This is a genomic window from Bizionia myxarmorum, from assembly GCF_008086205.1.
Taxonomy (GTDB): domain Bacteria; phylum Bacteroidota; class Bacteroidia; order Flavobacteriales; family Flavobacteriaceae; genus Algorimicrobium; species Algorimicrobium myxarmorum.
In genome coordinates this window covers 922,742-980,412 of the sequence record NZ_VSKK01000001.1, presented here as the reverse complement: position 1 = coordinate 980,412, position 57,671 = coordinate 922,742, and the positions used below count along the sequence as shown (strand labels likewise).

General features: G+C 34.2%; 58 protein-coding genes and 1 pseudogene (2 of these 59 running past the window's edge). 25 read left to right on the top strand and 34 right to left on the bottom strand.

The window, feature by feature from the left end; genetic code table 11:
• From ES674_RS04390 to ES674_RS04375, 4 genes are all read left to right on the top strand, one after another.
• Nucleotides 1–192 carry the 3' portion of a T9SS type A sorting domain-containing protein gene (locus ES674_RS04390; protein ID WP_246125971.1) on the top strand. Its footprint begins 144 nt before the window's first position, so the window shows 192 of its 336 coding nt (coding positions 145–336); its start codon lies off the left edge, out of view; its stop codon occupies nucleotides 190–192.
• Nucleotides 193–300: 108 nt separating this feature from the next.
• The gene (locus ES674_RS04385; RefSeq protein ID WP_148402758.1) at nucleotides 301–1,956 is read left to right on the top strand and encodes a T9SS type A sorting domain-containing protein; all 1,656 of its coding nucleotides are present in this window, start codon (nucleotides 301–303) and stop codon (nucleotides 1,954–1,956) included.
• 94 nt (nucleotides 1,957–2,050) lie between these two features.
• Entirely contained in the window at nucleotides 2,051–2,806 is a 756-nt protein-coding gene (locus tag ES674_RS04380; RefSeq protein ID WP_148402757.1) for a T9SS type A sorting domain-containing protein, read from the top strand.
• Nucleotides 2,807–2,877: 71 nt separating this feature from the next.
• Entirely contained in the window at nucleotides 2,878–3,858 is a 981-nt protein-coding gene (locus ES674_RS04375; RefSeq protein WP_148402756.1) for a LuxE/PaaK family acyltransferase, read from the top strand.
• A gap of 109 nt (nucleotides 3,859–3,967) precedes the next feature.
• Here the strand turns inward: ES674_RS04375 and tyrS are convergent, their stop codons facing one another.
• Complete coding sequence (tyrS, locus tag ES674_RS04370) at nucleotides 3,968–5,275, bottom strand: tyrosine--tRNA ligase (protein ID WP_148402755.1); 1,308 nt, start codon at nucleotides 5,273–5,275, stop codon at nucleotides 3,968–3,970.
• Nucleotides 5,276–5,364: 89 nt separating this feature from the next.
• Between tyrS and ES674_RS04365 the strand changes: the two genes are divergently transcribed.
• A complete protein-coding gene (locus tag ES674_RS04365) occupies nucleotides 5,365–6,393 on the top strand; it encodes an SDR family oxidoreductase (RefSeq protein WP_148402754.1) in 1,029 nt (342 codons plus the stop codon).
• On the opposite strand, the gene ES674_RS04360 is transcribed toward ES674_RS04365, so the two are convergent.
• The 3 genes from ES674_RS04360 to ES674_RS04350 are packed head-to-tail and all read right to left on the bottom strand — an operon-like array spanning nucleotide 6,376 to nucleotide 8,892.
• Complete coding sequence (locus ES674_RS04360) at nucleotides 6,376–6,813, bottom strand: DUF4296 domain-containing protein (protein WP_148402753.1); 438 nt, start codon at nucleotides 6,811–6,813, stop codon at nucleotides 6,376–6,378. The two genes, ES674_RS04365 and ES674_RS04360, sit on opposite strands and share 18 nt — an antisense overlap.
• Nucleotides 6,810–8,159 (bottom strand): dihydroorotase, encoded by a 1,350-nt coding sequence (locus ES674_RS04355; RefSeq protein ID WP_148402752.1) that lies wholly within the window; start codon nucleotides 8,157–8,159, stop codon nucleotides 6,810–6,812. Before ES674_RS04355 ends, ES674_RS04360 begins: the two co-directional genes overlap by 4 nt.
• 7 nt (nucleotides 8,160–8,166) lie before the next feature.
• Nucleotides 8,167–8,892 carry a polyprenol monophosphomannose synthase gene (locus tag ES674_RS04350; RefSeq protein WP_148402751.1) on the bottom strand — a complete coding sequence of 242 codons (726 nt, stop codon included), beginning with the start codon at nucleotides 8,890–8,892 and terminating at the stop codon, nucleotides 8,167–8,169.
• Nucleotides 8,893–8,999: 107 nt separating this feature from the next.
• Between ES674_RS04350 and ES674_RS04345 the strand changes: the two genes are divergently transcribed.
• Together ES674_RS04345 and ES674_RS04340 are read left to right on the top strand one after the other, a co-directional pair.
• A complete protein-coding gene (locus ES674_RS04345; protein WP_148402750.1) occupies nucleotides 9,000–9,647 on the top strand; it encodes a DUF4271 domain-containing protein in 648 nt (215 codons plus the stop codon).
• A gap of 24 nt (nucleotides 9,648–9,671) precedes the next feature.
• Entirely contained in the window at nucleotides 9,672–10,421 is a 750-nt protein-coding gene (locus ES674_RS04340) for a uroporphyrinogen-III synthase (protein WP_148402749.1), read from the top strand.
• 80 nt (nucleotides 10,422–10,501) lie between these two features.
• Here ES674_RS04340 and ES674_RS04335 read toward each other — a convergent pair whose 3' ends face one another.
• From ES674_RS04335 to ES674_RS04325, 3 genes are all read right to left on the bottom strand, one after another.
• Nucleotides 10,502–11,473 (bottom strand): T9SS type A sorting domain-containing protein, encoded by a 972-nt coding sequence (locus tag ES674_RS04335; RefSeq protein WP_170233959.1) that lies wholly within the window; start codon nucleotides 11,471–11,473, stop codon nucleotides 10,502–10,504.
• Between the two features lie 102 nt (nucleotides 11,474–11,575).
• The gene (gene pckA, locus ES674_RS04330) at nucleotides 11,576–13,189 is read right to left on the bottom strand and encodes a phosphoenolpyruvate carboxykinase (ATP) (protein ID WP_148402747.1); all 1,614 of its coding nucleotides are present in this window, start codon (nucleotides 13,187–13,189) and stop codon (nucleotides 11,576–11,578) included.
• A gap of 53 nt (nucleotides 13,190–13,242) precedes the next feature.
• Complete coding sequence (locus ES674_RS04325; RefSeq protein ID WP_148402746.1) at nucleotides 13,243–13,644, bottom strand: DUF423 domain-containing protein; 402 nt, start codon at nucleotides 13,642–13,644, stop codon at nucleotides 13,243–13,245.
• 78 nt (nucleotides 13,645–13,722) lie between these two features.
• Here ES674_RS04325 and ES674_RS04320 point away from each other — a divergent pair, with 78 nt between their 5' ends.
• Both ES674_RS04320 and ES674_RS04315 read left to right on the top strand, forming a co-directional pair.
• Nucleotides 13,723–15,087 carry a saccharopine dehydrogenase family protein gene (locus ES674_RS04320; RefSeq protein WP_148402745.1) on the top strand — a complete coding sequence of 455 codons (1,365 nt, stop codon included), beginning with the start codon at nucleotides 13,723–13,725 and terminating at the stop codon, nucleotides 15,085–15,087.
• A 32-nt stretch (nucleotides 15,088–15,119) separates the two neighbouring features.
• On the top strand, nucleotides 15,120–15,590 hold the full coding sequence (locus ES674_RS04315) for an Lrp/AsnC ligand binding domain-containing protein (RefSeq protein WP_148402744.1): 471 nt from the start codon (nucleotides 15,120–15,122) through the stop codon (nucleotides 15,588–15,590).
• A gap of 178 nt (nucleotides 15,591–15,768) precedes the next feature.
• On the opposite strand, the gene ES674_RS04310 is transcribed toward ES674_RS04315, so the two are convergent.
• Nucleotides 15,769–16,464, bottom strand: coding sequence for a zinc metallopeptidase (locus ES674_RS04310; RefSeq protein WP_148402743.1), 696 nt, complete (start codon nucleotides 16,462–16,464; stop codon nucleotides 15,769–15,771).
• 231 nt (nucleotides 16,465–16,695) lie between these two features.
• Nucleotides 16,696–19,725 (bottom strand): class I tRNA ligase family protein, encoded by a 3,030-nt coding sequence (locus tag ES674_RS04305; protein ID WP_148402742.1) that lies wholly within the window; start codon nucleotides 19,723–19,725, stop codon nucleotides 16,696–16,698.
• 221 nt (nucleotides 19,726–19,946) lie between these two features.
• Here ES674_RS04305 and ES674_RS04300 point away from each other — a divergent pair, with 221 nt between their 5' ends.
• From ES674_RS04300 to ES674_RS04280, 5 genes are all read left to right on the top strand, one after another.
• Nucleotides 19,947–20,825, top strand: coding sequence for a cell division protein FtsX (locus ES674_RS04300; RefSeq protein WP_148402741.1), 879 nt, complete (start codon nucleotides 19,947–19,949; stop codon nucleotides 20,823–20,825).
• Nucleotides 20,826–21,216: 391 nt separating this feature from the next.
• On the top strand, nucleotides 21,217–21,471 hold the full coding sequence (locus tag ES674_RS04295) for a DUF3098 domain-containing protein (protein WP_148402740.1): 255 nt from the start codon (nucleotides 21,217–21,219) through the stop codon (nucleotides 21,469–21,471).
• Nucleotides 21,472–21,525: 54 nt separating this feature from the next.
• Nucleotides 21,526–22,320 (top strand): undecaprenyl-diphosphate phosphatase, encoded by a 795-nt coding sequence (locus ES674_RS04290; protein WP_148402739.1) that lies wholly within the window; start codon nucleotides 21,526–21,528, stop codon nucleotides 22,318–22,320.
• Nucleotide 22,321: 1 nt separating this feature from the next.
• Complete coding sequence (truB, locus tag ES674_RS04285; protein WP_148402738.1) at nucleotides 22,322–23,017, top strand: tRNA pseudouridine(55) synthase TruB; 696 nt, start codon at nucleotides 22,322–22,324, stop codon at nucleotides 23,015–23,017.
• 58 nt (nucleotides 23,018–23,075) lie between these two features.
• The gene (locus ES674_RS04280; protein WP_148402737.1) at nucleotides 23,076–23,798 is read left to right on the top strand and encodes a hypothetical protein; all 723 of its coding nucleotides are present in this window, start codon (nucleotides 23,076–23,078) and stop codon (nucleotides 23,796–23,798) included.
• On the opposite strand, the gene ES674_RS04275 is transcribed toward ES674_RS04280, so the two are convergent.
• Entirely contained in the window at nucleotides 23,795–24,415 is a 621-nt protein-coding gene (locus ES674_RS04275) for a thioredoxin family protein (protein ID WP_148402736.1), read from the bottom strand. The genes ES674_RS04280 and ES674_RS04275 overlap by 4 nt on opposite strands.
• A gap of 156 nt (nucleotides 24,416–24,571) precedes the next feature.
• Between ES674_RS04275 and ES674_RS04270 the strand changes: the two genes are divergently transcribed.
• A complete protein-coding gene (locus ES674_RS04270) occupies nucleotides 24,572–25,135 on the top strand; it encodes a DNA-3-methyladenine glycosylase I (RefSeq protein ID WP_148402735.1) in 564 nt (187 codons plus the stop codon).
• A 3-nt stretch (nucleotides 25,136–25,138) separates the two neighbouring features.
• Here the strand turns inward: ES674_RS04270 and aat are convergent, their stop codons facing one another.
• The 3 genes from aat to ES674_RS04255 all read right to left on the bottom strand — a co-directional run bounded on the left by aat (nucleotide 25,139) and on the right by ES674_RS04255 (nucleotide 27,241).
• Nucleotides 25,139–25,765, bottom strand: coding sequence for a leucyl/phenylalanyl-tRNA--protein transferase (aat, locus tag ES674_RS04265; RefSeq protein WP_148402734.1), 627 nt, complete (start codon nucleotides 25,763–25,765; stop codon nucleotides 25,139–25,141).
• Between the two features lie 207 nt (nucleotides 25,766–25,972).
• Entirely contained in the window at nucleotides 25,973–26,350 is a 378-nt protein-coding gene (locus ES674_RS04260) for a DUF3127 domain-containing protein (RefSeq protein WP_148402733.1), read from the bottom strand.
• A 21-nt stretch (nucleotides 26,351–26,371) separates the two neighbouring features.
• Nucleotides 26,372–27,241, bottom strand: coding sequence for a flavin reductase family protein (locus tag ES674_RS04255; protein WP_148402732.1), 870 nt, complete (start codon nucleotides 27,239–27,241; stop codon nucleotides 26,372–26,374).
• A gap of 121 nt (nucleotides 27,242–27,362) precedes the next feature.
• On the opposite strand from ES674_RS04255, the gene ES674_RS04250 reads away from it, so the two are divergent.
• A complete protein-coding gene (locus tag ES674_RS04250; protein WP_148402731.1) occupies nucleotides 27,363–28,535 on the top strand; it encodes a sensor histidine kinase in 1,173 nt (390 codons plus the stop codon).
• A gap of 2 nt (nucleotides 28,536–28,537) precedes the next feature.
• Entirely contained in the window at nucleotides 28,538–28,891 is a 354-nt protein-coding gene (locus tag ES674_RS04245; RefSeq protein WP_148402730.1) for a hypothetical protein, read from the top strand.
• Here the strand turns inward: ES674_RS04245 and ES674_RS04240 are convergent.
• Nucleotides 28,886–29,275 (bottom strand): HIT family protein, encoded by a 390-nt coding sequence (locus tag ES674_RS04240; protein ID WP_148402729.1) that lies wholly within the window; start codon nucleotides 29,273–29,275, stop codon nucleotides 28,886–28,888. The two genes, ES674_RS04245 and ES674_RS04240, sit on opposite strands and share 6 nt — an antisense overlap.
• Before the next feature lie 112 nt (nucleotides 29,276–29,387).
• Nucleotides 29,388–29,861, bottom strand: coding sequence for a transcription elongation factor GreA (gene greA, locus ES674_RS04235; RefSeq protein WP_148402728.1), 474 nt, complete (start codon nucleotides 29,859–29,861; stop codon nucleotides 29,388–29,390).
• Between the two features lie 272 nt (nucleotides 29,862–30,133).
• On the opposite strand from greA, the gene ES674_RS04230 reads away from it, so the two are divergent.
• Nucleotides 30,134–30,580: a hypothetical protein gene (locus tag ES674_RS04230; RefSeq protein ID WP_148402727.1), complete on the top strand. Its 447-nt coding sequence runs from the start codon at nucleotides 30,134–30,136 to the stop codon at nucleotides 30,578–30,580.
• A 487-nt stretch (nucleotides 30,581–31,067) separates the two neighbouring features.
• Here ES674_RS04230 and ES674_RS15765 read toward each other — a convergent pair.
• The 9 genes and pseudogenes from ES674_RS15765 to ES674_RS04180 form a co-directional block, all read right to left on the bottom strand.
• Nucleotides 31,068–31,934 (bottom strand): annotated as a pseudogene (locus ES674_RS15765) (CPBP family glutamic-type intramembrane protease).
• A 372-nt stretch (nucleotides 31,935–32,306) separates the two neighbouring features.
• A complete protein-coding gene (locus tag ES674_RS04215) occupies nucleotides 32,307–34,535 on the bottom strand; it encodes a TonB-dependent receptor (protein ID WP_148402724.1) in 2,229 nt (742 codons plus the stop codon).
• A gap of 396 nt (nucleotides 34,536–34,931) precedes the next feature.
• Entirely contained in the window at nucleotides 34,932–35,336 is a 405-nt protein-coding gene (gene arfB, locus ES674_RS04210) for an alternative ribosome rescue aminoacyl-tRNA hydrolase ArfB (RefSeq protein WP_148402723.1), read from the bottom strand.
• A gap of 1 nt (nucleotide 35,337) precedes the next feature.
• Nucleotides 35,338–36,894 (bottom strand): DUF4301 family protein, encoded by a 1,557-nt coding sequence (locus ES674_RS04205; protein ID WP_148402722.1) that lies wholly within the window; start codon nucleotides 36,892–36,894, stop codon nucleotides 35,338–35,340.
• Nucleotides 36,891–37,457, bottom strand: coding sequence for an AAA family ATPase (locus ES674_RS04200; RefSeq protein WP_148402721.1), 567 nt, complete (start codon nucleotides 37,455–37,457; stop codon nucleotides 36,891–36,893). The genes ES674_RS04205 and ES674_RS04200 overlap by 4 nt, the downstream gene beginning before the upstream one ends.
• Entirely contained in the window at nucleotides 37,418–38,050 is a 633-nt protein-coding gene (pnuC, locus tag ES674_RS04195) for a nicotinamide riboside transporter PnuC (protein WP_148402720.1), read from the bottom strand. The genes ES674_RS04200 and pnuC overlap by 40 nt, the downstream gene beginning before the upstream one ends.
• Entirely contained in the window at nucleotides 38,034–38,294 is a 261-nt protein-coding gene (locus tag ES674_RS04190; protein WP_148402719.1) for a hypothetical protein, read from the bottom strand. The genes pnuC and ES674_RS04190 overlap by 17 nt, the downstream gene beginning before the upstream one ends.
• A gap of 86 nt (nucleotides 38,295–38,380) precedes the next feature.
• On the bottom strand, nucleotides 38,381–39,106 hold the full coding sequence (locus tag ES674_RS04185; RefSeq protein ID WP_148402718.1) for a phosphoglycerol geranylgeranyltransferase: 726 nt from the start codon (nucleotides 39,104–39,106) through the stop codon (nucleotides 38,381–38,383).
• Nucleotides 39,106–39,738 (bottom strand): 4'-phosphopantetheinyl transferase family protein, encoded by a 633-nt coding sequence (locus ES674_RS04180; protein WP_148402717.1) that lies wholly within the window; start codon nucleotides 39,736–39,738, stop codon nucleotides 39,106–39,108. Before ES674_RS04180 ends, ES674_RS04185 begins: the two co-directional genes overlap by 1 nt.
• Nucleotides 39,739–39,873: 135 nt before the next feature.
• On the opposite strand from ES674_RS04180, the gene ahcY reads away from it, so the two are divergent.
• Both ahcY and ES674_RS04170 read left to right on the top strand, forming a co-directional pair.
• Nucleotides 39,874–41,190 (top strand): adenosylhomocysteinase, encoded by a 1,317-nt coding sequence (gene ahcY / locus ES674_RS04175; RefSeq protein ID WP_148402716.1) that lies wholly within the window; start codon nucleotides 39,874–39,876, stop codon nucleotides 41,188–41,190.
• A 339-nt stretch (nucleotides 41,191–41,529) separates the two neighbouring features.
• Nucleotides 41,530–41,994, top strand: coding sequence for a DUF1569 domain-containing protein (locus ES674_RS04170; protein ID WP_148402715.1), 465 nt, complete (start codon nucleotides 41,530–41,532; stop codon nucleotides 41,992–41,994).
• Between the two features lie 52 nt (nucleotides 41,995–42,046).
• On the opposite strand, the gene rpmA is transcribed toward ES674_RS04170, so the two are convergent.
• The 3 genes from rpmA to ES674_RS04155 form a co-directional block, all read right to left on the bottom strand.
• Nucleotides 42,047–42,307 carry a 50S ribosomal protein L27 gene (gene rpmA, locus ES674_RS04165; protein ID WP_008639552.1) on the bottom strand — a complete coding sequence of 87 codons (261 nt, stop codon included), beginning with the start codon at nucleotides 42,305–42,307 and terminating at the stop codon, nucleotides 42,047–42,049.
• Nucleotides 42,308–42,341: 34 nt separating this feature from the next.
• Nucleotides 42,342–43,010, bottom strand: coding sequence for a 50S ribosomal protein L21 (gene rplU / locus ES674_RS04160; RefSeq protein ID WP_148402714.1), 669 nt, complete (start codon nucleotides 43,008–43,010; stop codon nucleotides 42,342–42,344).
• Between the two features lie 103 nt (nucleotides 43,011–43,113).
• Complete coding sequence (locus ES674_RS04155; RefSeq protein WP_148402713.1) at nucleotides 43,114–43,557, bottom strand: DUF4199 domain-containing protein; 444 nt, start codon at nucleotides 43,555–43,557, stop codon at nucleotides 43,114–43,116.
• A 175-nt stretch (nucleotides 43,558–43,732) separates the two neighbouring features.
• On the opposite strand from ES674_RS04155, the gene ES674_RS04150 reads away from it, so the two are divergent.
• On the top strand, nucleotides 43,733–45,055 hold the full coding sequence (locus ES674_RS04150) for a M16 family metallopeptidase (RefSeq protein ID WP_148402712.1): 1,323 nt from the start codon (nucleotides 43,733–43,735) through the stop codon (nucleotides 45,053–45,055).
• A gap of 1 nt (nucleotide 45,056) precedes the next feature.
• Nucleotides 45,057–47,120 (top strand): M16 family metallopeptidase, encoded by a 2,064-nt coding sequence (locus tag ES674_RS04145; protein ID WP_148402711.1) that lies wholly within the window; start codon nucleotides 45,057–45,059, stop codon nucleotides 47,118–47,120.
• A gap of 47 nt (nucleotides 47,121–47,167) precedes the next feature.
• Here the strand turns inward: ES674_RS04145 and ES674_RS04140 are convergent, their stop codons facing one another.
• The gene (locus tag ES674_RS04140) at nucleotides 47,168–48,046 is read right to left on the bottom strand and encodes a DMT family transporter (RefSeq protein ID WP_148402710.1); all 879 of its coding nucleotides are present in this window, start codon (nucleotides 48,044–48,046) and stop codon (nucleotides 47,168–47,170) included.
• A gap of 91 nt (nucleotides 48,047–48,137) precedes the next feature.
• Between ES674_RS04140 and ES674_RS04135 the strand changes: the two genes are divergently transcribed.
• Nucleotides 48,138–48,674, top strand: coding sequence for a heavy-metal-associated domain-containing protein (locus tag ES674_RS04135; protein WP_148402709.1), 537 nt, complete (start codon nucleotides 48,138–48,140; stop codon nucleotides 48,672–48,674).
• Between the two features lie 48 nt (nucleotides 48,675–48,722).
• Here ES674_RS04135 and gldD read toward each other — a convergent pair whose 3' ends face one another.
• From gldD to mutY, 4 genes are all read right to left on the bottom strand, one after another.
• Nucleotides 48,723–49,307 carry a gliding motility lipoprotein GldD gene (gene gldD / locus ES674_RS04130; protein WP_148402708.1) on the bottom strand — a complete coding sequence of 195 codons (585 nt, stop codon included), beginning with the start codon at nucleotides 49,305–49,307 and terminating at the stop codon, nucleotides 48,723–48,725.
• Nucleotides 49,308–49,332: 25 nt separating this feature from the next.
• Nucleotides 49,333–50,637 (bottom strand): gliding motility-associated protein GldE, encoded by a 1,305-nt coding sequence (locus ES674_RS04125; protein WP_148402707.1) that lies wholly within the window; start codon nucleotides 50,635–50,637, stop codon nucleotides 49,333–49,335.
• A 21-nt stretch (nucleotides 50,638–50,658) separates the two neighbouring features.
• Nucleotides 50,659–51,132, bottom strand: coding sequence for a single-stranded DNA-binding protein (locus ES674_RS04120; protein WP_148402706.1), 474 nt, complete (start codon nucleotides 51,130–51,132; stop codon nucleotides 50,659–50,661).
• Between the two features lie 74 nt (nucleotides 51,133–51,206).
• The gene (mutY, locus tag ES674_RS04115; RefSeq protein WP_148402705.1) at nucleotides 51,207–52,247 is read right to left on the bottom strand and encodes an A/G-specific adenine glycosylase; all 1,041 of its coding nucleotides are present in this window, start codon (nucleotides 52,245–52,247) and stop codon (nucleotides 51,207–51,209) included.
• A gap of 135 nt (nucleotides 52,248–52,382) precedes the next feature.
• On the opposite strand from mutY, the gene ES674_RS04110 reads away from it, so the two are divergent.
• Entirely contained in the window at nucleotides 52,383–52,673 is a 291-nt protein-coding gene (locus ES674_RS04110) for an HU family DNA-binding protein (RefSeq protein WP_148402704.1), read from the top strand.
• Between the two features lie 385 nt (nucleotides 52,674–53,058).
• Nucleotides 53,059–54,603, top strand: coding sequence for an Rne/Rng family ribonuclease (locus ES674_RS04105; RefSeq protein WP_148402703.1), 1,545 nt, complete (start codon nucleotides 53,059–53,061; stop codon nucleotides 54,601–54,603).
• A 323-nt stretch (nucleotides 54,604–54,926) separates the two neighbouring features.
• Here ES674_RS04105 and ES674_RS04100 read toward each other — a convergent pair whose 3' ends face one another.
• Nucleotides 54,927–56,828 carry an OmpA family protein gene (locus ES674_RS04100; RefSeq protein WP_148402702.1) on the bottom strand — a complete coding sequence of 634 codons (1,902 nt, stop codon included), beginning with the start codon at nucleotides 56,826–56,828 and terminating at the stop codon, nucleotides 54,927–54,929.
• Between the two features lie 18 nt (nucleotides 56,829–56,846).
• Nucleotides 56,847–57,671, bottom strand: the 3' portion of a protein-coding gene (locus tag ES674_RS04095) for a PorP/SprF family type IX secretion system membrane protein (RefSeq protein ID WP_317132032.1). It continues 93 nt past the right edge of the window; the window shows 825 of its 918 coding nt (coding positions 94–918); its start codon lies beyond the right edge, outside the window; its stop codon occupies nucleotides 56,847–56,849.

Sequence of the window (57,671 nt, the reverse complement as noted above, 5' to 3'; positions counted from 1 at the left end):
GGTAAGCTTTATATTGCAACAAAATTTAACCTTTCTAAACAAATTATTATTTATAATGTATTAGGCAATACCATCATGTCTGAAACACTTTCTGGCAAAGAATTAAACATCTCCAAAATTAAGCCAGGCATTTACATTATTAAGATTACTGAAAACAATGTGACTGCTACTAGGAAGCTGATTGTTAAATAAATGTATCCCACATTATCTTATTGTAAAAAAGCAACTTAAACCTTAAATTTTTTAGATAAAAGGCGAATTCTATGTATCTTTGATTATTAACTATTTAAACAAGCAATTATGAAAAAAATTTACTTTTTATTTACTTTATTATTAACTGTTGGGTTCAGTTTTGGACAGGAACAATTAATGAATCAATCTTTTGAAACTTGGACTAGTCCAACTTCTCCAGATTCTTGGACTGTAGCAGCTGGGATAACTCAAGAATCTACACAAACACACAGTGGCGCATTTTCTGCAAAACATACAGGTGGCGCTTCTGGAAGTGTAAAATTAAGTCAAAGGGTTACAGGAATAATCCCTGGAACGTCTTATACTGTTTCCGTATGGTATAAGGTTGAATCTGGTGATGATACCGATGCTAGAATTTGGTCCAAATGGGCATTGGATGGTGCTAACGATAACGCTACAGATGCCGATGTTTTACAAGGTGTTGGTGGAAACGGTTATTTTGACACAAATGGTAATGCATGGACCCAGTACACAACAACGGTAACAGCTCCAGCAACGGCTAATGAATTTCTTTTTGAAGTTAGAACTTACGCGGGTGCTGTCGTTTATTGGGATGATTTTTCTTTAATGAAAGAATCTGGTGCTATACCAACTTTAGCTATCACGTCTCCTGCGAATGGTGCCAGCGTTCCAAGTGTGAACGTAGATGTTGAATTTGTTGTGCAGAACTTTGATGTAGCTGCTGGTGGAACTGGTGATGGTTATATTACATATGAAATTGACAACGGTACAACAATAGATAAGTTTGATACATCTGCAATTAGCTTAACAGGATTAGCGGCAGGATCTCATACGGTTGATATGAGATTGGTTGATAACGCTGGAAACATATTAGCGAGCCCTGTTTCTGCTTCATCTACTTTTACAGTATTACTTCCAACACAAGTAGCAGATTTAACAGCATTAAGAGCGGGAACTATTGGACAATTCTATGAGTTAATGAATGCACCAACAGTAACTTATACACGTGCAAACAGAAATCAAAAATATATTCAAGATAGCAGTAACTCCGCTATTCTTATTGATGATTCAGCAGGCGCTATTTCTACAGTTTTCGCAATTGGCGATGGTATGAGTGGTTTAGTTGGAGAGTTAGGCGAATTTGGTGGTGTTTTACAATTCATCCCTTCTGCTGATGCTTCAGTGGTTGCCGGTGCAACTATTACACCGCAATTGGTTACTATTACAGCTTTACTTGCTGATTGGGAACCTTATGAGTCTGAATTAGTTCAAATTAACAATACTATTTTTGCAGATGGCGGTGGTACTTTTACTGCTAGTACTAATTATGATATTTCTGATGCTTCAGGTGGTCCAATGACATTTAGACCGTATAATGAAGCTGATTATGTTGGAGAAACTATTCCTTCTGGCCCTTATGCTTTAGTAGGTATCATTGCTGAATTTGGTGGTGCTCCACAAATTAGTGCACGTTCTTTATCAGATGTTACATTATCTACAGACGCTTTTAAAGCGACTAATTTTAATGTATATCCAAATCCATCAACCAATGGTTTTGTAACTATTACAAGCCCAACTTCTGAAGCTATTTCAGTAAGTGTTTATGATGTTTTAGGAAAACAAGTTTTAAACAACACTATTACAAATAATACGCTTAATGTGTCTTCTTTAAATTCAGGATTATACATTTTGAAAATATCTCAAAACGGAAATTCAATTACTAAAAAGTTAGTAATTAAGTAAGAATTTCTTTTTATAATTTTAAAAGCGCTGCCACTTTGGTAGCGCTTTTTTTTATAATATATTTGCCGCTTAATTATAACCAAATTTATTTTTCATGAAACAATTTTACTTTTTATTATTTACTTTAATCATTTTTACAGTTTCGGCTCAAAATGAACTTAGCAATGGAAGTTTTGAAACTTGGACAGGAACTGCTTCTTTAGATACACCTGTGAACTGGTATGGTTCTAAATCTAGCATTGCTAAATCTGCCGTATTACAATCTACAGATGCTTATGAAGGAGCTTCATCAGTTGTATTAACTGCGTCAGGTACTGGTCACAAACGATTTACAAATGAAGCTATAACAGCAACTTCTGAGTCTTATACTTTAACTTATTTCGCTAAAGGTGATGGCGATATTAGAAATGCTTTTCATGACGGAGGATACTCTGCTTACGCGGATTACACAACTTTATCTTCCACTGAAGGATGGGTTAAAATAACTTATGAATTTACTCCTACCGCTGGAGATTTAGAAGTTGTATTCTCTGTTAGAAATACAAGTGGAGTTGGAATCTTTATCGACAACGTTGTTTTAGTTAAAACAGCAACACTTTCTTTAGAGTCTTTTAAAGATGAATTAAAATTAAGCCTTTATCCAAACCCAGCAACTAACGGTTTTGTAAACATAACGAGCGCAACTTCTGAAGCTATTTCAGTACGTGTTTTTGATGTATTAGGAAAACAAGTATTAAACAACACCATTGCAAACAACAGACTTAATGTATCTTCATTAAATGCTGGAATGTATATTTTACACATCACTCAAAATGGAAACTCCGTTACTAAAAAGTTAGTAATTAAATAAGACTCCATTTTAACACTTTTAAAAGCGCTGCCCATTGGTAGCGCTTTTTTATTTTGCATACTTTTGTAGTCATGATAAATCCATCAGATATATTCAAAATAGATTCAGCAGAAGCTTTTGAGAAAAATGCGCTTCAAGTTTTTAAATTCCAATTTGAAAACAATTCTGTGTATCGCTCTTTTTGCGATTTGTTATATAAAAACCCTAGTGATATTCATCGGGTTGAAGATATTCCATTTCTACCTATTCAATTTTTTAAATCGCATGATGTCCTTAGTTCAACAGCGGCAATTCAAAAAATATTTACCAGTTCTGGAACGACAGGTCAAACTACAAGTAAGCATTTGGTTACGGATTTATCCGTTTATGAGAGGAGCTATGAAGCCGCCTTCAAACAGTTTTATGGTGCTATTGAAGATTATGTTGTTTTGGCCTTATTACCTAGTTATCTAGAACGCGATGGCTCATCTTTAATCTATATGGCCGATGCTTTTATTAAGCAATCCCAACAGCCGGAAAGTGGTTTTTATCTACATGATTTAGAAGCTTTAAAAAATACACTCTTAAAACTAGAATCTGAAAACCGAAAGGTATTATTCATTGGCGTTTCTTTTGCCCTATTGGATTTGGTGGAATTTCATGAATTCCAATTAAAAAACACCATCATTATGGAAACGGGTGGTATGAAAGGAAGACGCAAAGAGCTCATTAGAAATGAACTTCACGATATTCTAAAAAAAGGCTTTGGCGTTCCAGAAATTCATAGTGAATACGGTATGACGGAACTTTTAAGTCAGGCTTATTCTTTAGGACATGGCGTTTTTAAATGCCCTGCTTGGATGCGGGTTTTAACACGTGATACTGAAGATGCTTTAACCATTCAAGCAACCAATAAAACCGGAGGATTAAATATAATTGATTTGGCCAATTTTAATTCTTGCTCTTTTATTGCGACACAAGATTTAGGAAAAGTCCATGATAATGGCACTTTTGAAATTATTGGAAGATTTGATAATTCAGATATTCGCGGCTGTAATTTAATGGCTTTGTAAGGAACTAGAAAAAGTTACGACTTAATAACTGCTATGAAAAAGATTGATTTTTTTTAGTTGGTTGGTTAATAAGTGAAACGCCCCGATGTATATCGAGGCGTTTCTTATTTTACAACACTTTTATAATATAGGTGTTCTTCTTCCCTTTATTAATAATGATGTATTGATTATTAATTAAATCGGCATCGGAAAGCATATAACTCTCACTAACCTTTTCCTTATTAACCGATATCGAATTCTCTTTTAATGCGCGTCTAGCTTCGCCATTAGACGCTAAAAAATTAGTTTGTGCAGATAGCGCACCAATCATATCTAGTCCTGCTTCAAAATCTCCTCTAGAAATTTCCGCTTGCGGCACACCTTCAAAAACATCTAAAAATGTCTTTTCATCCAGGGTTTTAATATCTTCCTTAAACGATTTACTAAAAAGTATATTAGACGCTTTTTCAGCATTTTCATAATCTGCCTTGGAATGTACAAATGTGGTCACCTCTTCAGCTAAACGCTTTTGAAGTAGTCGCAAATGAGGCGATTCTTGATGTTCCTTAATAAGCGCTTCAATAGCTGCTCGCTCTAAAAACGTAAAAATCTTGATGTATTTTTCAGCATCTTCATCCGAGGAATTTAACCAGAACTGGTAAAACTTATAAACGGATGTTTTATCCACATCTAACCAAATATTGCCGCCTTCACTTTTACCGAATTTCGAACCATCGGCCTTTGTGATTAACGGACAGGTCATGGCGTAGGCTTTGGCCTCTTCACCAACCGTCATACGTCTTACTAATTCCGTTCCAGTGGTTATATTTCCCCATTGGTCACTTCCGCCCATTTGAAGCAATACGTTGTAATTTTTATACAAATGGTAAAAATCGTAGCCTTGAATTAATTGATATGTAAATTCGGTGAAAGACATACCTACGTTGCCATCTTCACCTGAAAGTCGTTTTTTTACAGAGTCTTTGGACATCATGTAATTTACGGTTATCCGCTTACCAACATCTCTAGCAAAATCAATGAATGAAAAATCTTTCATCCAGTCGTAATTATTCACTAAAATTGGTGCGTTTTCCGCTTTAGAATCGAAATTTAAAAAACGAGATAACACGCTTTTAATTCCCGCTACGTTTTTGTTTAAAGCCCGTTCATCTAAAAGATTACGCTCATCGCTTTTTCCAGAAGGGTCACCAATCATTCCAGTTGCACCACCCACTAAAGCCATAGGTTTATGACCCGCTTTTTCTAGGTGAACCAACAAAATAATAGGCACTAAACTTCCAATATGAAGCGAGTCAGAGGTAGGATCGAAACCTATATATGCGGTTGTCATTTCTTTTGAAAGTTGCTCTTCCGTTCCGGGCATGATATCATGAACCATACCGCGCCATCTTAAATCTTCAACAAATGCATTTGCCATTTTCTTTACTAATAAAAATTATATGGCGCAAAGATAAAAATCAATACATAAACCTTTGCGCTTTCTGAATAATTCTTTATTTTGTATGTATGATTTTAGTTACAGGAGGTACCGGTTTAGTCGGTTCACATTTATTATATGAATTGCTTACCGCTAATAAAACGGTTAAAGCCATTTATAGAACAGAAGAAAAACAAGCTATTGTAAAACGCATATTTTCCTATTATACTGAAGATTATTTGGCGCTTTTCAATAAAATTGAATGGGTTGAAGCCGATTTATTAAACATTCCACAACTTATTGAAGCTTTTGAAAACGTTGACTATGTGTATCATTGTGCTGCGATGATTTCATTTGATCCTAAAGATTATCATAAACTTCGGAAAACGAATATTGAAGGCACAGCCAACATCGTTAATTTATGCATTAGCAACAGTATTAAAAAGCTTTGTTATGTGAGTAGCGTGGCAACTATTAGCGATTCTGAAAAAAGTAAACATGTTAATGAAGAAACCGATTGGAATTCAGAAAAAGATAATAACGTGTATGCCATAACCAAATACGGTGCGGAAATAGAAGTTTGGCGCGGCACTCAAGAAGGTTTAAATGCTGTAATAGTAAATCCAGGTGTAATTATAGGCCCAGGACTTTGGCATGAAGGAACAGGCGGCATTTTTACACAAATTTATAAGGGTCTCTCGTTTTACACTAAAGGACATGTAGCTAGCGTGTATGTTAAGGATGTAACTGTTGGAATGATGCGTCTTATGGAAAGTTCCATAACAAATGAACGCTTTATTATGGTTGGCGAACATGTTACCTACAAAAGGTTTTTGGGTCTAATTGCAGAAAATTTACAGAAAAAACCACCGCATATAGAAGCAGGTTTTTGGATATTAAGTATGGCGTGGCGATTGGATTGGTTAAAAAACCTACTAACCGGTAGACCTAGAAAATTAATGAAACCTATGATTGCGTCTTCACAGAGCACAACAATTTATGATAATGAGAAAATAAAAGATCAATTAAATTTCGAATTTACGCCTATAGAAAAAAGTGCAAAACAAACGGCAAAGATGTTTTTAAGAGACAACCAAAATTTAAGGAATCCGTCTTGATTTCTTTCTGATAGAATCGGAACTAGCATTACTATCATTTAGCTGTTTAGATTTCATGTCTTTATTTAGCTTTTCGTTAATGACAGCTTTATATTTAGTTTTTAAAGCGTTTAAACTATCCTCTACGCGTTTTAAAATAACTTCATAATCTTCCGTGTTATAGGAATAATAACTATTGCTGTTTAAAAACTGTAAACTGTCTATATTATGCGTTTTATACACATAATCTTCTGGAGAAATACCGTTATTTTCCAAAACCATTTTATTAACCCCTTTAGCTGAAGACAACAAAGACAAATCCACTAAAATAGAAACCATGTCGTTTTTAGAAATTAAATTCTTTGGTTTTTTTGGCCCACCAAATTGGCTGCATCCCATAAGGACCAACATAAAAACAGCGTAAATTAGGTTCTTTTTCATCTATTAAAAGTTAAGCGTTTGGCTGCTCTTTCTTTACTAATTTTATTATGTTCAAATACTAAACGTCCGTTTAAAATAGTATGTGTAACGCGAGATTTAAAAGTAGCGCCCTCAAAAGGAGACCAACTGCATTTATATAATATATTTTCTTTCTTAACAGTCCATGGGTTGTTCAAATCTACAATCACCAAATCGGCAAAAAAGCCTTCTTTTATATATCCGCGATTTTCCACTTGAAAAAGAATAGCTGGATTGTGACACATTTTCTCCACTAATTTTGGAACGGTTATTTTTCCTTGATGATGCGCTTCCAACATGGCAACCAACGCATGCTGAACCAATGGCCCTCCAGACGGCGCTTGTGCATACGAATTGTTTTTTTCATCTAGCGTGTGTGGCGCATGGTCTGATGCAATAACATCTATTCTGCCATCCAATAGTGCTTTCCACAGTCCATCCCGATCTTTAGCCGTTTTTACAGCCGGATTCCATTTAATATGGGTTCCTTTTTTGTCGTAATCTTCATCAGAAAATAATAAATGATGCACACAAACTTCAGCAGTAATCTTTTTATCTTTTAAAGGAATTTTATTTGTGAACAAAGCTGTTTCTTTAGCTGTAGACAAATGAAAAACGTGTAAACGCGCACCTGTTTTTTTAGCTAATGCAATGGCTTGGGAAGATGATAAGTAACATGCTTCTTCACTCCTAATAAGCGGATGGCATTTCATAGGAATGTCCTCACCATATTTGTCCACATAGGTTTTTAAGTTGGCTTTTATAGTAGCTTCATCTTCACAATGCACAGAAATAACCATATCTGTACTTGAAAATATTTTTTCTAAAACCGCTGGATCATCCACTAACATATTCCCTGTAGAAGAACCTAAAAACAATTTTAATCCGGCAACTTCTTTCGGATTTACTTTGAGTATTTCTTCTAAATTATCATTAGTACCACCAAACATAAACGAATAATTCGCGTATGATGTTTTTGCTGCAATGGCAAATTTTTCATCTAGCTTTTCAATAGTTGTAGTTTGCGGATTGGTATTGGGCATTTCAATAAAAGAGGTAATTCCACCAGCAATTGCGGCCTTGGATTCACTTTCAATATCACCTTTATGAGTTAAACCAGGCTCTCTAAAATGCACTTGATCATCAATAACGCCAGGTAGAATATAATTTCCTTCAGCATCAATAACCTTGACGTTGCCAGACTTTACACTAATTATAGGTGCTATTTCCTTAATGATATCATTTTCAATATAAATATCACCTTCAAAAATAGTTCCTTCATTAACTATCTTTCCATTCTTAATTAATAAAGCAATTGCAGAATTCATATTATTATTATTTCTTTCTAAAAAAACTATTTATTTTCATACTTATTACACCCAATATGGCTTCGGAAATAATACCGCCACTCATTTTAGATTTCCCCTTAGAGCGATCGGTAAAAATTACGGGGACTTCAACTATTTTAAATTCCTTTAAATAAGCTTTAAATTTCATCTCAATTTGAAAAGCATAACCAACAAATTTAATGCTATTTAAATCTATAGTTTCCAAAACCTGACGCTTGTAGCAAACGAAACCAGCTGTGGTATCATGAAGTTTCATGCGGGTAATTAAACGCACATATTTGGAGGCAAAGTAAGATAGTAAAATCCTACTCATTGGCCAATTTACAACATTTACACCGGTTACATATCTAGATCCAACCGCTATGTCAGCTTGCTGTAAATGACAGGCATTATACAAATGAATTAAATCGTTTGGGTTATGCGAAAAATCAGCGTCCATTTCAAAAATATAGGCATAATCTCGCGCTAAACACCATTTAAAACCAGCAATATAAGCGGTACCTAAACCTGTTTTTTCTTCACGTTGTAAAAGGTGCAATTGCTGGGGAAATTCCTGTTGTAATTCCTTAACTTTTTTAGCCGTTAAATCAGGTGAATTATCGTCTACCACCAGTACATGAAACATTTTTTCCTGTGAAAACACAGCCCTAATTATGGCTTCTATATTTTCTATTTCGTTAAAAGTAGGAATTATGACAATCGTGTCTGACATGACAAACGGTTATTTTTAGCAAATGTAAACTATTTAAAAGTTACTATTTTTTAAATATTCCTTAAAATATTAGATACAAGTACAATAATTTATAATAATTTTACGACATGCTGCGTAATGTAATTTCAAACGATTTATTTACCATTTTAATTGTTGTAGGACTCATTCTAATAACAATTGCCAAGATTCTTTTCACGAAACGTTTCCACGAATTTGTTCAGGTTTTAGGTAATTCGAAATACCTAAAAATCTATTCCAAAGACCAGAAATTTTTTGATCTTTTTGATGGGCTTTTATTTATAAATTTTGTTTTAGCCATCACCATCTTCAGTTTTATAACATACAATCATCTAACGGTTGACTTAGAATTATCGGCAGTCGTTTTACTGAAATTTGCAGCCATAGTAGCCATATTTTTTATTATGAAAACGCTCATTGAACGCTTAATAGGAAGTGTTTTTGAGATAGATTTTCTAATAGAAAACTATTTATTTCAAAAAATAAGCTATAAGAATTTTTTAGGTCTTCTAATTATGCCTCTTAACGCCATTTTAATTTATGGTTTATTTGTTGGAAACGTTGTTATATACGGCATCTGGGCCTTAATTTTATTAATATTTATAATCGGCATAATAACAACGGTTAAGACTTATCAAAATCTTATTAAACAGAATATGTTTTATTTTATTTTGTATCTTTGCACTCTTGAAATCGCGCCTTATATCATTTTGTACCAAATGGCTATAAATGTTTAGCATTTCAACTAAAAGAAATAATCTATGAAAGTGAAAACAATTTTAGTATCTCAACCAGAACCTAAAATAGAAAATTCGCCATACTTTGATCTTCAGGAAAAGCAAAAAGTTAAAATTGACTTTAGACCGTTTATACATGTAGAAGGCGTTGATGCAAAAGAAATTAGACAACAAAAAGTAGATTTATCAAAATATACGGCCATTATTTTAACCAGTAGAAATGCTGTAGACCACTTTTTTAGAATTGCTGATGAAATGCGCTTTAAAGTGCCTGATAGCATGAAATACTTCTGCCAGTCAGAAGCCGTTGCCTTTTATCTACAAAAATATGTAGTGTACAGAAAACGTAAAATTTATGTAGGAAAGCGGAATTTTGCTGACTTATCACCATTAATTAAAAAGTATAAAGGCGAATCCTTCCTATTACCAACTACTGATAAATTGAAGCCAGAAGTTCCAGAAACTTTAAATGCTTTAAATGTAGAATGGAAAGAAGCCATTTTTTACAAAACGGTTATTAGTGATTTATCGGATTTAGCAGATGTTTATTATGATATTTTAGTATTCTTTAGTCCTTCAGGAATTGAATCTTTATTTCATAACTTTCCAGACTTTGAACAGAAAGACACGCGTATAGCAGTGTTTGGAAACACCACTATTAAAGCTGTTGAAGAACATGGTTTACGTGTAGATATCTCCGCACCAACGCCAGAAACACCATCTATGACCATGGCTTTAGAAAAATACATTAAGGAAGTAAACAAAAAGAAATAAGCTTAATTTTAAGCTACAAAAAAGCCCAATTGAAATTTCAATTGGGCTTTTTTTTATGTAAAAATTTAAGATTTAAAAAACTACTTAATGATTAGCTTTTTAGTAATTGTTTTTGTGCTTGTAGAAACGCGCATTAAATAGATACCAGATGAAAGAGATGCAATATTTAATTTGTTATTACCAAAAGAAATAGTGTTAGTCAATACTAGCTTTCCAGTAATATCATAAACACCTAAATTCGTAGTTGCCTCTAAATTTGAAGAAACATTTACGTAGCCTTTAGCAGGATTAGGATAGATAGAAAAAACGGTTGAGTTCTCTTTCTCAACACTTAACGTAGGACATTCGCCTTCAGTCTCGTATATTGATAACCCACCTGGATTCCAGTTAACTAAATTAGTCTCTGTTTCATCATTTACCAAAATACATCCTGGACCGTTATTGTTATCAGCTCTAAGAACAGTTAGCGCATTGTTGCCATTTCTCATATCAACAAATGTCAAAGTATTATTTCTTAAATTAACATCTAAAATAGATGCATTTGCTGAAAAATCCATTGTTTGAAGAGCTGCGAAACGTGCATTAAACACTAAAAGTGACGTGTTTGTTAATAAATCTACAGTTGTTAGTACAGAGCCATAAACATTAATATTCTCTAATGCGGTTAATCCCGAAACGTTTAATGAACTCAAGGATGCACAACCTTCTAAATTTACATCAATTAAATTTACGTTTGCAGTAACATCTAATGCAGCTAATGCTGTATTATACGAGAAATCTACACCGTCCAAGTTAATAAAAGCTTCTAAACCCGTTAGATCTGTTAATCCTTGGTTCGCCAATCCTAGCGTACCGTTTGCGGCCTCAGCATCTGCAGTAAGGATACGTCCGTCAAGAACTCCTTCAGAATCATAACCAAAGTTAATTAAAGCCTGCTCAAAGGCGGCATCAGGAATACAAGTGTATCCTGGTTCTGGAGTTCCAGGACATTGAGCAAATGAAAATGAATAAAAAGCAATAAAAATTGCGAATAAATAAGTAGTTTTTTTCATAAAAAATAGGTTTAAAATTGTGAGCATAAAACTACAATTTTAAACCTATTCTAACAAGAAAATATTATTAATAAAACACCAAATTAATTGGTTCGTAGTCCGTTACGAATTTACACGTGGTGCTCCTGCCATAATATCTGCATTCGCAAATTCTTCAAATTTAGCGAAGTTTTCTTGAAAAGATGCAGCTAACTTATTAGCCGTTTTATAATACCCTTCATCGTTGTTCCATGTAGATCTTGGACTTAAAACTTCCGAAGGAACATTAGGACAAACGCGTGGTAAGTGAACTCCAAAAATAGAATGCTCATGATACTCACCATTATTTGCAGCATCTAAACTACCATCCATAGCGGCGGTAATCATAGCGCGGGTATATTTTAATTTCATTCGTGTTCCAACGCCGTAAGGACCTCCTGTCCATCCCGTGTTTACTAACCACACATTTACATTAGCGTCTTGCATTTTTTTACTTAACATCTCCGCATATTTTGTAGGATGCAACGGCATAAAAGGTGCACCAAAACAAGCTGAAAAACTTGGAAGAGGCTCATCTATTCCTGCTTCTGTTCCTGCAACTTTAGCTGTATAACCAGAGATAAAGTGGTAAGCAGCTTGGCCTGGTGTTAATTTTGAAATTGGAGGCAATACACCAAAAGCATCAGCAGTTAAAAAGAAAATATTTTTAGGATTTTTACCAATTGATGGCACTTGAATGTTACTAATATGATCTATTGGATAACTTACACGTGTATTTTGAGTGATAGTTGTATCTTCAAAATCTACGACACCGTCTTTATCCATGATAACGTTTTCCAGGATAGCACCGGGTCTGATAGCATTAAAAATATCTGGTTCATTTTCTCTGGATAAATTTATAACCTTCGCATAACAGCCACCTTCAAAATTAAATACGGTATTTTCATTTGTCCAGCCATGCTCATCATCACCAATTAATTTACGATTTGGATCAGCAGATAAGGTCGTTTTTCCAGTTCCCGAAAGTCCGAAGAAAATTGCAGTATCACCATCTTCACCAACGTTAGCACTACAGTGCATTGGCAATGTGTTTTTGAAAACCGGTAATATAAAGTTTAATGCAGAAAAGATCCCTTTTTTAATTTCGCCTGTGTAACCAGTTCCACCAATTAAAGCAATTTTACGCGTAAAATCTAAAATGGCAAAATTGTGCTGGCGTGTTCCATCAACTTCAGGATCAGCCATAAAGCTTGGAACGCATATTAACGTCCATTCTGGTTTAAAATCTTTAAGTTCCGATTCTTCTGGCCTTAAAAACATATTATGAGCAAACATATTGCTCCAAGGCGTTTCTGTAATAACACGAATATTTAATCGGTAGCTTTCATCAGCACAGGCGTAGCTGTCTCTAACAAAAACTTCTTTGTCCGATAAATAATCGGTTACTTTATTGTATAATTTTTCGAAGGCATCAGATTCGAATGGGATATTAATATTTCCCCACCAAACGCGATCTTTGGTAATATCGTCTTTAACAATAAAACGATCTTTAGGCGATCGTCCTGTAAACTCACCTGTGTTTACAGCCAAAGCACCAGATGATGCTTCCACACCTTGCCCTTTCTTTAGCGTTAAGTTGTGTAGCTCTTCTGATGATAACTGATATTGCACTTTAGCATTTTTAATTCCATAATTTTCTAATGAAATCGTTTTCGATGCTTGAGTATGATCTATCATAATAGTATGTGTTGTTTATTCTGCAAAATTAAACATTATTTTAACCTATGCACTTAATTTATAGAAATTTCAGATTTGTTTTTCAAAAACTTTACTAACAATAGAAGCCACGAAATGATAAGTAACAACCCACCAATTGGCGTAATGAATCCTATAGTTTTAAAATCAAAAGGTGTTAAACTGTTCGTTGCCAAACCATAAATGGAGCCTGAAAATAATAATATCCCAGCTAATACTAAATAAAAAATAACGCGTTTTGTTTTCAATTCAATATCAGGCATCATACCCACAAATAGCAAAAATAAAGCATGATACATTTGATAACGTACGCCAGTTTCAAATGTTGCAATTTGTTCTGCGGAAATTAAATCCTTCAGTCCATGAGCGCCAAAAGCACCTAAAATCACTGCTGTTAATCCAAAAACAGCGCCTAAAATTAACACTTGCTTATTCATATTATTTGTGTTTTACGTTTTTATAACACTCACAATTTCTTACTTTCGTGATAACAAAAATACTCAACATAATCCATTATGCGAAAGATATTACTCATTGGTGCTGGAAAATCCGCATCTTACCTTATAAAATATTTATTAGAAAAATCTGATCAAGAAGATTTATTAATCATTGTTGGCGATGTAAACTTTGCACACGCTAAAAAACTTATCAATAATCACGATAATGCGCAAGCCATCATGCTAGATGTTTTTGATAAAGAATCACGTCAAAATGCGATTCAAAATTGTGATATTGTTATTTCTATGTTGCCAGCACGCTATCATATTGAAGTGGCTAGAGATTGTATTACCTTCAATAAAAATATGGTAACAGCATCTTATATAAGTGATGAAATGCAAAATCTTGATAAAGCAGCTCGTGATAAGGGCCTAATTTTCATGAACGAGATTGGCGTAGATCCTGGAGTAGACCATATGAGCGCCATGCACGTTATTGATAGAATTAGAGATGCCGGTGGAAAAATGATTCTTTTTGAATCTTTTACAGGTGGATTAGTAGCTCCAGAAAGCGATAATAACTTATGGAATTACAAATTTACATGGAACCCAAGAAATGTGGTTGTTGCCGGACAAGGCGGCGCCGCTAAATTTTTACAAGAAAACACTTATAAATATATTCCTTATAACCGTTTGTTTAGAAGAACGGAATTTTTAGATGTCGCAGGTTTTGGTCGTTTTGAAGGTTATGCCAACCGTGATTCGTTAAAATATCAATCTGTTTATGGTTTAGATGAAGTACGCACCTTATATCGCGGAACTATGCGTCGCGTTGGCTTTAGTCGCGCTTGGAATATGTTTGTTCAATTAGGAATGACAGATGATAGCTACACTATTGATGACAGCGAAAATATGAGCTATCGCGATTTCGTGAATGCTTTTTTACCATACAGCCCAACAGATTCTGTTGAGCTAAAATTCAGACATGCTTTAAAAATAGACCAAGATGATATTGTTTGGGATAAACTTCTGGAGTTAGATCTTTTCAATGCAAAAAAACCAGTTGAACTGAAAAAAGCAACGCCTGCAGAAATTCTTCAAAAGATATTAATGGATAGCTGGACTTTAGAAGAAGAAGATAAAGATATGATTGTTATGTACCATAAGTTTGGTTATGAAATGGACGGTAAAAAACATCAAATAGACTCCACTATGGTTACCATTGGTGAAGATCAAACCTATACAGCTATGTCCAAAACTGTTGGATTGCCTGTTGCCATAGCGACATTAGCAATTTTAAATGGGAAAATTAAAACACCAGGTGTTCAAATGCCAATTAATAAAGAAGTTTACGAACCAATTTTGAAAGAATTAGAAACCTATGGCATTGCTTTTAACGAAACAGAAGTGCCCTATTTAGGTTATAACCCATTGAATTTATAACCGTTATAAAACGTTCTTGAAATAAATTTAATATGAAGGTTAACGACAAAGAAATTACGATTGATGGCATAGACAAAACCATTTTGCGTGCTTTAATGATTGATGCCCGAACGCCGGTTCTGGAAATTGCTCGTGAAGTCGGAATTTCTGGAGCTGCCATTCATCAGCGTCTTCGGAAACTTGAAAAATCTGGTATTATTTCAGGTTCCAAGTTTGTTATTAACCCGAAAATTCTAGGTTATACAACTATGGCTTTTATAGGTATTTATTTAGATAAAGCTATGAGTAATCCTGAAGCAGTAAAGCAACTTCAGAAAATTCCTGAAGTGTTAGAATGTCATTATACTACGGGAAACTGGAGTATTTTTATAAAAATACTTTGTAAGGATAATGAGCATTTAATGCATTTATTGAATAAGGATATTCAATCTATTGCTGGTGTTTCTAGAACGGAAACTTTTATATCTTTAAATCAGCAAATTGATAGACAGATAAAAATTTAGGTAATATAATTTCAATATAAAAGTAAAAAGCTCCTGAGTGTTCAGGAGCTTTTATTATGGTATCTGGGAATACTTGAAAATTAATATTTCCAAATAAAAATGTTCAATACATACCAAAATGACTAAAAAAAGTCAGATGCATAACACCTGACTTTTAGTTATTAAAATATTTTATGTTCTAATCGCGACCTCCAAAAATTTGAAGTGCCCAATAGGCTAACGACGCTAATGCACCAATAGCGGCAACCAAATAGGTTCTAGCTGCCCATTTTAAAGCATCTTCCGCAGCAGCATGTTCATCACGTGTTAGCATATGCTTACTATCCAACCACGCTAGTGCGCGGTTACTGGCATCATATTCTACTGGTAAAGTAATAAAACTAAATATGGTAGCTAATCCCATTAAAATAACACCCGCAGCGGCAACCCACCAACCAAGACCTATGCCAGCAGCACCTCCTAGCACCAAACCACCAATAATTAACCATTGCGACATACCTGATGATACATTTACAACAGGCACTAATGTGGAGCGCATGGTTAACCAACTATAAGCTTGCGCATGTTGTACAGCATGACCACATTCGTGAGCAGCTACAGCAGCCGAAGCAGCATTACGCTGACTATAAACAGATTCACTTAAGTTAACCGTTTTGTTTTTTGGATTGTAATGATCTGTTAATTGGCCTGGTGTTGAAATAACCGCAACATCATAAATACCATTGTCAGACAGCATTTTTTCAGCTATCTCTTTTCCGCTCATGCCATTTTTTAAATGAACTAGGGAATACTTTTTAAATTTCTTTTTTAATTGATTACTAACCGCCCAACTTACTAAAGCAATGGCACCAATTAATATATAATATCCTATCATATTTTTTCTTTTTTCGAAAGGTGAATTTACAAGATATATAGCAAATAGTAAGCCAAATATTCGTTAAGAAATAATGGCAGTTTTCCGGTTCTCGATACACTCATTTATGCGCTTGCGCTTCTAAATTGAGCACTCGAACTGACGTCATCTTAATAATTGGACGCGTCACTTCGAGTGGTCTTAACAAAACCATGAAATAAATTGCCCGCCTACAAGAGATTTCTGCCTTATTTAATCAACGATGTTTACAATCTTCCCAGGAACCACAATGATTTTTTTAGGTATTCGGCCTTCCAATTGTGCCATTGTTTTTTCATGATTCATAACTGCTTTCTCAATTTCCTCTTTATTAAGATCCATTGGTAATTCTAATGTAAAACGCATTTTACCATTAAAAGAAATTGGATAATTCTTGCTACTTTCCACCAAATGCTTGGCTTCAAATTTTGGAAAAGCCGCTGTTGAAATAGAGCTATTATGACCCAATTGACTCCATAACTCTTCTGCTATATGTGGCGCATATGGCGACATTAAAACAATAAGGGGTTCTAAAATAGAACGACTTGTGCATTTTTGAGCAGTCAGTTCATTAACAGCAATCATAAATGTAGAAACAGATGTATTAAATGAAAAACTCTCAATATCTTCTTCTACTTTTTTGATGGTTTTATGTAATGTCTTTAAATGGTCTTTTGATGGGTCTGTGTCTGAAACTTTAATACCAGTATCATCAACATACAATTTCCAAAGTTTTTTAAGAAAACCATGAACACCTGTAATACCCGCCGTATTCCAAGGTTTGTATTGTTCCAATGGACCAAGAAACATTTCGTAAAGACGTAAACTATCCGCGCCATAATCCTCACAAATACTATCTGGATTTACCACATTGTATTTAGATTTAGACATTTTTTCAACCTCACGACCCACTTTATAAACGTCGCTATTCCCATCAATTATATCGCCTTTTTCTCCTATAAAAATAGCATCTTTATAATCGTCACCAAATTCGCCATCTGTTTTTAATCCAGCGATATCCAATTCATCAGAAGCATTTATATACTGAACTTTTACGTGAATTGGTAAAGGCACGACTATTAAATTTTCTAAAGTATCGGCATTTGGTAAACCAGCTATTTCGGCAAGTGTATTTTTAAGGCGTTTTAAAGCGTCTTTATCTGAAGCTAAATCCCCTTTACTGATAAATTCCGAATGCGAAATATAAATGTTTTGCAATTTCTTTAGAATTTTGGAACCTACAGCCTCTTCTACTTTAGGGTTTAGAAACATATAGCTCAAGCGATATACAAAAGCACTTGTTCCTAATATCATCCCTTGGTTTATCAGTTTTTTGAAAGGTTCTTCAACGCCAACAAAACCGCGATCCTTCATAAACTTCACCCAAAAACGGGAGTATAATAAATGTCCTGTTGCATGCTCACTTCCACCGATATATAAATCAACGTTCTCCCAATATTTAAGGGCGTCTTCACTTGCAAAATCCAAGTCGTTGTTCGCGTCCATATATCTGAAAAAATACCAAGAACTTCCTGCCCAACCTGGCATAGTATTCAGTTCTAAAGGAAACACGGCTTCATCATCTATCAACTGATTACTGACAACTGAACACTTTTTCGCATCCCAAGCCCAAACATCAGCACGACCTAAAGGTGGTTCGCCTGTTTCAGTTGGCAAATATTTCTCGACTTCTGGCAAACGGATTGGCAAATGTGCTTTATCAATCATCTGCGGCATACCATTTACATAATAAACTGGAAACGGCTCACCCCAATAGCGTTGTCTAGAAAATACGGAATCACGTAACCTATAATTTGTTTTTCCTTCGCCTTGACCTATTTTTTCTAATTCGAAAATAGCACGCTTCATGGCTTTATTATAAGGTAAGCCATTTAAGAAATCTGAATTCGTAATAATTGTTTTTTCTTTTTCAGTAAAAGCTTCTTCCGAAATATCTCCGCCTTCAAAAACATTAGGAATTGGAATATTAAAGTGTTTAGCAAAAGCATAATCACGTTGATCACCGCAAGGAACAGACATAACTGCTCCTGTTCCGTAACCTGCTAAAACGTAATCGCCAATCCAAATAGGAATAGGTTCTTTAGAAAAAGGATGTTCCGCATAAGCGCCTGTAAAAACACCTGAAATGGTTTTAACATCGGCCATACGTTCACGTTCACTTCGTTTTGAAGTACTTTGAATATAGGCTTCAACCGCATCTTTTTGCTCTGGAGTTGTAATTTGCGAAACCAATTCATGTTCTGGCGCCAATGTCATAAATGAGACACCGAAAATAGTGTCAGGACGGGTTGTGAAAACCGAAACTTCCCGAGACCCATCGACTGCACTCAAGGTGACATTTGGAATAACTTTGAAATTCGCCATAGCTCCAATGGATTTCCCAATCCAATTGCGTTGACTTTCCTTTAATGAATCCGTCCAATCAATAGTATCTAAACCTTGCAACAAACGTTCCGAATAAGCTGAAATCCGCATAGACCATTGCGTCATTTTCTTCCGCATCACTGGATGACTTCCACGTTCGGAAACACCGTTTACAATTTCATCATTGGCTAAAACGGTCCCTAAAGCAGGACACCAATTCACTTCAGTTTCCGCTAAATAGGTTAATCTATATTGTAATAAAATTTCTTGCTGTTTTTTTGAAGAAAAGCTGCTCCAATCTTCTGCAGAAAATGTTTCAACATCAGCATCACAGGCTGCATGAACTGCCGTATTTCCTTCCGAAGAAAATTTCGACATTAAGGTTTCAATCGGTTCTGCTTTTTGAGTATCATTATTATACCAAGATTCATATAATTGAATAAAAATCCACTGGGTCCATTTATAATAATTGGGGTCTGATGTGCGCACTTCCCGACTCCAATCAAATGAAAATCCTATTTGATCTAATTGGCGTCTATAGGTTTTTATGTTTTCTTCCGTTGTAAGTGCAGGATGTTGACCTGTTTGAATAGCATATTGTTCCGCAGGCAAACCAAAACTATCATATCCTTGCGGATGCAATACATTAAAACCTTTATGACGTTTGTAACGTGCGTAAATATCACTGGCAATATAACCAAGCGGATGACCTACATGAAGCCCTGCACCACTAGGATACGGAAACATATCTAATACGTAATATTTGGGTTTATCCGATTGATTTTCGGCTTTAAACGTTTCGTTTTCTACCCAATATTTTTGCCATTTGGCCTCTATGTCGTTGAAAGTGTACTGCATAACTAATTTTGTATCGTAAGTTGACCTATATTTTATCAAAAAATGACAGTCTGTAAAGCATTTATCAACTAAATCATCAATAGCTTTGCAATTCCGTCCTTTCCAAGCATTTTTTAATGCGCAAATTTAAACTTATTATAACAATGTTAAAAGTTTAAACGTTGTAATCCTTAAGGAATTGGATTTCTTTTATATTTTTACACCAATAATGCATTGTATCTATGAGTTCATCTTTTGAGAAGTATCAAAAACGCCGATTAATATCCTCGTATTTTTCGGTGGTATTAAGTATTGGTCTGGTTTTATTCCTTTTGGGTTTATTGGGGATGCTGGTTTTAAATGCCAAAAAAGTTTCTGATCACTTTAAAGAACAAGTGGTCGTTACCATTTATTTAAAAGATACAGCCAAGGAAGTGGAAACGAAACAGCTAGAAAAGAGTTTAGCTATGGCCGATTATGTAAAATCTACCGAATTTGTTTCTAAAGAACAGGCAGCAGAATCAATGAAAGCTGAAAACGGCGAAGATTTCATGGCTTTTTTAGGTTATAATCCGCTTCAAAACTCCATTGATGTTCATGTAAAAGCTGATTTTGTTACAGCTGAACAATTAGATGTTATTGCACAAGAAGCACTTTCCAAAAGTTTTGTGGACGAAGTTCGTTATGACAATGATTTGGTAAACTTGATGAATGACAATGTCAAGAAAATTAGTTTTTGGATATTAGTTATAAGCGGTTTGTTTACCATAATCGCCGTTTTATTAATTAATAGCTCTATTCGATTATCCGTTTATGCTAAAAGATTTACCATTAAAACCATGCAAATGGTTGGTGCTACCAAGCAGTTTATTAGACGTCCTTTCGTTTGGAAAAGTGTGCGTTTAGGTTTTATTGGTGCCGTACTAGCTATGATTGGTATGGCTATCGTTCTATATTATATTAATAAAACCTTTCCGGAATTAGAACTTTTAAATAACCACATATTATTAGGGCTTTTGTTTGCGGGTATTTTTGTTTTAGGCATTATAATTACGTGGATTAGCACTTTTATAGCAACCCAGCGTTTCCTGAATTTAAAAACCGATCAATTGTATTACTAAAGAAAAACAGAGATAAAAAACACTTATTTATGCCGGAATTGCATTTCTAGTCGGAATTTTCGGATTTGTAGTCGCAAAAAAAATTGTTAGTTTCTAATCCAACTCCGGAGTCTTGTATAGTTCAAACTGTAAGAATAATTGAGTTGAGTGAAGGCTCTTCCAACGATATTATTTTAACAAGTGATACAGATGAAACTTTCTACATTGATAATGGTTTAGAACTGGTTTTAAATTTAGAATCTCTTAACGTTAAAGTTTTAAATAAATCAGTTACTTTGCATTTGCCAAAAAGATGGCTAAGTACATCATGTCACAATTAGCTATTGATGATACTATTATATTTACAGAATTTTCAACAGGATCAGAAGTTTCGAAAGATTAATTAAGAATTATGGGCGAGCAAAAACGTAAAGAAGATATTCAAACCGACTTTGTATTCGGAAGAAAAAATTACACATTCATGTTAATTGGTTTAGGATGCATTGCTCTTGGATTTATTCTTATGTCTGGTGGCGGTAGCGATGATCCTAATGTTTTTAACCCAGAAATATTTAATTTCCGTCGTATTCGTTTAGCGCCAACTTTAGTTTTAATTGGTTTTGCTATTGAAGTTTATGCTATTCTACTAAATCCAAATAAAAAATAAGTCACATCGTTAATCCTTATTTGTTTGATTTTTAAACGTTAATATGTCTATCCTATGGATATTACTGATTCAATAATTCTTGGCGTAATACAAGGTCTTACCGAATTTTTGCCGGTCTCTTCCAGTGGTCATTTAGAAATAGGAAAAGCCATTTTAGGCGATAATTCCATGCCAAAAGAAAGCCTTCTGTTCACGGTTGTTTTGCACTTCGCAACGGCTTTAAGTACAATGGTTGTGTTCAGAAAAGATATTTGGCTACTCCTTAAAGGTGTGCTGAAATTTGAATGGAATGAAGATTTGCAGTTCGTTTCTAAAATTGCGCTTTCCATGATTCCTGCAGTAATTGTAGGGCTCTTTTTCGAAGAGCAATTAGAAAGTCTTTTTGGTGGTAATATTCTTTTAGTCGGTTGCATGCTATTGGTTACAGCCGCCTTACTTTTTTTGGCAGACAAAGCAAAAGACACCCATAAAAAAGTAAGTTTTAAAAATGCTTTTATAATTGGCATTTCGCAAGCTATTGCAATGCTTCCAGGAATTTCACGCTCAGGTGCAACTATTTCTACATCTGTGTTATTAGGAAATGATAAAACGCGAGCTGCGCGCTTTTCATTCTTGATGGTGGTTCCTCTTATTTTTGGCAAAATTGCTAAAGATCTTTTAAGTGGTAATTTAACTTATGAAACGTCTAACTTCACCTTTTTAAGCGCTGGTTTTATAGCCGCTTTTGTAGCCGGATTATTTGCTTGTACTTGGATGATTTCGCTAGTGAAGAAAAGTAAACTGTCTTATTTTGCTATTTATTGCGCTGTAGTTGGTGTTATTGCTATCATTTACACCTTCGCTAACTAATATGAAGACTGCTGAACACTTTCAATCTGGACAAGTTTTACTTATAGACAAACCTTTAAATTGGACTTCTTTTCAAGTTGTAAATAAGCTACGTTGGGAAATTCGCCACGCTCATAATATTAAGAAAATAAAAGTAGGTCATGCGGGCACTTTAGATCCGCTGGCTATGGGTTTACTTATTATCTGCACGGGTAAAATGACCAAAGAAATCCATATTTATCAAGGTCAAGACAAAGAATATACAGGAACTATTGTTTTAGGTAGCAGCACGCCATCTTATGATTTGGAGACTGAAATAGATGAAACCTTCCCTACAGAACATATTTCAGAAACCATGATTCATGAAGCCACCAAACAGTTTATTGGTGAAATTGATCAGTTTCCTCCTGTTTTTTCCGCTATTAAAAAAGAAGGCAAACGCTTATATGAATTTGCCCGTGCAGGTGAAGCCGTTGAAATTAGTTCGCGTCGTATTCAAATTTCTACTTTTGAAATAACCAAAATTGACGGTTTAAATATTGAGTTCCGGGTGGTTTGCAGCAAAGGCACTTACATTCGTTCTTTGGCTCATGATTTTGGAAAAGCATTAGATTCTGGTGGGCATTTATCGGTTTTAAGACGGACTAAAATTGGCGAATTCCATGTAGACAATGCCTTAACTCCCGAAGCCTTTATAGAAAGCTTAACAACTAAATAGCGTCTTTTTACGTATATTACCCTGATAAATCATTCTAAAAAAAGACACTTTACAGGTATTGAAACTTTCAGATCAACATAAAGCAGCAATTCTTACAGGGTTAATATCGGGAACGGTTTTAATGCTGCTATTTGGCTTTCACATAAACCAACATAGTGAGAAATTAGCCGAAAGCTATTATGTTATGGAACCTAAAACGGTAGAAGAATTAGAAGCTGAAGCCATAGAAAAACTAGCAGCCGAGCAGTCCGATAAAGCTGAAACCAATAAGGCTTTTAACGAAACTAAAAAGTATAAATCATTCGCACAAGCTTACCAACCCATTGCGCCACCAAAAGATTACGAATATACCAAGCAAGAAGCACCGGCGGAACAAAGCACGAGCCAAAATTCAGGAACGGGTTCTAGCTCGGAAATAGACGAAGATGTATTATCATCTTATAACGAAGCTAACGCGATTCTTAAACAGCAGCAGGGAAATATTGCCGCACAATCTGTTAATAAAAAAAGTACTATGCATTATTCATTGGTGGATAGAACGCATAAATACTTGCCAACGCCCATTTACTTATGTGAAACGGGGGGCAAAGTTGTTGTCAATATCACCGTTAATTATAAAGGAATCGTAATAAAATCGACTATTAATTCTAGCGCATCTGCAGACAATAACTGCCTACAAGAACATGCGCTTGATTATGCCAATCAGTCGCGTTTTAGCATAGATAACTCTAAACCTACGCAACTAGGCTCCATCACTTTTTATTTTGAAGGCAAACGTTAAACCCCTAACATTTTCAATAAATCAGACACTGTGCTTTGACCTTTATCTTGATTATACCATACTTGTAAATCCTCTTTAAATTCTGGTGTTATCATTCCATGTTTTGCCTTATAATCGGCTACTAATTTTGTAGCAGCTGCTGGACGAGGTCCAAACGTATCTAACACGTCATTCGTTTGTGTATCCACCATAATTAATTTTGGAACCGACTTTCCACCATTAGTTAAAAATTGATTCATCAAGAGGTCATGGTCATCGCGTAAAACCAATTTTAAACCAATTTTCGTATTCTGCTCTGCTAATTTCGCCATAGCAGGAACCACATGAGCAGCGTCGCCACACCAACTTTCTGTGATAACAACCCAGGTAACATTTCCTTTAAAATTAGCTAAACGCGCCAGAGTTTCTTCAGAGAGTTTAATGGTTTTATCCCAACGTTTCATACGCTTATCATTAAGCTTGGTATATTCTACCATCTCTTCAGATTTATCGTCGCCCGTAGTGGATTCTTTGGCTACTAGATTAATCACTAAATCGCGGTAATCGGCATAATTATAACTGGTTTTCAAACTCGTTTTAATGATATTTGAAATTTCGGTATCGTTTAATATTTCCATAAAATATAGGTCATTATTTGGAATTACAAAGGTACTAACTTATTGCTTTAAACTATGTAACAGATATTACACAACATACAAAATTAGGGTGTTTTCTACTGTTTAATTATGACATATATCATAACTATCTTATCTTTAAATTCAATTTAAATAAGGATGACGAAACATAAATGCCAATGGTGTGTTGGCGATACTTTATACGAAGCCTATCACGATACAGATTGGGGTGTTCCCGTTTTTGATGACGGTATATTCTTTGAATTTCTAGTGTTAGAAACTTTTCAAGCGGGTTTAAGTTGGATTACTATTTTACGCAAGCGAGAAAATTTCAAAAAAGCGTTTGATGATTTCAACTATAAAAAGATAGCAAATTATAAGCAACCAAAAATTGACAATTTACTACAAGATGCAGGCATTGTTAGAAATAAACTGAAAGTAAATGGCACGGTTACCAACGCAAAATTATTTATGGAAATTCAAGAGGAATTCGGCAGTTTCAGTAATTATATTTGGAATTTTGTAAATGAAAAACCGATAAAAAACAAAGTGGTAAACTACAAAGATGCCCCAACAACCTCACCAATTTCTGACGCTATAAGTAAGGACTTAAAAAAACGCGGATTTAAATTTGTAGGTTCAACTGTTATGTACGCTTTTATGCAGGCTACCGGTTTGGTGAATGATCATGAAGTTGCTTGTTTTAGGCATAATGAGGTTTGAAATTTATAATAGATAACTCAAAAATTCCTCTCTCGAAATATCTTCCGCACCCAAGCGTTCCAAATGATTGGTATACACTTGACAATCAATTAACTTATAATTTGTATTTTGAATAAAGGTAATAAAAGCCACTTTACTGGCATTGCTGACTTTGGCAAACATACTTTCGCCACAGAACACGCCATTTCCTATATCTACACCATAAAAACCACCTACTAATTCCTCATTCTGCCAAACCTCAACTGATTTAGCATAACTAGCTTCATGCAAGTCATTATAAGCAGCAATCATACTGTCCGTAATCCAAGTTCCAGCTTGTCCATTACGTTTGGCATTTGAGCACTCCGTAATAACTTGATTAAAATCTTGATCGATAGAAACGGTAAAATCAGCATTTCGTAAAACCTGTTTCATACTTTTTGAAACCTTCAGGTTTTCTGGAAAAAGCACAAAACGCGGATCTGGAGACCACCATAAAATGGATTGTCCCGCCTCAAACCAAGGAAAAATCCCCGATTTATAAGCAAGCAGTAATCTAGCAACCGATAAATCGCCACCCATAGCCAAGAAACCGTCTTCATCGGCTTGGCTGACCTCGGGAAACCATAAATCTTCATTTAGAAATTGCATAAATTAGTATAATAACAATAATCCCTTTTGTCCGTTCGAGCGGAGTCGAGAACTATAGCGTTTTATAAATTAGGTTTCGACTGCGCTCAACCAGACATCCGCTAGAATAATATTAATTTGAATATGTAACGAGCACCTTAATTCTAAAAAATAAAAACCTCAACGCTATAAAACGTTGAGGTTTATTAAACGGGATTTAACCAATCATTAAAATGGTAAATCGTCGTTATCTTCTTCGTTCAAATCATTTGCAGGCTCAAAAGCTTGTGCAGGTGGCATTGGAGGCATTCCTGGGCTTGAAGCATCTGCTTGAGCTGCTTCAATACGCCATCCTTGAATAGAGTTGAAGTATTTAGTTTCACCTTGTGGGTTTACCCATTCTCTTCCGCGTAAGTTAATACTGATTTTAACTTGTTGTCCAGCTTGAAAGCTATTTAGTAAATCGGTTTTATCTTGAACAAATTCTACCATTATATGTTGTGGGTACTGCTCTTCTGTTGTAACGACTACTTCTCTTTTTCTAAAGCCACTGCTACCAAATGATTGGGTTTCACCAATAACCTTAATTCTTCCTTGTACTTCCATTGTTAAATTTAATTTTCTGTGTTAAGATAATAATATTTTCCAGGCACTATCCAAATCGCCGAAGCTTAAATAGTTTTTTGCCAATTTGTGCTTTTTTCTATGTGTAGCATCCTTAATATTTGGATGATCTTTACTAACGGTTGCCATGAATTCCTCCACCGCTTCGGCAGTTGGTAAACTTTCTACATTACCTAACATACCCAATTCATTTCCTGTTAAAATCATGCTGTTTTTCACATAATCTGGCATAGCATCCACACCAATACCTAAAGTTGCTAATGGTTTTGGTATTTCAAAAAAGCCTTTTTTAGCGCGACTGTAATAACTGCCACCGGCACGCGCCACTAAATCCAGTTTTTCTTGATTAATTGTGCCGTCTTCATCTAAAACGTCTTCTTCAATATGAAGTTTTACAACTTCGCAAATTACCAAATTTCCGGCACCTCCTTCAGTTCCTAAATGAATCACTTCTTTTACAATGCATTCAAATTGAACTGGTGATTCCGCTACACGAAACGGTTTCACAAGATCCGATTTTAGCATGGTAAAACCTGCTTTTTCAAATTCATTAACCCCAATTGGGTATTCTGTACTGCTTAATGATGCTTGATGCACCATATCAAAACTAACCACATTAATAACCACTTCTTTGGTTGCCAAGATGTTTTCTAATGTATGCTTAGTGGTATTATCACGAACCCGACGTGCTGGTGAAAAAATCATAATCGGCGGATTGGCACTAAATACATTAAAAAAACTAAAAGGCGATAAATTAGGGTTTCCATCTGCATCCACGGTACTTGCAAAAGCTATAGGCCTTGGCGCTACGGCACTTAACAAATAACTATGTAACTTGCCTGTGGATAATTGATTAGGTTCGTATGAAATCATGGAAACTTTATAATTTTGTACAAATGTAATTAATCTAATAACGAACTAAAAACGATTTGCTTATCATCTCACACAATATTATCAACAGATTTCCATTATCTTAACATGCCAAATAAAACCTATGCTTTTTTATAAATATCGAAATCTAACACGCTGGATAATTATTGCCGCCAGTTTTATAATTATATCTCTTATTCTAGGCAATACCTATATCTTCTTTCAGCATTTTAAGGAAGAACAGCGTAAGAAAATGGATGTTTGGGCTGCGGCTCAAATGGATATTCAGCAAAATTTATTAAATGACAATTTAAATCCGGTTTCATCTAAAGTGTTTTTCGATACGAAGAATGATAATCCTATGATTGTTGTTGACCAGAATAACGAGGTTAGCTCATTTCGAAATATAGATAGTACTAAACTGGCTAATAAAGTGTTTATTAATAAGCTTATTGAACAGTTTAAGGCGGAAAATATCCCCATCGATCTTTCATATTATGATACAGATATGAAGCAAAAAATTGATGTGGGTAAATTATACTATGGAAATTCACCCTTAATAGATAAGCTGAAATATTATCCTTTAGCGCTTTTACTTATCATTATATTATTTGGAGCTGTGGCCTACTTTTTTTATCGCAGCACCAAAATCGCGACACAAAATAAACTATGGTCTGGGATGGCTAAAGAAACGGCACATCAAATTGGCACACCATTATCGTCCTTAATTGGTTGGGCCGAAATATTAAAGACTGAAAATGTGAACCCTGAATACATCATGGAGATTGAAAAAGACATCAGTCGCTTGCAAACAATTACCGAACGTTTCAGTAAAATTGGTTCCTTGCCCAAACTGGAAAAGGTTGATATTGTTGCCGAAACTCTAGAATCTTATGATTATTTAAAAACGCGTTCCTCCAAACTTATTGAATTTGAAATTTTAGCGCCTGAAGATCCTATTTATGTGCAATTGAATAAGCAACTTTACAGTTGGACTATTGAAAATTTAGTTAAAAATGCTATTGACGCTATGCGTGGCAAAGGGAAATTAATAATAGCTATTTCACAATTAGAAAACAACGTAAAAATAACCATTACAGATAGTGGCAAAGGACTTTCTAGAAGTCAATTTAAACGTATATTTGAACCGGGATTTACAACTAAAAAACGAGGTTGGGGTTTAGGTTTATCATTAGCAAAGCGCATTATTGAAGAATTCCATAATGGAAAAATATATGTGCTTGATTCTGAAATTAATAAAGGAACCAGCATGCAAATCGTTTTTAAAACCACGTAAGTATGGACGATCAATTTATGACTATTAAGGAAGTTGCTATAAACAATAACTGTCCAGAATGCTACAATACTAATGGTTTGCATTTAACATTTAAACAACGTTTTAAGGATACGCGCTTTTACAAATCACTAACCAGTGAAACAAGGCATCAGTTATATTGTAAAACCTGTGAAACAGCTATTTACCCCGTAACATGGACTGATGATATAGATCGTGTTTTTGATTACCACCAACGTGCCTTTGTTCCAAAAAAAGCATCTTTTAAGTTAAAGAGATTGGCTTGGATTGGCATCATTGTTAGTATTGCCATTATAGTAATTGCTATAGCCGTAACTCTATATTTATCCAATTTATAAGTGCGCCCGTATAGCTTCGGCTACAGCCTGAAAATCTTGTTCTGACACTTTTTCTTTTGAAATAAAACGAGCATCTTCCATCGTATTCAAGGGAATTAAATGTACATGTACATGCGGCACTTCCAGTCCAATAACCGTCATTCCTACACGTTTACATGGCACGGCTTTTTCAATAGCTAAAGCAATTTGTCTAGAAAATTCCATTAAACCATGATATGCCACTTCATCTAAATCGAATAGTTTATCCACTTCTTGCTTCGGAATACAAAGCGTATGTCCTTTTGCATTGGGATTAATATCTAAGAAAGCGAAATAATCTTCGGTTTCCGCAATTTTATAACACGGAACTTCGCCATTAATAATTTTTGTGAATAATGTTGCCATAGTTTGCTGTTGATATACTGGTAAATATAAAAAGATTCCGGTTTTAAGGGAATCTTTTTAAGAATATTTTAGTGATTCATTTTGTATCAAAGTCGAAGCTCCGTTAAGGTTGTTATCTAGAAATTTCTAAAACATCAAATTTAATAACACCGTTTGGTACGTGCACTTCGGCCACTTCGCCAACCGACTTTCCTAATAAACCTTTTCCTATAGGTGAATTAACGGAAATTTTACCAGCTGCTAAATCTGCTTCTCCATCGGCAACCAAAGTATACGTTACTTCCATACCATTGTTTTGATTTTTTATTTTCACTTTAGAAAGCACTAATGCTTTTGTGTTATCTAATTGAGATTCGTCAATAAGTCTAGCTCCAGCTAGAGCGCCTTCTAACTTGGAGATTCTCATTTCCAACATGCCTTGTGCTTCTTTTGCGGCATCGTATTCAGCATTCTCGCTTAAATCTCCTTTGTCTCTTGCTTCAGCAATAGCATGAGATGCTTTTGAACGCTCCACATCTTTTAATTGGCGTAACTCTTCACGTAATCTCTTTAAGCCCTCCTCCGTATAATATGATATTTTACTCATAATTTCATGATTTTTAATAATAAAAAAAGATGCTGAAAACAAATGGTCGTTTAGCGACCAATCTGTTCAGCATAAAAAAATCCCGCTTGCACGAGATATAAATACAAAGCTACACAATTTTTTCGACTCCTGTAAATTTCAGAATTGTTAAAAATAGGATAAGTAGCTTGCTTTAAACAGTTTTGAACTGCATTTTTATAGTCTCCTAAATATACGAAAATTTTAATGAGTTGGTCTTTTTGTTGTAAATTGCCCTCAAATAATAACTGGTTATGAAATATCTATTTTTATTTGTTTTTGCGTCTCTACTTATAACTTCATGCAGCAAAAATGATGACGATCAACGCCAAAACGAATTTTTACCAAATTATGGTTTTGATACTGGTAGTTTAATAAACACCAATTTACCGCAGTATAGTGATATGGAATTCCCAAATAACTATGTGTTATTAAATAATACTTATGGCATTAATGGTGTGGTAGTTTTTTATGCCGGCGGTAATAACTACAATGCTTTTGAATTATCGGACCCGAATCATGTGATTCGCGATTGTTCTAAACTAACTGTTACAGGTGTTATCGCAACTTGTGGTTGTAGTGATGCTAATTCCTACGATATTTTAACGGGACAACCCCAAGAAGGTACGCCTGGACCTTACGGCTTAAAACGTTATTATGTAGAGAAAACCGGTAATATTATTCGGGTTTATAATAATTAAATATCTTTAGTCTAAATTCTTTTTATACTTAAAAAAGATATAGATAAAAATTAAACACATTATAAAATAGCCACTCAAAACATATATGTTCCCCATAAGTTCATGTGGAAAAATAAAGAACACAAATGCGGTAGTTACAAGGTATACAAGAGAATAGGGTGAGAATTTTTCAATTAAGTATTTTCGTTTTTGATCTTCACTCATAATTTTTGGTTTATTCTAATCAAGATTCTTTTTATACTTGAAAAAGATATAAATAAAAATTAAACTAATAGTCAAATAAGTAATTAAAACATATGTATTCCCCAAAAGTTCATGCGGGAAAATAAAAAAGATAGACGTCGTAGCAATAATATAGACTAGGAAATAAGGTGAAAACTTTTTAGATAAGTGTTTATTTTTTTGATCTTCATTCATGATTTTAGAAACTATTTTATTCGCTAATTTACTAAAATTTTTCTCTTTAAAACTCAATCATTGAATACTCCTACTCTAATAGCTTTTGATTTTTAAAATAATCCGTAATTGGTTTTGAAAGTCTTTTTGTGGAATCTTTCAAATAAATTTTGAAATTATATTTCATAAAAACTTCAGTTTGATAATATTGATTATTTAAGTCCTTATTTAATTCTACCTGATTTACGAAACTTAAAAGGTTATTTAAAGTAATACTATTTACAATTAATTTTTCTTTCGAATAAGAAATGCCTTTTGAATTGGAATTAATTAAAGGGCTTCTCTCCCATTCGATAACTATAGTTTCATTTTCAAATTTATTAACGTTAATGTCTGGATTTTGTAATGCAAAAAAGACAACTAACATTATAACCAAATTCCAAACAAAATGAAAAATTATTGCTTTTACTAGCCCAAAATTTATTGTTATCCAAATTGCAAGAAGTCCTAATGCAAAAAGAAACATAACAGGATAAAGTGAAAATAATTGATTAAAATCTTCCGCTTGAAAATGTAGTATAGAAAATAGTAATGCGCTAAATACTATTACTAAATCCTCTAAAAACGACTTCTTAAATTTAAAATATAAGAGTAATAGTACCTAAAGCGATGCTAATAATAAAATTACCGTTAAATGTGTTGAAATTAAAATAACAAAAATGGGCAGCAATAATATGCTTACCCATTTTAAGTATTTCTGACTACTAAAATAGCCTCTAAATATGAGTTCCTCTATAATTGGAGCCAATATAACAGCAAGAAAAGCAATTTGAAAAAAGGGTTTATCCACCTGCTGATCAGAAAGAACTGCGCTATCTGAAAAACATAAAAAAACTATGGCTAATGCTATACTAAATAAAGCCGTGTAAAGTATCCAAACCTTTTTATATTTTTGCATGCTAAAATTATTTAAAGTCAGTACATGATGCTGAAGAAAACCAACCTCCTCTTTTATGTGAATCGACTGAACGCTATTTAAAATTCCTACAAAGAGATTTCTCAAATAACTCAAAGTTAATTTTGTTATTTCAAAAATATAAAAAGAAAAAAAACTATCTGAGTAACAATCCCTACCGAATTCATGCAGTTCATCGAAAAGTTGCAAAACACATTACGGTTTTCCCGTAAAAACACCTCCTAAAAGTAAACTGCTTAAAAACGTTTCTTTGTTTTTAAGCAGTTTTTATCTGAAGTTCAAATGTCAAGACATTCTAAAAACTAAAGTTCTGTAAATGTATCTATGAGGTTTCTGCCTCCGCAGCAACTTGACCTAAAACTTCAAAGTCATTCCCAATAAGAAATTAGAAGTTGCTTGTGGATAAAATCCAGCGCCATCCATAGTGGTGACTTGCGGTGCGTTAGACCAAGTATCATCATAGGTGTAATAAAAACCGTTGGATGCATATTTCACATTTAATATATTGTTAAACAATCCAGAAAACAGAATAGATTTTAAAAACCGTTTCGTTTTTATTTCGTAATTAATACTCAAATCATTAATAAAATAGCTGTCCAATTTAGAGGCAGCTGCTTCGGTATTACTCATAAATTGTTCACCTACAAATTTACTTAAAAGCGTTAACTGTAAATTGTTAATAGGTTGAAATGTCAAGGCATTAGAAGCAATCCATTCTGGTGAAAAAGAAATAGACGTTTGCCCGAAATTCACTAAACTCCCATCAACTTCCATAATAGTTTCCTTGTTTTTATTGGAGCTCCATGTTAAACTTGGTTGTAAACGCCATTTTTCACCAATTTGAACCGCCGCTTCCACTTCCAAACCTAAACGGTAACTATCGCCACTGTTAGTACGGACAGGATTACCAGACTGATCTATATTTCCAGTTAACACCAATTGTTCATTGTAAAGCATATAATAGACATTGGTGGTAATTCGGAAGTTTTTAGTATCATGACGCCAGCCTAATTCAAAATCATTTAATTGTTCTGGTTTAACATCGGCGTTGTTTTCAAAATCATCTCGATTAGGTTCTCTATTAGCACGTGCATACGAAAAATACAGACTATTTATAGTATTAAACTTATAGTTAATTCCTGCTTTCGGATTGAAAAATGAATACTTTTCATCTACATCAAACGGAATTCGATCCGAGTTTATGCCGTCTATAGTATAATCCACTAATCGCAGTTGCAAATCAGCAAAAAGACTCATGTTATCATTCAACTTAAAGGTTCCTTTTCCGAAAAAATTAATATCTTTTTTTAAACCTTTACTGTCATAATAACGATCTGTATTCATACTATTACTTGCAAATTGCGCCCAAATAACTTCTCCAAAATGATCGCCATCATAATAACTATAAGAACCTCCAAAAAGCACATCTAGTGTATTGTTTTTGTAATTGGCATTCGCATTTACCACGTAAAAATCGTTATCCAACCAACGACGACGGACCAAATCGGTTTCCTCAATAGTTTCTGTTCCAATGGTTACATCATTCAAACCGTAATCTACAAAGGCTGCATCTTCTTTATACTGCTCAAAATACCCACGTCCAGCTGTGTAATTTAAAGCCATATTAGTGGACCAATTGTTATCAAAGCGTTGATTCCAATGCATTTGATAATGATCCTGCTGATAGTCATCCACTTCATTTTTATAAAATTGAATGTTGCCATTTTCGTCCGTGTATTCACCAGCTGTATTGTAGGTTCTATCGTTTTCCAATTTATCCAAATCTTCCAACCCATTCCATGATTGGTAAGTTATTTCCTTCCCCGAAAAGGTAATCGCTTTTATTAAGGTATTGGCCGTTTTATAGGAACCTTGAAGGAAGTAAGATTTCAAATTAGAGGTGGCACGATCAATATAGCCATCCGACTTAATATTAGATAAACGCCCAGCAAATTCTATGTGGTCGTTTAGTAAACCGGTACTGAATTTTAAAGTATGTTTTCGCGTATTGAAACTTCCAAAGGAATTAGCAAACTCACCATAAGCTTCATTTGAAACCGCATCCGTTTGAACATTGACACTGGCACCAAAAGCACCAGAACCGTTGGTAGATGTTCCAACACCACGTTGTAACTGCAAACTTTCTACAGATGAGGCAAAGTCATTTAAATTTACCCAAAATGTACCTAATGATTCTGCATCATTATAAGGAATTCCGTTAATGGTTACATTCGTGGATTGCGCATTAATTCCACGTACACGAATACCGGTATAACCTACGCCAGCGCCAGCATCCGATGTTGTAACAACTGACGGCAAAAAGTTTAATAAAATAGGAATGTCTTGACCTAAATTACGTTCCTGAATATCTTCTTTTGAAAGATTAGAGTGTGTAATGGGCGAATCTGCTTTAACACGAACCGAGCGCACCAAAACCTCATCTAAGGTTTCTAGTTTGGTAGAATCTTTTGGTTTTTCTTGGGCAAAAACACCCATAGAAGTTGTTAAAATTACTGGAAGCAAAGCTGCTTTTTGAAGATTTTGCCAGCGAAAAACTGACGCATTGTTGAATAAAAATTTCATCCGATAAATAAATTTAGCGAATAAAAAGAGGTTATTATTCTGATTAAAAATTAGTTGTTTTTTGCTGCCATACGCACATAGGTATAGCATAACAAACATTATTATTTTCCTAAACAGCATTACCTGTTCTAGGTTCAATGGGTATGATCTCAGCCGAAAAGATTCAAGATTTAAGATTCCTGATTTAAGATTTTGAAGGTTTTAAATTCAAAAATCTATAATCACTTATCAATAAACAGCAACCAATTTAGCACCCCTTTTTGAGAACGCTGCAAAGGTAGTCTTGTTTTTCGATTTAAAAAACACGAATGTCGTTTTTATTATTTTCTCTAAAAATTTATGAGAAACGGAACTGAATAAGGGGACAGCGAATGTAACTGCTAGTGCGACTGAACACTAAACTTCAGGTGGTTTTCGATTTGTTTTTTTATCCGCCTGTTTTTTCTTGTTGGAAAGGCGCTTGAGCTTAACAGACCTAGGAACCTTGGTTGGTTTTCGTTTTTTAGGAACAATCAGTCCTTGCCTAATAACTTCTAAAAAACGTTTAATTACTAAATCTTTATTTTTATGTTGACTCCGACTTTCTTCACTGTGAAGTATTAAGATGCCTTCTGTGGTTAGTCGATTTTGTAATTTTTTTAATAAACGTTCCTTTTGGTTTTCCGAAAACACTTGGGAATTAGGCAAATCAAAATTCAACACTACTTTAGACGATGTTTTATTGACATGCTGCCCACCGGCACCCGAACTTCTTACGGCTTTAAAAGACAATTCGGTAATAAGTAAAGCGGCATCAAACATATTATTTAATTTGGTGAGGCGACTTTAATAAGTCGTTAACCGTTTTTACAGGATTAAACGTAATTAGAGGTACTTCAACAAAAATAGTATTCCAATTAGCCATACTTCCATTCCATAATCCCGGAAGTTCTAATGCTTTTAAATCTTTCCCTAACCTTGTTTTTTTACTTATAAAAGCTGCTTTATTATCTACGAATTTGGTGAGATTAAATTTATTGCCTTTATAATCTTTTACACCACAAACCAAATCCACCGGATTAAAATGTGTGGCATTTTTAGCTATCTCTTTTTGGTTTTTATCCTTTTGGTTAATCTGGGCAGATTCCACAATTTGAAGTGAAATAGCGCCGCTTTCATCTTTTACCCAAAAAGGTCCGCCACCAGGTTCACCTTCATTTTTAACCATGCCACAAACACGAATAGGTCTATTTAATTTATCTTTTAAATATTCTATTTGATATTTTTCAGCGTATTTCTCAAATTCTGATGAAATTCTGACTTGCATTTTCTGGGTTAAAAATTCAGCAATTTCAATTATGTCAGTATACGTTAAATGACCTTTATCTATCTGCTCTAAATATTGAAATGCCTGTTGTTGAATATCTATTAAAATACCAGCTAAAACCTTTTTGTTTTTAGCAACCTCCTCTTTGTATTTAAAAACCACCACATTATCAATATTCTTGATAAAAATGATGTCGGCATCTAAATCGTTTAAATTTTCAATTAAAGCGCCATGCCCTGAAGGGCGAAATAGCAAATCACCATTTTCAATGCGAAACGGTTCATTTTTAGCATTAACAGCAATCGTTTCAGTACATTCTTTTTGATATGAAAAGGTAATATCAAATTGTGAATTGGTTTTACGCTCTACTTTATCTTCAATTCTAGCAAATTCATTGTTGAATTTATCTTTATGATTTTCAGAAACGGTGAAATGTAATTTAGCTTGTTTATTGCAAGACGCGTATAAAGCAGATTCAAATAAATGCTCTTCAAAAGCGGTTGAAATAATTTGATTTTTATACTCATGAAAAGGCAATAAACCTTTTGGAAAGTTGGCATAATTAAGTGCATTTTCATCCAGCATCGCTTTTACAAACAGTTGCGATCGGTAACTATCATTCAATTCTGAAAAATCTGAATAGTTTTCATTTAAAAGCTTCATCACTTCATAGTAAAATGGAAACTTCTCCAATCCAACGAAAAACACGTGTAAATCTTTAGTATCTCTAGTGTTTAAGTACGCGTTTATGGTTTCCACGGCTGGATCGTATTCTTCTAAAAACTGAAAGAGAAATTTAAACATACGCGTTGCCGCGCCAGAGGCGGGAACAAATTTCAAAATATCAAACTGATCTTTACTTTCATCAAAACGAGCGACAATTGATTCCATTTCCGAAATATCTGGACGCAAAATCCCATCATTTACAGTTGCTGCGGCCACCAAGTTGGAATAAGGTAAACCCATCCTGAAAATCTGGATTTGTTGCTTAATACCTGTTAAAGTTAAACCTTTAGCCTCTATTTGTTGTATGTCCTTTTCAGAAAAAGTCATATGTTTTCGTTTAATAATTCATCAATATGTTTTACTGCTATTTCAAATCGATTTGTCAAACTTCCACTTAATAAAACGTAAGGTTTTTGGTAGGTTTTTAACGCGTTTTGGAAAGCCTTAAACATGGTTTCTCTTTCATGCGGTTTATCGCGAATACCGTCGGGTTCCCAAGGCAAATCAATATTAGTCAAAAAATAGAGATTATAGTAATTTTCAGTGGCAAACTTTTCCAGTACTTCAGATTCAAATTCCGGATAATAGGCTTTTGAATAAACTTTGGTTTCCAATAAATCGGTATCGCAAATCAGTAATTTATTAGCTTCTAAAACTAATTTATTTTCCAAAGTAATCTGACCTTTGGCAATTGGAATTACATCATGTTTGGTTAAAGGTTCATTATTATGGGCTTTTTCTTCCGCATAAATACGTGAAAATTCAGGCACCCATAGCGTTTTATAATGTGCCGCCAATTTTATAGCTATGGCCGTTTTTCCAGTCGATTCCGGACCAAACAAAACAATTTTTATACAGTCGCTGTCTCGTTGTTTAAGTGTTTCTTCCATGCGATATAGCCTTGAATAGCTAAAATTGTAAATATTATATATTGTAAGGATAATATTCCTAACCCTCTATAGGCATAAAGTGGAACCGTTATTATATTGGCAAAAATCCATAAGGTCCAGTTTTCCAGTTTTTTGGTGGCCATATACCACATGGCTGTAAAGAAAATTCCAGAGGTGAAAATATCAATATAATTGGGTGTTTCCAGCTCATAGCCGTAAATTTTATAGACAGAATAGGTTACCATCATTGTTACAAGAAACATAGCGAATCCAATAATTTTCTCTTTAAAATTGGTTCTCGTCACTTTAACTACCAGTTCGTCATTTTTTCTTCTGGCCCAATTCCACCAGCCATAAATACTCATAATTGAATAATAGAAGTTCATCATCATATCTCCCAAATAACCCGCTACATATAAAATATACGTTGTTAAAATCGTGGCAATTAGCCCAGTTGGATAGACTAAAATATTCAGCTTTTTAGAATAATAGACACTAGCAATTCCAAACACAAATGTGATAGCCTCTAAAACTATTAAATGTGTTGGTGTATGACGATACGCATCTATAAAAAAATCAAAAATGGGGTTCATAATCCTGTCTATCTGATTTTACTATTTTCATATGTAGCAATCCGCGTTCAATAAGCTCAAAAGCTTCTTTTATTTCTATGGTTAACAAATTCATAACGGCATCATAATCGCCATAAACCTGCGTGCTTAATGGATTTTCAAGCACCGTTAAATTGGAGGCGCGCAATTTTTTTATAAAGTGAATGATGGCTGGTTCATAGTCATCATGCAATGGCGTTAACGTTAATTCTACTGATATTTTCATATGTTTTTGCCGCGTAAGCGGTAATCTATTTAATTATTATATTTATTTCGACAGTAAGACCTCTTAACTAGCTCGAGGTGACACCATCAATTTTGAAGTTCTTCAAAAAACGCTTCATCCTCTTCAAATGCCGTTCCTATAACCACCATATCCGCTCCTGCTTCATAGGCTTGCGCCATTTGCTTTATACTTTTAATACCGCCTCCAACAATTAATGGTAATTTAATAGCCGCTTTTACATTGCTTATTATTTCTTCAGAAACAGGGTATAAAGCCCCACTACCCGCTTCTAAATAGATCAATTTCATACCGAGTAATTCGCCAGCTTTCGCCGTATCTACAATTACTTGTATGTTTTTAGTTTGCATAGGTTTGGTTTCCGTTACGCGTTGTACGGCTGTTTGTTTTCCATTTTCAATTAGTAAATAACCTGTAGATATTACTTCTAAATTAGAATCCTTCAATTTTGAAACCGCTTGCACATGCTTCCCAATTAAATAATCTGGATTTCTACCCGAAATTAAAGATAAAAATAAAATGGCGTCGGCATGATTTGTAATTTGGCTTACATTACCAGGAAATAAAACAATAGGTAATTGGCTATGTTTTTTAATTTCCTTTACCAAACTATCGGTAGTTTTTTCTTCGACATCACTACCACCTACAAAAATATGTGTGGCAATAGATGCGTTAATTTTCTCTATAAAATTTGGCACTTTATTTAAGTGCATTTTATCAGGATCGATTAAAACCGCCAATAGTTCTTCACTTTTGGAAACTGCATCTAATATGTTTTGATAAACGTTTTTCATTAGAAAGTTGGCAAAGCAAATGCACAGGTAAAACCTTCAAACTCCGTAAATGTAGTTTCAAAACTATGTTTTTTATCTTGATAATCTATCCATGCACGCGTTTCGGTATCGGATATGGCAAATGGAATAACCAAAGTATGTTGTAAAAAACTCAATCCTGGCGTGGCAAACAATTTGTAAAGCGATTCTTTAATACACCAAATAACAGTTAGTTTTCGGATATAGTCTGGAGCGTCTGCTTGTAAATATTGACTTTCATAATCCATGAATTTATGAGCTATTACGCCAATTTTATCACGCTGTTTTTCAATGTCAATTCCCACTTCCCTATCACTAACAACAACGCCAGAAAATGTAAACGAATGGGTTATAGAAATATGCTTTCCGTCCATTAAATGAGGCTTCCCGTTTTCATCATAAAACAGGTCAATATCTGTATAGCCAAACTCGGCTAATAAGTGTCGTACACTTAAAAACCCACGTTGATGCAACTCACTTTTCATACTTAAAACACGGCTTAAACTTTCAGGTTTTAAGGTAATTGGCTGTATCAGATCGTCATACGACTCCTCGATCTTCCATATTTTAACAGTAGTTTGTGAGTTGGGGTAAAGGGTTTTATAAAGTGGCATTTAATTTTCTAAAAGTTATTAGTTATCTTTGCAAAGCCGAAGGCGATTTAACAATTCTGACAAGCGAATTTAACTATTTTAAGTCCTATTGCCAAAGTTGTTTAGACTTTAAAAAAATTAAGAAAAAGAATTATTATGACTACAAAAACTGATACTTATATACCGAATAAGGTAAAAGATATGTCGCTTGCGGCTTGGGGAAGAAAAGAGATGAATTTAGCCGAAGCAGAAATGCCAGGACTAATGAGTCTTCGTGAAGAGTATAAAAACGAACAACCATTAAAAGGTGCACGTATTGCAGGATGTTTACATATGACAATCCAAACGGCTGTTTTAATTGAAACATTACAAGCTTTAGGTGCAGAAGTTACTTGGAGTTCTTGTAATATTTTCTCCACACAAGATCAGGCTGCTGCAGCTATTGCAGAAGCTGGAACCGCTGTATATGCCTGGAAAGATATGACCGAAGAAGAGTTTGATTGGTGTATTGAACAAACTTTATTTTTTGGTGAAGACCGCAAACCATTAAACATGATTTTAGATGATGGTGGCGATTTAACCAATATGGTTTTAGATAGATATCCAGAGTTAGCTGCTGGAATTAATGGTCTTTCTGAAGAAACCACTACGGGTGTTCACCGTTTATACGAGCGCGTAAAGGCTGGAACCTTACCAATGCCTGCCATTAATGTGAATGATTCGGTTACTAAATCGAAATTCGATAATAAATACGGTTGTAAAGAAAGTGCTGTAGATGCCGTTCGTCGTGCTACCGATATTATGTTAGCCGGAAAACGCGTAGTAGTTTGTGGCTATGGTGATGTTGGTAAAGGTACTGCTGCTTCTTTTAAAGGTGCCGGAAGTATTGTAACCGTAACAGAAATAGATCCTATTTGCGCGCTTCAAGCGGCAATGGATGGTTTTGAAGTTAAAAAACTAGAAACGGTTGTTGCGAATGCTGATATTGTTATTACAACAACAGGAAATAAAGATATCGTTCGTAGCGAACATTTTGAAGCTATGAAAGACAAAACAATCGTTTGTAACATTGGACATTTTGATAACGAAATTGATATGGCTTGGTTAAATAAAAACCATGGTAATACCAAAGACGTTATCAAACCACAAGTAGATAAATATACTATTAACGGAAAAGACGTTATTCTTTTAGCGCAAGGCCGTTTAGTAAATTTAGGTTGTGCAACAGGTCACCCAAGTTTTGTAATGAGCAACTCGTTTACGAATCAGACTTTAGCACAAATTGAACTGTGGAAAAACAAAGAAGCTTACGGAAACGATGTGTACATGTTACCTAAACATTTAGATGAAAAAGTAGCAAAATTACACCTTGAAAAAATTGGTGTTGAGCTTACGGAACTGAAAGACGATCAAGCCAAATATATTGGTGTAGCAGTTGAAGGTCCTTATAAGCCAGAATACTATAGATACTAACAAATTCCTGCGAAGGCAGGAATCTCATATTAAAAATCCCAAGCAGCAATGTTTGGGATTTTTTTTGGGCATTTACCACTTCGCAAAATCTAGGTAGCACAACGCCTTCCACTATATCTTTTTATCATGCCTCAAAAAATATGCCGTTACAAATGTACAGCATTCACGATTTCTTATTTATTAAAGTAGAAATGCATGAGTAATCCCTATCGCGAGCAAATCTCTGAATACACAAATTTGATCCATACCTCACAGATTTTTTAAGCATCAATAGGACTTAACAATACACATCCAAAATAATTCTAAAAAGCGTAACTTGGATTATTTAAAACGTGATTTATGAGTTCAAAAAAATTAGATAGTTTAATTAATGCTTTAGAAAAGAATATTGCAAACCGTGATATTTCAAATTTAAAAGTTTCCAAAGCTAATGTTGCTTGGCATATAGATCATAGTTTCAAAGTGATTAATGGTGTTATTCAAACGCTTCAAGCTTCAAATCCTATATTATATAAAAATAATTTTAGTTTTTTAGGAAAGTTATTTTTCACATTAGGGTTTTTTCCAAGAGGAAAAGCGCAAGCACCTAAAAATGTTAAATCGCCAGAAATTATTTCAAAAGCAGATCTTTTAAAGCAACTGCAACAAGCAAGAATATATATTAAATCAATTCCAAAATTAGATAAAAACGCTTTTTTTAAGCACCCTATGTTTGGAGATATTAACAAACCACGAATTTATCGTTTTTTAGAATTACACACCAATCATCATGTGAAGATTATAAAGGAGATTATGGCTAAATAAAAAACCCTCTCTGTTGCCAGAAAGGGTTTTAATATATTAAAGAATCTGTTTCTTAAGCCTCGAAAGGTTCAATAGAAACATAAGATTTGTTATCTTTTTTCTTTGTAAATTTCACAAGTCCGTCTACTTGAGCATGTAACGTGTGATCTTTTCCGCCATACACATTTTCACCTGGGTGATGTGTATTGCCTCTTTGTCTTACGATGATATTTCCAGCAATAGCAGCTTGTCCACCAAAAATCTTAACACCTAGGCGTTTTGATTCTGATTCTCTACCGTTTTTAGAACTACCAACTCCTTTTTTATGAGCCATTGTCTTAAGGTTTTATTTATTAATAAAAACGAAATTATTTTTCGATTCCGCCGTCTAATTTATCTTGTAATTCTTTAAGTTCATCCCACTTACCATCAGCAGCTAAAGCTGCTTGTTTTGGCCAAGTGTCAGTCACAATGTGAGCTAATCTTGAACTTGCATCTGATAACACAGTGCTTAATGCTTCAGGAGTCGCTTTAGCTATTTTAGCAAAAGTTTCAAATCCTGCATTTACCAAAGCTTCAGCAGCTTTTGGTCCAGCACCTTCAATTTTCTTTAAATCGTCTGCTTTTGCAGTTGATTTTTTAGGAGCAGCCTTTTTAGCTTCCGCTTTAGGTTCTTCTTTTTTAGCTGGAGTTGCTTTTTCAGCTTTAGCCACTGGCTTTCCACCTGAAGCTACAATGCTTTCAATTACGATTTCAGTTAAAGATTGTCTGTGTCCGTTTTTTACACGGTAACCTTTACGTCTTTTCTTTTTGAAAACAATAACTTTATCACCTTTAAGGTGCTTTAAAACTTTTGCTCCTACTAGAGCTCCGTTTATAGCTGGGGCGCCTAAAGTTATATTGTCACCATCTGCAATTAAAAGAACGTTATCGAAAGAAACTTCCTTACCCTCTTCTGTTGCTAAACGGTTAACAAAAACTTTTTGGTCTTTTTCAACTTTGAATTGATGCCCTGCTATCTCTACAATTGCGTACATAGCGTAACGTTTTTATTAAATTAGTTTATTATATCTACTGACCTCACGGAAAGCGGATGCAAATATACTGCTAAATAATTAAACTACAAACGTTTTATAAAAATTAAGAAACATTCCAACTTGTTTTAAAGTACTGCATAACTGTAAAGACAGAAATAAGTGTGGTTGCAATTCCCATAACCCCAACAACAAAAGTTAGTATTCCAACGCTAACGGGCGTTCCTACGTTAATAACCTCTAAAACTTGTGAAAGAAAATCACTATTTAATTCCGTTATGTAAATTAAAAAGAAAATTGTAAAAATAACGGTTGCCATAACTCCCGTAATAATTCCTGCGACAACGCCTCCCATATAAGTGAAATTTTCACCTTGTTCTAATTTATAAAACCGCACCGTTTCGAAAATACCAAAAGCTGTTATAAATGCATTTAGAAAACTAAAAACCGGATTCGTGTTTTTACCTAGTAAGCCCAAGACCAAAAAATAAGCAATTAAGACGGAAGCTGTTACAAGTCCGAATCTAACAGGTAATATAATATTTTTCATATTTCTTTTTTTTGTGGTTCTTAAATTTCGTGAAAATTTATGGCATAAAATAATTTGTTTATGTTTTTTTAACATTATAAAGAAAAGCGATAAGTATTTCTTATTTTTGAAAAATAGTTGCGTTTTAACGCGCTATCAGACATATTAAATGTCAATTAACAATAAATAAACTCATATGAAAAAAGGATTACTAATTTTCTCTGCAGGTTTACTAAGCATTTTTACTAGTACAGCACAGGAAGTGAAATTTGAAGAATTTGATTTAGATAACGGATTACACGTTATTCTTCATCAAGATAATACAGCGCCGGTAGTTTCTACTTCGGTTATGTATGATGTAGGTGGTAAAGATGGTGACAGAAGCCGTACAGGATTTGCACACTTTTTTGAACACTTATTATTTGAAGGTTCAGAAAACATTGGTCGTGGTGAATTTATGAAAATTATTCCAGCTAATGGTGGGACTTTCAACGCCTACACATCACAAGACAAAACGTATTATTATGAAATATTCCCTTCTAATAAAATGGAATTAGGCCTTTGGCTAGAATCTGAACGTATGTTGCATCCCGTTATTGACCAGGTTGGTGTAGATACTCAAAATGAAGTGGTAAAAGAAGAAAGACGTCAAAGTTTTGATAACAGACCTTATGGTCAGTTATTAAACACAATAGGTGAAAATTTATTTTCTGTTCACCCATACAAAGATTCTAATATTGGTGAAATGGCACATTTAGATGCGGCAACATTAGAAGAATTTATGGCTTTTTTCAAAACCTATTATGTTCCTAACAATGCTGTCTTAGTTGTTGCAGGCGATATTGATATAGCCAAAACTAAAGCGTTAGTAAAAGCGTATTTCGGAGCCGTTAAAAAAGGACCAGCCGTAGTTCGTAACTTCCCTACAGAAACGCCAATTACTGAAACTATCAAAGCAACTACTTACGATAAAAACATCCAAACGCCTGCTATTATTGCAGCATACAGAACTCCTGGAATGGCAACTAAAGATGCGCGTATATTGGATATGATCTCTACTTATTTAAGTGGTGGGAAAAGTTCTGTACTCTACAAAAAACTAGTTGATGAACAAAAGCAAGCACTTAGTGTACAAGCTGTAAATATTCCGCAAGTTGATTATAATATTTTCGCCTTATTCGCTTTACCTTTAGGTGACCAAGCAACACTTGCAACACTTTTATCTGAAATGGATGAAGAAATTGTAAAAATGCAAACTGAATTAATTTCAGAACGTGATTACCAAAAACTTCAAAACCAATTTGAAAATCAATTTGTAAATGCCAACTCAAGCATTTCAGGAATTGCTGATTCATTAGCTACCTATTATTTATTATATGGCGATGTAAACCTGATTAATAATGAAATAGATATTTACCGTTCTATTACTAGAGAAGACATACAAAACGTTGCGAAAAAGTTCTTGAACAGCAATCAACGTGTAGAAATTGAATATTTACCAAAAAAAGACGATCAATAAGATGAATACATTTAATATAAAAACGAAACTATCTGCTTTTGTTGTCCTATTTTTTATAGCCCTTAGCGTTTCGGCACAAATAGACCGATCAAAACAACCTAAAGCTGGACCAGCTCCAAAAATTACTTTGGAAGAGCCTGGTGAATTCACATTAAAAAATGGCCTAAAAGTATTGGTTGTTGAAAACCATAAATTACCGCGCGTTTCCTATTCTTTACGCATTGACAATCCACCAATTTATGAAGGGAACATTGCTGGTGTAACAAGTGTTTTAGGTGCTATGTTAGGAAATGGAACTGAAACTATTTCTAAAGATGCTTTTAATGAAGAAATCGACTTTTTAGGTGCAAGCCTTAATTTAGGTTTTGGAAGTGGCTATGCTAGTGCATTATCTCAATACTCAGAACGTATTTTAGAGTTAATGGCTGATGCCGTTATAAATCCTTTGTTGACAGTTGAAGAATTTGAATCTGAAAAAAACAAATTAATTGAAAGTTTAAAAAACAACGATAAAAACCCAGATGCCATTGCTGGCCGTGTTGGAAGTGCGTTGTCTTATGGAAAAACACATCCTTACGGTGAGTTTACTACGGAAGAAACGATCAAGAACATCACGTTTGACAATATAAAAGCTTACTACCAACAATACATGAATCCTAATAACGCATATTTAGTGGTTATTGGTGATGTTGATTTTAAAACGGTTGAAAAACAAGTAAAAAAATATTTCAAGAAATGGGAAACTGGCGCTAGCGTTTCAACTACTATTCCAAAAACAGCTGAAAGCCTACCTGTACCTCAAATAAACTTTATTGATGTTCCAGGTGCTACACAATCCAATATTTCGGTAACAAATAACGTATCGTTAAAAATGAACGATCCAGATTATTTTTCAGCTTTAATAGCTAACGAAATCCTTGGTGGTGGTGGTGAAGGTTATTTATTTTTAAACCTTCGTGAAAAGAATGGATACACTTACGGGTCGTATTCTAGTGTTGGAGCCAACCGTTATGGTATGTCTCGATTCAGCACAACTGCTAAAGTAAGAAACGCAGTTACTGATAGTGCTGTTGTTGAAACGTTAAAAGAAATGAAGCGTATTAACAACGAACCTGTAGACGCAGAGGTTTTAAGAAATGTTAAAGCTAAATACACAGGTAACTTTGTAATGGCGCTTGAGCGTCCTCAAACAATTGCTAATTATGCTTTAAACATTAAATTGAATAACCTTCCTAAAGATTTTTACGCAACGTATCTTCAAAAGATAAATGATGTAACAATTGATGAAGTTAATGCAGCAGCTAAAAAATACATGCGTCCAGAAAATGCTCGTGTTATTGTTGTTGGAAACGGTGTTGAAGTTTTAGATAACCTACAAAAAGTAGGCTTACCTATACGCTACTACGACAAATTTGCTGACTTATCTGAAAAGCCAGAGTATGATATTGAAATGCCAGCTGATATGGACGCAAGCAAAGTGCTTAATGCCTATATTAACGCTGTTGGTGGTTCTGCAACTTTAGCTAAAGTAAATTCTGTTTTTATTACTGCTGAAGCAGAGCTACAACCTGGCGTTGTGATTAATCTAGAAATGAAGAAAACTACTAAAAACCAGTCTTTACAACAAATTAATGTCATGGGTCAAACTCAGAAGCAGGTTTTAGATGGTAGCGCTGGTTATTCCATGGCTCAAGGTCAACGTAAAGATATGACAGATGCTGAAGTTAAAGAAGCGCAATTTGAATCGTCTCCATTTCCAGAAGTTAACTACCTAAATGGTGGCGTTACTTTGGAGAAAATTGAAAAAGTAGAAGATGAAAACGCTTATAAAATTAAAGTTGATGAAGAGACATCTGTTTACTACAGTGTTGAAACAGGCTTAAAAATTAAAGAAGTTAAAGCTTCAGAAGCCGGTCAGTCATCTACCTTCTATGGTGATTATAAAGACGTTTCTGGAATTAAATTTCCATTCAAAATATCTCAAACAATGGGTCCAAGAAAAATTGACTTTATTGTAAAAGAAATTAAAGTGAACGAAGGTGTTTCAGATGCCGATTTCGAATAAATAAAAATGAGTTTACAACTTAAAAGCCTGAAGGAAACTTCAGGCTTTTATTTTTTCCGCTTATGCGATAAAAATACGCCCACCAAAATAATCAAGGAACCCAAACCTTGCATCAAACTAAAACCTTCTCCATCTAAAACACCCCAAAACAAAGCGATAATAGGCATTAGATACGTTACTGATGATGCAAAAACCGGTGTTGCCATTTGTACTAATTTTGCAAATAATACTTTTGCTAAGGCCGTACCAAAAAAGGCTAAAATTGTCACATATAACATGGACATTTTAAAGTTTGGATGCTGAAAGGTTTCTTCTCTAAAGAAATCTGCAAAAAACAGAACAATTAACGCAGGAATACTAATGATAGAATAATTTCCGGCAGCTATAGCTAAAGGTTTAACATCTTGCAAATAGCGCTTTATAATATTCACATTCACCGCATACATAACCGTTGAAAGAATTATGAATCCTGCATATAAGTAGTTTTGTTCTGGATTTAACTCGGCACCTTTTAAAATAAGCATGGCCGTTCCAATAAATCCGACAATAACGCCTAACACTTGACGCTTAGTTGATGCTATTTTAAAAACGGCAAATCCTAATAAAATGGTATTTAAGGGAACTAGTGAATTTAATATAGACGCTACGGCACTATCAATTTCTGTTTCGGCAATAGCAAATAAAAAAGCAGGAAAAAAGGAACCCATTAAGCCCGAAAGTCCAATCCATTTCCATTGGCGTTTATCTATGGTTTTGAGCTTATTAAAACCTACAGCAAGTAAGAAAATCCCAGTTATAACAGTCCTTAAAGCACCTAATTGATAAGGCGTTAAACCTAAAAGCGACTTTTTAATTAAAATAAACGAGGTACCCCAAATCATGGAAAGCACGATTAAATATACCCACTTGCTATTTAATTCCTTCATACAAAAACAGTTCAAAGCACAAAATTGGAATTTTAAATGTAATAAACGGCAATATTTAGTAATTTTGTACTGAACTTAATTCACAATTAAAATGAAGACTTTAAAAAATATAATAACATTGGTGATGCTAACTTTAGTGTTTGCAAGTTGTAAAAATGAAACAACACCAGAAGTTGTTACTGTTGATACAGCAGCAACAGAAGATGTTGCCGTAGCAGAAATAGACCCAAATGCTACTTATGCCAAAGCAGAATTTACTATTGAAGGGATGACTTGCGCCATGGGATGTGCTAAAATGATTGAAAAGAAAATGGCTAAAATGGATGGTGTAAAATCGGCGAAAGTTGATTTTGACACACGTTTAGCAATGGTAGAATATGATGACGCTAAAGTAAATGAAACGACTCTTGAAGAAGTAGTAAAAAAAGCAGGTGATACCTATTCTGTAAAAGACATGAAAATAGTAGATAGTTTTGATGCTAATGCCGCAACAACTGATACTATGGATAAGAAAGTTTGTGATAAAGACTGCAAAATGGCCTGTTGTGCAGATAAAACGGACGTAGAAAAAACAGCATGTGCCAAAGATTGTAAAATGGCGTGTTGTGCAGACAAAGTAAAAGAATAATTACTAAAATTATAATACAAAAAAAGCCACTTAAATGAGTGGCTTTTTTTATTTCCAGTTTATGGTTTCCATAATTTGTTGAATATCTTTTTGCAGATATTTGGCTGCAGGCAAAATAGAATCAAAATTAGGTTTCGCATAAAAGTATAGCGAGCCTGTTATAAAATGATGGATACTGTCTGTTACATAAAACTGTGACTGCGACGCCGCATTCCCGCCTATTTCATAAAACATACCATATACGTTTCTATCTTTATTGGCATATACTTGTTCTACAATTTCATCTGCTTTTACAGTGTGTTCTTGCGTGAAACCTTGTGCGTCTTTAAGTAATGTTGTTAGGCGCTCTTTGTTATTCTTTATAGGCTTATAGGTTAAATAGATGGTGCCTTTCAGGGCTGGATACATAAGGTCAATACCATAACTTCCCGAATCATTAGAAATAGCACGTGCTTTAATTTGAGTGGCCAATTCGTTTTTCTCAAAGGTAAATGGAAAACCAGCTTCTAGTGTTTTGTATTCTGCTTTTGGATACTCTAGACGTAAATGTGCAGATGGTTTTGGCAAGGTATCGTTTCCACAAGCAGTTAAAGTTATAGCCAAAACTATTATTAATATGGATTTAAATTTCATGATTACTGTATTTAAAAATAGCAATTTATGGTATTGTCACCTTAACGCGTGTAATTCGTTTTTTATCTAAAGCCTCAATAATAAAAACGTAATTTTTAAAGTTAATTTTTGCCCCCTGTTTTGGAAAACTTTTGGAGAATTCTAAAATAAAACCTGCTAAAGTTTCAGCTTCGCCCTTTTCAGTTTCAAAAGCACTATCGTCCTCAAGTTTTATAATCTTATAAAAATCTTTTAAAGCTGTTTTACCTATAAAAACATAATTATTATTGTCCAGTTTTGAATATACTAAATCTTCATCATCAAACTCATCACTGATATCACCTACAATTTCTTCAATAATATCTTCTAAAGAAATTAAACCAGACGTTCCACCATATTCATCAACCACAACGGCCAAATGAACTTTCTTTTCTTGAAATTCCACCATTAAATCATCTAACTTTTTATTCTCTGGAACAAAAAAGGGGTCGCGAAGTAAGGTGGTCCAATCAAATTGTTTTCTATCAATATAAGGTAGTAAATCCTTAACGTAGAGAATACCTTTTATCTTATCAACACTTTCTTCGTAAACTGGAATTCGTGAATAGCCATTATTTACAATTTCAGAAATGATATCTGTATATTTCAAATTAATATTTAATGCGAAAATATCAATTCGAGGTCGCATAACCTGTTTGGTGTCCGTATTTCCAAAGGAAACAATACCTTTTAAAATTTTCTGTTCTTCTTTTGTCGTATCGGCTTCACTTGTTAATTCCAGCGCTTGCGATAATTGATCCACACTTAAATTAGATTTTTGCTTTCCCAATTTACTGTGAATTGCCAAGGTGATACTGCGCATAGGCAAACTTAAAGGTGAAAAAAGCACATCTAAAACACGAATTGGATAAGCCATGAAAATGGAGAACTTCATGCGATTTCGACTAGCATAAATTTTAGGTAAAATTTCACCAAACAGTAAAATCAAGAAGGTTACTACGACAACTTCAACCAAAAATTTAAGGACGGGAATTTGGATACTTTTAAAGATAAATTGACCTAAATAAGCAAATAGAATTACGATTCCAATATTTATAAAGTTGTTAGCCACTAGAATTGTAGCCAATAATTTTTTTGGTCGCTCTAGCAATTTAGAGATAATATTGATGGCTGTAACATTAGTTTGCGTTTGGTCTTCAATGTCCGTTCTGGTCAATGAAAACAAAGCAACTTCCGCTCCTGAAACTAATGCCGAGCAAAATAATAAAATAAATAAAAGTGCAATTCCTAAAAATATGGAATAATCAACGGAGATAATTAATGATAAAAAACTGGGAGGTTCTAGGTCCAATGGTAGTTGGTTTTAGTATAGTTAAAAAGGTAAATCATCGTGTGGCATATCTACTTCCGGTTTTGGAGTAATAGGCTCTTGACGTGGTTGTACGCTTTGTGCTGATTTTTGTTCTTGTTGTTGTTGCGGCTGATTTGTTTGTGCAGATCCACTTTCATTTTTTGTAGTTAAAAAAGTAAAATCTGTACACTGAATTTCAGTTGTATACCGATCATTGCCCGTTTCATCCTGCCATTTCCGCGTTTTTATCCGACCTTCTATATAAACTTTATCGCCTTTACTTAAGTATTTTTCACACACTTCAGCAGCTTTATTTCTTACTACAATATTGTGCCACTCTGTATTGGTAACACGTTCGTTGGTTTGTTTACTCGTATATGTTTCGTTTGTAGCCAATGGGAAACGACCAATACAGCCGCCACCTTCAAAGTAGTGCATCTTTATTTCATCTCCTAAATGCCCAATTAGCATTACTTTATTCAACGTTCCTGACATGTTTCAATATTTGTTTGGCAAAATTACGCTTTTGCTATTCATAAACTTAAATTTAGTAAAAAAATGTGAACTCACTAAATTTCATTTTGAAAATTAAAAGCATCCATGAAATTTTTGATGAGAATAGGAACCGCATAATTTTCAATTTCTGAAATGAGCATACTCGATTCTGGTAAACTAGTTGTTTTTATTATCCAAAATTTGGTATGAAGGTGCTGATGTGATAATTTATGAATAATATCAACCTCATTAAACAAGCTAATTTCCGCTACCGTTTCGTCGGGGTTAAACAGTTCCATAAATTCGGATTCCTCTATGCTTTTCTTGGATTCTAGCAATGGAAATTGATACAGGTTTTGCCAAATACCTTTACCTCGTCTTTGTTCCAGTATGGTTTCATCAGTATCCGATACATAAACCAGGTAATTAAAATACTTATTTTTAGGTTTGTTATTCTTTATTTTAATTGGTAAAATGCCTATTTCATTGTTTCTATAAGCCATACAGTTTTCTATTAAAGGGCAAACGGAACAATCCGGACTACTAGGCTTACATTGTACAGCACCAAACTCCATAATAGCCTGGTTGTAATCTGCTGGATTTTTAGTGTCAATTAAATCATCAGCCAAAGCTTTAAACACTTTTTTACCTTCCGTGCTATTTATAGGGGTGTGAATACCATAAAATCGAGATAAAACGCGGTAAACATTACCATCTACAACCGCGGCAACTTCATTATAACAGAAAGAAGCAATAGCGCTTGCTGTATAATCTCCAACACCTTTTAGAAGCAGTAAATCTTTATAATTATCGGGGAAAACGCCCTCTAAATTAAAAGCTATATGTTTTGCTGTAGCATGTAAATTTCTGGCTCGGGAGTAATAACCTAAACCTTGCCAAAGTTTTAAAACTGCCTCTTCATTGGCATTTGCAAGCTCATAAACAGTAGGATATTGAGCAATAAATGCTTCATAATATGGTAAACCTTGCTTGACTTGGGTTTGTTGTAAAATTATTTCAGACAACCATATGTAGTAAGGGTTGTTGGTATTTCGCCATGGCAAATCGCGCTTATTAACTGAATACCAATTTGTTAAAGTTTTCGTAAATTGCATTTGGAATATAGACTTATGGCAAAAGTAAAGGTTTATATCTTTAAATTTTAATGAATTAGGTTTGAAATATTGAATTTTAAATTCCTATATTTGCATCCCTTAATAGATTAATAGCAATACATTAAAATAATTAACATGACAAAAGCTGATTTAGTAGCAAAAATTTCTGAAAAATTAGGAATTGAAAAAGGCGATGTACAGGCAACTGTTGAAACATTTATGGAGGAAGTGAAAACTTCATTAGAGAGTGGAGATAATGTTTATTTAAGAGGTTTTGGAAGCTTTATAATTAAAACAAGAGCCGAAAAAACTGGTAGAAATATTTCTAAAAATACAACAATTAAGATACCTGCTCATAATATTCCTGCATTTAAACCTGCAAAAGTATTTGTAGAGGGTGTTAAAACAAATGTTGAGATCAAGTAAAACATTAAATTATTAACTTAAAACAAGTAACTTATGCCAAGTGGTAAAAAGAGAAAAAGACACAAGGTAGCAACGCATAAGCGTAAAAAGAGAAGACGCGCTAACCGTCACAAAAAGAAGAAGTAAGCTAAAAAAAGTAGTTATTTAACTACTTTTTTGGTTTTTACAACAACGAGTTCTTTGAAATTGAGTTTCACGAAATACATCTATTTGTATTTTAGGAGACTCTTCGGATTTAACAAAAATCCTGTGAGATATTTAAACTATAATTGGCTTTAAAGCCATTTATAGTTTGGGTATTCTTTCTACTATTTTTTAAAGTAGTAGAAAAAAATAGTATTAATCCATCTGTCATACCTTTGTATGGTAGATAAAAATTAACAAAATGGATAAAGAATTGATTATTCGATCTGGTTCAGACACTGTTGATTTTGCCTTATTAAAAGATGGAAGACTAGTTGAATTACAGAAAGATGAAGGCGGTAATAACTTTTCCGTTGGTGATGTGTTTATTGCCAAAATACGAAAAGCTGTTCCGGGTTTAAATGCTGCATTTGTAAATTTAGGCTACGAAAAAGATGCCTTTTTACATTATCATGATTTAGGACCCAAACTCCCTTCCCTTTTAAAATTCACAAAAAGTGTAAGCACAGGTAAATTAAAAGACTATTCTTTAAAGAATTTCCCATTTGAAAAAGATATTGATAAAAACGGCAAAATTAGTGACGTTATAAAATCAAATCAATCTACTTTAGTACAAATAGTAAAAGAGCCAATTTCTACCAAAGGACCCCGGATTAGTTCCGAGTTGTCTATTGCAGGTAGATATATAGTTTTAGTGCCTTTTTCCGATCGTATTTCTATATCTCAAAAGATAGAGGACAAAGAAGAAAAAGACCGCTTAAAACGCCTTGTTAAGAGCATTACGCCTCAAGGTTTTGGTGTTATTGTACGTACGGTAGCAGAAGGCAAAAAAGTAGCAGAACTAGATAAAGATTTACAAAACTTGCTTGGTCGCTGGACCGCAATGTGTAAAAAACTAGACAAAGCACACCATCCTAGTAAAGTACTAGGAGAATTGACTAAAGCCTCATCCATATTACGTGATATTTTTAACGATACGTTTACAAATATCCATGTCGATGATGAAGAGCTTTACATTCAAATTAAAGATTACGTGCATGAAATTGCACCTAAAAAAGAATCCATTGTGAAATTATATCAATCCAATGTTCCCATTTTTGAGAAATTTGGTGTAGAAAGACAGATTAAAACCTCTTTTGGAAAAACTGTTTCTATGGCAAAAGGCGCTTATTTGGTGATAGAACACACTGAAGCATTACATGTAATAGATGTAAACAGTGGTAATCGTTCCAATAAAGCCAAAAATCAAGAGGACACAGCCTTGGAGGTTAATATGATATCCGCAACAGAAATTGCCAGACAACTTCGTTTGCGTGATATGGGCGGAATTATAGTTATTGACTTTATTGATATGACGAATGCAGAAAACAGAAAAACGCTTTATAATCATCTTCGTGATGAAATGAAGGATGATAGAGCGAAACACAAAATACTACCACCAAGTAAATTTGGTTTAGTACAGATTACAAGACAACGCGTACGTCCAGAAATGAACATTAAAACGCGCGAGGAAAACCCCGATGACTTAAATGGCGTTGAGGTTGAAGCACCAATAGGAATTGTGCGCAAAATTACTCACGATCTTGAACAATTACTTAAAAAAGACTATACAAAGGTGACATTAAACACACATCCTTTTATAGCAGCCTTTTTAACACAAGGTATTCCATCAATACGTTCAAAATGGTTTTTTGAACATAAAAAATGGGTCAAAATTTTACCAAGAGATGCTTACACATACTTAGAGTACCACTTTTTCGATAAAGATGGTAAACAAATTAAATAATAAAAAAGCCTTGCTATTCATTTAGTAAGGCTTTTTTTATATCCTATAAGTATTGAATTGTTGCGCATCCATTCGAAATACTACAGCTAAAAAACAATCTGAAAGTGTCTTGTTTTACTGTTACTCTAATAAAAAATAAGCGTATTAATTCAGTCATAATCCAATATATTTTTCTAGATGGAAACTGCTAAAATTTTCACTTTCTATAAATAGACCTCATCGTTTACATCATCTTTTTTTATAGAATTACACAACCAATTTAAACACAAAAAAGCCTTGCTATTCTTTAGCAAGGCTTTTTTTAAATCAATTAAAGATTGTATTTAATTATTTCCAGCAGGGTTTCCACTTACAATAATAAACTCTGATCGTCTATTAAGTTGGTGTTCTTCCTCTGTGCAATTAGATTTACAATCTACTTTAGGATCATTTTCGCCTTTTCCAATTCCAGAAATTCTAGCTGCATCAATACCTTTAGAAATTACATATTGTACAGTAGATTTTGCACGTCTATCTGATAATTTCTCGTTGTATCCTGCTGCACCTCTGTTATCCGTATGAGACTCCGCTAAAATAACCATGTTTGGATATTTCTTCATAACAGAAACTAACTTATCTAATTCAAAAGCGCCTTGTTGTGTAATATTCGACTTATCAAAATCGAATAATATTGGATTCAATACCACTCTATCTAGAACAATAATGATATCTATAGGATCTAAATTAAGTTGTAATGAAACTTCTTTTTCCTTACTTCCTGCAAAGCTAATTGCGTTGCTTTCGTAGCCTTCCAGAACACCTGAAATCTCTAAAGCTTCATCACAAGAAACAGTGTATTCTAATTTGCCATTAGCATCAGATGTTTGTGTTGAAACAACACGTCCTGAAGCATTTGTTATTTTAACCATTACACCCGCTAGAGGTTTGTCTGTGCTGTTATCTACTACCGTAGTAATAAGGTTTACGTTACATGCTTTTAAACGTTTAACCGCATAAATATCATCACCACCTTTTCCGCCTGAACGGTTAGAAGACACATAACCTTCGCCAGTTTCTTCATTCATAGTGAATGCGAAATCGTCTACATTACTGTTAACAGGAACACCTGCATTTACAACTTCGCCCGATTTTGAAACATAGAACACATCTAATCCACCAAGTCCTAAATGTCCATCAGAAGAGAAGTAAAATGTTCCATCAGAACTTGCATACGGGAATTTGTCGTTGCCTTCTGTATTGATTTTGTCACCTAAATTAACAGGATCTCCAACCGTACCATCATCATTTAATGCAGCTTTGTAAATATCAAATAAACCTAATCCGCCTGGCATATCCGATTGGAAGTATAGTGTTTTCCCATCAGCACTTACCGCAGGACTGTTTACGTTATAGTTTGGATTATTTAAAGAAAGTGATTCAACCTTACGCCATTTGTCTCCATCTCTAGTTGCTTTATAAATATGTAATAAACTGATCTTCGTATTGGAAACTGAATCTTTTTCAAATTCATTTTCAAAGAAACTTTCACGCGAAAAATACATCGTGTTGCCATCTGGGCTGAATGATACCGTTCCTTCGTGATACTTCGTATTAATATCGCCACCAATTGTGTTAGCTTCTTGATATGTTCCATCAGTAAGAATGTTAGACACATAAATATCTAAAAATGGTTCATCATTCCAGCCATAATTACGTCTCGTATTATTTCTTGCTGTTGTAAAATAAAGTTGGCTATTATATACGGAGCCTCCAAAATCAGAGTTTTTGGTATTAATTTCTAAATTCTGAACTGTATACTCTTTTGCTCTTCCTAAAATTCCCGGTAAATAATCAGGATTCGCTTTAAAAGCTTTAGCACGATCATCACGAGGCTTTAATTTAGCAAAACGTTCCATTTGTAAATCGGCTTCTTTATACTTTTCATTTGCTTTAAGCATTTGAGAGTACTTATAAACTGTTTCAGGATTTTCTGAACTCTCTAAAGCTTTAGCATACCAACGTTCCGCTTCCACGGTGTTAAAGATGTTATAATTAGCTTCACCTAATTGTGTGTAAACGTAGGTATCTGATTCACCTTTCTCTACTAGTTTAGTATATTCTTTAATAGCTTCCACAAACTCGAACTTCGCAAAACTCTTATCGGCAGATTCTGTGGCTTTATTTTGAGCAGTCGCACTTAAACTACTCATGAATAGAAGTGCTATAAATATTTTAATGTTTTTCATTATATTTAGCTTAAGTGGTTAGAAGTAACGTGGTGAACGTGATACTTTTTTGATGAAACTGAAATCGAAGTTGATAAATATCTCGTGCGATGATGTGGTAGCATAACTTAAGTCTGATTGAATAGCATCATATGCATATCCAATTCTTAAATTAGGTGAAACCATAAAATTAATCATACCCGTAAACGAGTCATCTAAACGGTAACCTACACCAACTTCAACAAAGTTGTACATGAATAAATTGGCGTTTACATCAAAACTGATAGGCGCATCAAAGGCCATTTTCATCATAGCATGAGGTTTTAGCGCAAATTCATCAGACAGTTTAAAAACAACACCTGCACCAGCAAACAAATGCTGTGTATCAGAACCTACTTTAGTTCCGTTCGTAGCATCTAAATGCACCGAATTAAGAATGTTTGGCATAGAAACCGATACATAATATGTATCAGGCTTGTATAGATACAAACCAGCACCTACATTTGGCGTTGCGCCATCTACATTTTCTTGAAGAAACGGGTCATTATTATCAATGGCAGCCAAATCTACCAATCCAACTTTATGGAATGTGGCACCAGCCTTTACACCAAAAGCTAACTTATGTTCACTTCCTAAAGGTAATGTATAGGAGAAATCTGCATAAACGTTATTTTCTCTAACAGGACCAACTTCATCATTAATAAAAGACAAACCTAATCCAACACGTTTTCCTACTGGGGCACTGATAGAAAGCGTTCCAGTATTAGGAGCGCCTTCTAAACCAACCCATTGACTTCTATATAGAGCGCCAATGGCAATACCTTCATAAGAACCCGCATAAGCCGGGTTTACCACATTCATATT

Coding starts and splice junctions, on each gene's coding strand:
- ES674_RS04105 (WP_148402703.1), top strand. CDS start 53,059: ATGGATAAAGAATTGATTATTCGATCTGGTTCAGACACTGTTGATTTT.
- ES674_RS04215 (WP_148402724.1), bottom strand. CDS start 34,535: ATGAAATTTTTATTCAACAATGCGTCAGTTTTTCGCTGGCAAAATCTT.
- rplU (WP_148402714.1), bottom strand. CDS start 43,010: ATGTACGCAATTGTAGAGATAGCAGGGCATCAATTCAAAGTTGAAAAA.
- ES674_RS04185 (WP_148402718.1), bottom strand. CDS start 39,106: ATGAAAAACGTTTATCAAAACATATTAGATGCAGTTTCCAAAAGTGAA.
- ahcY (WP_148402716.1), top strand. CDS start 39,874: ATGACTACAAAAACTGATACTTATATACCGAATAAGGTAAAAGATATG.
- ES674_RS04270 (WP_148402735.1), top strand. CDS start 24,572: ATGACGAAACATAAATGCCAATGGTGTGTTGGCGATACTTTATACGAA.
- ES674_RS04240 (WP_148402729.1), bottom strand. CDS start 29,275: ATGGCAACATTATTCACAAAAATTATTAATGGCGAAGTTCCGTGTTAT.
- ES674_RS04350 (WP_148402751.1), bottom strand. CDS start 8,892: ATGTCAGACACGATTGTCATAATTCCTACTTTTAACGAAATAGAAAAT.
- ES674_RS04345 (WP_148402750.1), top strand. CDS start 9,000: ATGCTGCGTAATGTAATTTCAAACGATTTATTTACCATTTTAATTGTT.
- ES674_RS04295 (WP_148402740.1), top strand. CDS start 21,217: ATGGGCGAGCAAAAACGTAAAGAAGATATTCAAACCGACTTTGTATTC.
- ES674_RS04180 (WP_148402717.1), bottom strand. CDS start 39,738: ATGCCACTTTATAAAACCCTTTACCCCAACTCACAAACTACTGTTAAA.
- ES674_RS04155 (WP_148402713.1), bottom strand. CDS start 43,557: ATGAAAAATATTATATTACCTGTTAGATTCGGACTTGTAACAGCTTCC.
- aat (WP_148402734.1), bottom strand. CDS start 25,765: ATGCAATTTCTAAATGAAGATTTATGGTTTCCCGAGGTCAGCCAAGCC.
- rpmA (WP_008639552.1), bottom strand. CDS start 42,307: ATGGCTCATAAAAAAGGAGTTGGTAGTTCTAAAAACGGTAGAGAATCA.
- ES674_RS04300 (WP_148402741.1), top strand. CDS start 19,947: ATGAGTTCATCTTTTGAGAAGTATCAAAAACGCCGATTAATATCCTCG.
- ES674_RS04260 (WP_148402733.1), bottom strand. CDS start 26,350: ATGGAAGTACAAGGAAGAATTAAGGTTATTGGTGAAACCCAATCATTT.
- tyrS (WP_148402755.1), bottom strand. CDS start 5,275: ATGGCAAATGCATTTGTTGAAGATTTAAGATGGCGCGGTATGGTTCAT.
- ES674_RS04145 (WP_148402711.1), top strand. CDS start 45,057: ATGAATACATTTAATATAAAAACGAAACTATCTGCTTTTGTTGTCCTA.
- ES674_RS04170 (WP_148402715.1), top strand. CDS start 41,530: ATGAGTTCAAAAAAATTAGATAGTTTAATTAATGCTTTAGAAAAGAAT.
- ES674_RS04360 (WP_148402753.1), bottom strand. CDS start 6,813: ATGAAAAAGAACCTAATTTACGCTGTTTTTATGTTGGTCCTTATGGGA.
- ES674_RS04190 (WP_148402719.1), bottom strand. CDS start 38,294: ATGAAAATATCAGTAGAATTAACGTTAACGCCATTGCATGATGACTAT.
- ES674_RS04355 (WP_148402752.1), bottom strand. CDS start 8,159: ATGAATTCTGCAATTGCTTTATTAATTAAGAATGGAAAGATAGTTAAT.
- ES674_RS04385 (WP_148402758.1), top strand. CDS start 301: ATGAAAAAAATTTACTTTTTATTTACTTTATTATTAACTGTTGGGTTC.
- ES674_RS04290 (WP_148402739.1), top strand. CDS start 21,526: ATGGATATTACTGATTCAATAATTCTTGGCGTAATACAAGGTCTTACC.
- ES674_RS04200 (WP_148402721.1), bottom strand. CDS start 37,457: ATGGAAGAAACACTTAAACAACGAGACAGCGACTGTATAAAAATTGTT.
- ES674_RS04250 (WP_148402731.1), top strand. CDS start 27,363: ATGCTTTTTTATAAATATCGAAATCTAACACGCTGGATAATTATTGCC.
- ES674_RS04380 (WP_148402757.1), top strand. CDS start 2,051: ATGAAACAATTTTACTTTTTATTATTTACTTTAATCATTTTTACAGTT.
- gldD (WP_148402708.1), bottom strand. CDS start 49,307: ATGAAATTTAAATCCATATTAATAATAGTTTTGGCTATAACTTTAACT.
- ES674_RS04150 (WP_148402712.1), top strand. CDS start 43,733: ATGAAAAAAGGATTACTAATTTTCTCTGCAGGTTTACTAAGCATTTTT.
- mutY (WP_148402705.1), bottom strand. CDS start 52,247: ATGCAATTTACGAAAACTTTAACAAATTGGTATTCAGTTAATAAGCGC.
- ES674_RS04245 (WP_148402730.1), top strand. CDS start 28,538: ATGGACGATCAATTTATGACTATTAAGGAAGTTGCTATAAACAATAAC.
- ES674_RS04310 (WP_148402743.1), bottom strand. CDS start 16,464: ATGATAGGATATTATATATTAATTGGTGCCATTGCTTTAGTAAGTTGG.
- ES674_RS04305 (WP_148402742.1), bottom strand. CDS start 19,725: ATGCAGTACACTTTCAACGACATAGAGGCCAAATGGCAAAAATATTGG.
- ES674_RS04110 (WP_148402704.1), top strand. CDS start 52,383: ATGACAAAAGCTGATTTAGTAGCAAAAATTTCTGAAAAATTAGGAATT.
- ES674_RS04230 (WP_148402727.1), top strand. CDS start 30,134: ATGAAATATCTATTTTTATTTGTTTTTGCGTCTCTACTTATAACTTCA.
- ES674_RS04120 (WP_148402706.1), bottom strand. CDS start 51,132: ATGTCAGGAACGTTGAATAAAGTAATGCTAATTGGGCATTTAGGAGAT.
- ES674_RS04315 (WP_148402744.1), top strand. CDS start 15,120: ATGAAGGTTAACGACAAAGAAATTACGATTGATGGCATAGACAAAACC.
- ES674_RS04255 (WP_148402732.1), bottom strand. CDS start 27,241: ATGATTTCATACGAACCTAATCAATTATCCACAGGCAAGTTACATAGT.
- pnuC (WP_148402720.1), bottom strand. CDS start 38,050: ATGAACCCCATTTTTGATTTTTTTATAGATGCGTATCGTCATACACCA.
- ES674_RS04140 (WP_148402710.1), bottom strand. CDS start 48,046: ATGAAGGAATTAAATAGCAAGTGGGTATATTTAATCGTGCTTTCCATG.
- ES674_RS04320 (WP_148402745.1), top strand. CDS start 13,723: ATGCGAAAGATATTACTCATTGGTGCTGGAAAATCCGCATCTTACCTT.
- ES674_RS04335 (WP_170233959.1), bottom strand. CDS start 11,473: ATGAAAAAAACTACTTATTTATTCGCAATTTTTATTGCTTTTTATTCA.
- ES674_RS04275 (WP_148402736.1), bottom strand. CDS start 24,415: ATGGAAATATTAAACGATACCGAAATTTCAAATATCATTAAAACGAGT.
- pckA (WP_148402747.1), bottom strand. CDS start 13,189: ATGATAGATCATACTCAAGCATCGAAAACGATTTCATTAGAAAATTAT.
- ES674_RS04100 (WP_148402702.1), bottom strand. CDS start 56,828: ATGAAAAACATTAAAATATTTATAGCACTTCTATTCATGAGTAGTTTA.
- arfB (WP_148402723.1), bottom strand. CDS start 35,336: ATGTTTGATGCCGCTTTACTTATTACCGAATTGTCTTTTAAAGCCGTA.
- ES674_RS04135 (WP_148402709.1), top strand. CDS start 48,138: ATGAAGACTTTAAAAAATATAATAACATTGGTGATGCTAACTTTAGTG.
- ES674_RS04365 (WP_148402754.1), top strand. CDS start 5,365: ATGATTTTAGTTACAGGAGGTACCGGTTTAGTCGGTTCACATTTATTA.
- ES674_RS04340 (WP_148402749.1), top strand. CDS start 9,672: ATGAAAGTGAAAACAATTTTAGTATCTCAACCAGAACCTAAAATAGAA.
- ES674_RS04325 (WP_148402746.1), bottom strand. CDS start 13,644: ATGAATAAGCAAGTGTTAATTTTAGGCGCTGTTTTTGGATTAACAGCA.
- ES674_RS04205 (WP_148402722.1), bottom strand. CDS start 36,894: ATGACTTTTTCTGAAAAGGACATACAACAAATAGAGGCTAAAGGTTTA.
- greA (WP_148402728.1), bottom strand. CDS start 29,861: ATGAGTAAAATATCATATTATACGGAGGAGGGCTTAAAGAGATTACGT.
- ES674_RS04375 (WP_148402756.1), top strand. CDS start 2,878: ATGATAAATCCATCAGATATATTCAAAATAGATTCAGCAGAAGCTTTT.
- truB (WP_148402738.1), top strand. CDS start 22,322: ATGAAGACTGCTGAACACTTTCAATCTGGACAAGTTTTACTTATAGAC.